Raw genomic sequence first — 57,084 nt, forward strand, 5'->3', positions numbered from 1 at the left:
GCGACGGCCTGTTCCTCGAGCGCCGCCGCGTCGACGCACGCAACAGCGCCAACTGGGACGCCGGCCACCGCCTGCTCGTGAACCGCGCCGTCGAGGCCGTGGTGATCGAGAACGGCGCCGAAACCATCCTGCGCGACGGCCTGGCCTACGACCGCTGCGAAGTCGGCATCGTGACCGACCTCGAAGGCTCCGAAGCGCTGGCCGACTACGACATCACCGAAAGCGACCAGATGGTCAAGGTGCTGCGCACGCAGGTCGACGTGGTGCTGGCCGAAGGCACGGCCGTGCTGAACGCCGACGAGCCGCGCATCGCCGCGCTGGCGCCGCTGTGCGACGGCGCCGTCATCCTCTACGGCACCGACCCGCAGGCCGCCGCGCTCACCGCGCACCAGGCCGCCGGCGGCAAGGCCGTGCTGGTGCGCCAGGACCGCGTGGTGCTGGCCAACGGCACGAGCGAATCGTTTTTGCCCGGCCTGGGCCGCCTGACCATCTGGCGCGCGACCCACGTCGGCGTGAGCCTCGAAAGCCTGCTGGCCGCCGTGGCCGCCGCGTGGGCGCTGGGCATTCCGCTCAACCTGATCGGCGCCGGCGTCGAGGCCTTCGAAGCCGACCTGCAGGCGGCGCTGGCCTCGCTGCAGCTGTCGCAGACCTCGCCGCTTTCTCCCCAACAACAACTGGCATGACCCGATGCGCCGCCCCGCCACCCGCGGGGCCGGCGCCCACCAGGTCACTCCGCAAGATCACTGCAACCGCGCGCCCCGTGCCGTAGCCCCATGAAAGTCACCCGCATCCGCGCACTGCGCGGCCCCAATCTCTGGAGCCGCCACACCACCATCGAGGCCGTCGTGGCTTGCGAAGGCGACGAGAACGCCGTCGGCAAGCTCGACGGGTTCGAAGCCCGCCTGCGCGCCCGCTTCCCGACCATCGGCGAGCTGCACCCCATGGTGCTCGGCCAGCCGTTGGCGCTGGCCCACGTGCTCGAGAACGCCGCCGTGGCGCTGCAGGCCCAGGCCGGCTGCGCCGTCAACTTCGGCAACACCGCACCGACGACCGAAGAAGGCGTGTACCAGGTCACCGTGCAGTACTCCGAGGAAGACGTCGGCCGCCGCGCGCTGGCCCTGGCCGAAGAACTGATTCAGGCCGCGCTGGCCGACACCCCCTTCGACGCCGACGCCGCCATCACCGAGCTGCGTGACCTCGACGAGTCGGAGCGCCTGGGCCCGAGCACCGGCTCCATCGTCGACGCCGCCGTGGCACGCGGCATTCCGTACCGCCGCCTCACCAGCGGCAGCCTGGTGCAGTTCGGCTGGGGCTCCAAGCAGCGCCGCATCCAGGCCGCTGAAATCGACAGCACCAGCGGTGTGGCCGAAGCCATCGCGCAGGACAAGGAACTCACCAAGCAACTGCTCAACGCCGCCGGCGTGCCGGTGCCGCTGGGCCGCCCCGTGGTCAGCGCCGACGACGGCTGGGTTGCCGCTGAAGAAATCGGCCTGCCGGTCGTGGTGAAGCCGCAGGACGGCAACCAGGGCAAGGGCGTCACGGTGAACATCACCACGCGCGAACAACTCACTTCGGCCTACGACTCGGCCGCCGTGTACGGCGAGGTGATGGTCGAGAAATTCCTGCCCGGCTTCGACTTCCGCCTGCTCGTGGTGGGCGACCGCCTCGTGGCCGCCGCGCGCCGCGACCCGCCGCAGGTCATCGGCGACGGCAGCTCGACCGTGCGCCAGCTGGTCGACACCGTGAACCTCGACCCGCGCCGCGGCGAAGGCCACGCCACCTCGCTCACCAAGATCCGCCTGGACGACATCGCCATCGGCCGGCTCGAGTCGCAGGGCCTCACGCCCGAGAGCGTGCCCGGGCTGGGCCAGCGCGTCGTGCTGCGCAACAACGCCAACCTCTCGACCGGCGGCACCGCCACCGACGTGACCGACACCGTGCACCCCGAAGTGGCCGCGCGCGCGGTCGATGCGGCGCAGATGGTCGGCCTGCACATCTGCGGCGTCGACATGGTCTGCGAGAACGTGCTGCGCCCGCTCGAAGAACAGCACGGCGGCGTGGTCGAAGTGAATGCCGCGCCCGGCCTGCGCATGCACATCTCGCCCTCGTTCGGCCGCGGCCGCGCGGTCGGCGAAGCGGTGATGGACACGCTGTTCGCGCCCGGCGACGACGGCCGCATTCCCGTGGTGGCCGTCACCGGCACCAACGGCAAGACCACCACCGCGCGCCTCATCAACCACATCATTGCCTCCAGCGGCCTGCGCACCGGCATGACGAACACCGACGGCGTGTACGTCAACGGCCGCCAGACCGACAGCGGCGACTGCAGCGGCCCCAAGAGCGCGCGCAACGTGCTGATGCACCCCGATGTCGATGCGGCCGTGTTCGAAGTGGCCCGCGGCGGCGTGCTGCGCGAGGGCCTGGGCTTCGACCGCTGCGAAGTGGCCGTGGTCACCAACATCGGCAGCGGCGACCACCTGGGCCTGAACTACATCACCACGGTGGAAGACCTGGCGGTGCTCAAGCGCGTGATCGTGCGCAACGTGGCCGCCGACGGCTACGCGGTGCTCAACGCGGCCGACGTGAACGTCGCCGCCATGGCGGCCACCTGCCCCGGCCACGTCATCTTCTTCGCTGCCGACCGCATGCACCCCGTGATGGCCACGCACCGCGCACAGGGCAAGCGCACCGTGTATGTCGACCAGGACACGCTGGTGGCCGCCGAAGGCTCGTGGCGCGAACGCATCGCGCTGCGCGACGTGCCCATCACGCGCGGCGGGACCATCGGCTTCCAGGTCGACAACGTGATGGCCTCGGTGGCCGCCGCCTGGGCCGTGGGCCTGGACTGGGACACCATCCGCAGCGGCCTGTCGAGCTTCATGAACGACGCGGCCGGCGTGCCCGGGCGCTTCAATGTCATGGACTACCGCGGCGCCACCGTGATCGCCGACTACGGCCACAACACCGACGCCATGAAGGCGCTGGTGTCGGCGGTGGACACCATGCCCGCCAACAAGCGCTCGGTGGTCATCAGCGGCGCGGGCGACCGGCGCGATTCCGACATCCGCGACCAGACCGCGATCCTCGGCCAGGCCTTCGACGACGTGATCCTGTACCAGGACGCGGCGCAGCGCGGCCGTGCCGACGGCGAGGTCATGGCGCTGCTTCGCCAGGGCCTGCAGGGCGCGTCGCGCACGCGCCAGATCGACGAGATTCGCGGCGAGTTCGTCGCCATCGACACCGCGCTGGCGCGGCTGCAACCGGGCGACCTGTCGCTCATCCTCGTCGACCAGGTCGAAGAGGCGCTGGCCCACCTCGCGCAGCGCATCGCGCAGGGCTGATCCCCGCACCGCAGCGCAGGAGGCCCGCCCTCCTCGCGCTGACGGACGTGTCCCACACGCAGGGGCGCGCCCGGCCCGCCCCACGGCGTGCGGCTTGTCCCACAGCCCCGCGCCACCGGCCGGCCCACACTGGGGACCGGTCGCGCCCTGCGTGCTTTTGTCTTCCTTTTGTTCGTTCGCACGGCGCGCCCTTTCCAGGAGCCCCGATGACGACCCATTCCCTCCGTGCCACTTTTTCGGCTGCCGCGCTCGTGGCGGTCGGCGGTTTCTTCATGGCCGGCGCACCGCTGGCCTCGGCCCAGGCGCCCGGCAGCGACGCCCGGATGCAAAAGGAACGTGCCACCTGTGACGGCGTGCAACAGGACCGCGCCGCCTGCCTGCGCGAAGCCGGCGCCGCGCGCCAGGAAGCGGGCCGCCAGGGCCTGACCACGCCGAGCGAAGGACGCGAAGACGCCAACGCGCTCGCACGCTGCCGTGAACAACCCGTAGCCGACCGTCCGGACTGCGAAGCCCGCATCCGCGGTGGCGCGCGCACCTCGACCGAAGGCAGCGTGATGGGCGGCGGCGTGATCCGCGAAACCGTCACCCCGCTGCCGCCGCAACCCGTGCAGCCGTCGCGTTGATCGAAACGGGCCGGTCTTTCATTCCCGATACGCCAAGGAGCACACCATGCCAAACAACGCGCGTTCGATGATCTTTGCCCTGCTCGCACTCAGCGGGCTGGCCACCACCACCATCGCCACGGCCGCCCGCGGCGACGGCGGCAGCACCTACCAGCAGGAGGTTTCGGTCTGCGGCCACAACCAGCAGGACCGCGCCGCCTGCATCCGCGAAGCCGGCGCCGCACGCCAGGCCGCGGCACGCGGCGGCCTCACCTCTGCGCCCGACTACCGCGCCAACGCCGTGGCCCGCTGCGGCCTGCAGCCACCGGCCGAACGCGCCGACTGCGAAGCGCGCGTGCTGGGCAGCATGGGCAACATCCGCAGCAATGTCGATGGCAGCGTGATGGGCGGCGGCGTGATCCGCGAGTCGGTCTCGACCCGCGTGGTGAACATACCGGCCACCTCACTGCCGCCGCCGATGGTCGCGCCGATGCCGGCCCCCATGCCTGCGGAACCGATGCCGATGCCCATGCCAAGGCCCATGCCGCGACCGGCACCGATGCCGCTGCAGTGACGCGATGCGCATCCCCCGGGAGCGCCTCGGTGATAACACCGACGGGCGCTCCCGTCGCGATGCCCTCGCCTGTCATGAAACCGTCACAAAAAAAAGGCAGGTGCTAGCTATAGTTCCCGGTCCCTGCCAACCGAGGAACACTTTCCCATGAATGCCATCAAGGTCGCTCGCCGATTCATCGAAACGGACCCGGCCAACGAATCGGCCAAGATCCTTGCCCAGCTGGTGCTGGCGCTCGAATCCGAACGCAGCTTCGAGCTGATCACGCTCTACAGCCTCGACTACAAGAGCTTCGAACTCGCGATGGACATCCTCAAGGAGTGGCGCCTGGACCGCTACTACGCCAGCAAGTCCAAGCTGTTCGATCTGTCGCTGCAAGTCACCGAACTCGAAGCGGGCAACGCCGCTTCCTGAGCCCTTCGCAGGGCGGCCCGGTCCCCGGGCCCGCCCTTTGCCTTTTCACTTTCCCCAGCGCAGCACCAGCGGATCGAGCCGCTTCGCCGTCTCGATCAGCCCGGCGCGCGTCGCGGGGTGCATCGCCGGCAGCGGATGCCGCGGCGCCTCGCAAGCGATCACGCCGCCCTCCTTCATGAGCGACTTGCAGGCCAGCAGGCCCGCCTGGCGGTTCTCATAGTTGATGAGCGGCAACCACTGCTGGTACAGCGCGAAGGCCTTGTCGCGATCGCCTGAACGGTGCGCTTCGATGATCGGGCGAATGCCGTCGGGGTAGCCGCCGCCGGTCATCGAACCCGTCGCGCCGGCATCGAGGTCGGACATCAGCGTGATGGCTTCTTCGCCGTCCCAGGGGCCTTCGATGGCATCACCACCCAGGCGGATCAGCTCGCGCAGCTTCGACGCCGCACCGGCCGTCTCGATCTTGAAGTACGCGACTTGCTCGATCTCTTGCGCCATGCGCGCAAGGAACGGCGCCGACAGCACCGTGCCGCTCGCGGGTGCGTCCTGGACCATGATCGGAATCGTCACCGCATCCGACAGCCGCGCATAGAACTCATGGATCTGAGGCTCGGGCACGCGGAAGGTGGCACCGTGGTACGGCGGCATCACCATCAGCATCGCCGCGCCCATGTCCTGCGCGCGGCGGCTGCGCTCGGCGCAGACCTGGGTGCTGTAGTGCGTGGTGGTCACGATCACCGGCACGCGGCCCTTCACGTGTTCGAGGATGGTGCGCGTGAGCACCTCGCGCTCCTCGTCGGACAGCACGAACTGCTCAGAGAAATTCGCCAGGATGCACAGGCCGTCGGAGCCCGCGTCGATCATGAAATCGACGCAGCGCTTCTGGCTCTCGAGGTCGAGCGCGCCCTGTTCGGTGAAGGTGGTGGGCACCACCGGGAAGATGCCGCGGTATCGGGGGGTCATGGTGAGATCAATGGGAGTGGCGGGGAACGGCCGAGCCTCTGCAGCCGACCAGGAAATCGAAGTCGCAGCCTTCATCGGCCTGCAGCACATGGTTCACGTAGAGCTTCTGGTAGCCACCGCCGCGCGTGCTCATCGGCTGTGCATCGGAGGCGGACAGCGACGCGAGCCGCGATGCCAGCTCTTCATCGCTGATGTCGAGGTGCAGGCGGCCCGCATCGCAGTCGAGCTCGATCCAATCGCCATCGCGCACCGCTGCGAGCGGCCCGCCGTCGGCCGCTTCGGGCGCGACGTGCAGCACCACCGTGCCATAGGCCGTGCCGCTCATGCGTGCGTCCGAGATGCGCACCATGTCCTTCACACCCTGGCGCAGCAGCTTCGGCGGCAGGCCCATGTTGCCGACCTCGGCCATGCCGGGGTAGCCCTTGGGGCCGCAGTTCTTCAGCACCATCACGCAGTTCGCGTCGATGTCGAGCGACTCGTCGACGATGCGTTCCTTGTAGTGCTCCAGGTTCTCGAACACCACGGCGCGGCCGCGGTGCTTCAGCAGCTCGGGCGTGGCCGCCGAGGGCTTGAGCACCGCGCCGCGCGGCGACAGGTTGCCGCGCAGGATGCGGATGCCGCCATCGGCGATCAGCGGGTTGTCGAGCGGGCGAATGACCTCGTCGTTCAGGCTCGGCGCCTCGCGCACGTTGTCCCAGATCGACTGGCCGTTGACGGTGAGCGCGCCCGGGTGCGGCAGCAGGCCGTTCTCGCCGAGGCGGCGCAGCACGGCGGGCAGACCGCCCGCGTAATAGAACTCTTCCATGAGGAAGCGGCCTGAAGGCATCAGATCGACGATCGTTGGCGTGTTGCTGCCGATGCGCGTCCAGTCTTCCAGCTCCAGCTCGACGCCGATGCGGCCCGCGATCGCCTTCAGGTGAATCACCGCGTTGGTCGATCCGCCGATGGCCGCGTTCACGCGAATCGCGTTCTCGAACGCTTCGCGCGTGAGGATCTTCGAGAGCGTGAGCCCTTCTTTCGCCATCTGCACCGCGCGCATGCCCGACATCTGCGCGAGCACGTAGCGCCGCGCATCGACCGCCGGAATCGCCGCGTTGTGCGGCAGCGAAGTGCCCAGCGCCTCGGCCATGCAGGCCATGGTGGAGGCCGTGCCCATCGTGTTGCAGGTGCCTGCCGAGCGCGACATGCCGCCTTCGGCGGAGAGGAACTGGTGCAGGTTGATCTCGCCGGCCTTCAGCGATTCGTGCAGCTGCCACACGGCCGTGCCCGAGCCGATGTCCTTGCCGTCGAGCTTGCCGTTGAGCATCGGCCCGCCCGTGACCACGATGGCCGGGATGTCGCAGCTCGCCGCGCCCATCAAAAGCGCCGGCGTGGTCTTGTCGCAGCCGGTGAGCAGCACGACGGCATCGACCGGGTTGCCGCGGATCGCTTCTTCCACGTCCATGCTCGCGAGGTTGCGCGTGAGCATCGCGGTGGGGCGCAGGTTCGATTCGCCGTTCGAGAACACCGGGAACTCGACGGGAAAACCGCCCGCTTCGGAAATGCCGCGCTTCACATGCTCTGCGATCTTGCGGAAGTGTGCGTTGCACGGCGTGAGTTCCGACCAGGTGTTGCAGATGCCGACGATGGGCCGGCCGTCGAACTCGTGGTCCGGGATGCCCTGGTTCTTCATCCAGCTGCGGTACATGAATCCGTTCTTGTCGGCGGAGCCGAACCATTCGGTCGAGCGCAATTTCTTTGTCATGGGGAGGGGGTCAGCGGCGCGGGGCGCGCGAGGTGAAGAAGCGTTGGAGCAGGCAGAACACGAAGAGCAGCGCGCCGACCACGATGCGCGTCCACCACGAGCTCAGCGTGCCGTCGAAGGAAATCAGCGTCTGGATGATCCCGAGCATCAGCACGCCGAAGAGCGTGCCCGCCACATAGCCCACGCCGCCGGTGAGCAGCGTGCCGCCGATCACCACCGCCGCGATGGCATCGAGCTCCAGACCGAGCGCATGCAGGCCGTAGCCCGAGAGCATGTAGAAAGTGAAGATCACGCCCGCCAGCGCCGAGCAGAAACCCGAGAGCGTGTACACGCCTACGAGCGTGCGGCGCACCGGCAGGCCCATCAGCATCGCCGAATGCTCGCTGCCGCCGATGGCGTACACCGCGCGGCCGAAGGGCGTGCAGTGCGCGATGAAAACAGCGGCCAGCAGCACCACGATGGCGATCACCGCGCTGATCGACACCGAGGCCTCGCCCCAGACCGGAATGCGGATCTGCGAGACCTCCGAATAAAACTCGTTGGTGATGCTGATCGAATCGATGCTGATGAGGTAGCACAGCCCGCGTGCGAGGAACATGCCCGCGAGCGTGACGATGAAAGGCTGCAGCCGGAAGCGCTCGATGAGCAGGCCCATGAACGCGCCGAAGGCGGTGCCCATTGCGAGCACCAGCGGAATCACGACCGCCGGACTCCAGCCGTGCTTCTCGACCAGCGAGGCCGACACCATCGTCGTGAGCGCAATCACCGAGCCCACCGACAGGTCGATGCCGCCCGAAAGAATCACGAAGGTCATGCCGACCGCGACGACGATGAGGAAGGCGTTGTCGATCAGCAGGTTGAGGAACACCTGCGCCGAGAAAAAGCCGTCGTAGAACACCGAGCCCAGCGTCGCCATCAGCACGAACAGCGAGATGGTCGCAGTCAGCGGCAGGTACTTAGGATTGAGCCCCTTCTTGCCCCCTCTCCCGCTCGCGGGAAAGGGTTGGGGTGCAGCGTTCGTCTCGATCACCGCGCTCATGCCCTGCTCCCGTCATGCACCGGCCGCTGCACCAGCGTGCGAACCTCCGCCCTGAACTCCGGCGACTGCATCAGCATCACCACGAACACCACCACCGCCTTCACCACGAGGTTGATCTCTGGCGGCACGCCCAGCGAATAGATCGCATAGGTCAGCGTCTGGATGATCAGCGCGCCGATCACGCTGCCCACGAGGCTGAAACGGCCGCCCGTGAGCGCCGTGCCGCCGAGCGTGACCGCGAGGATCGCATCGAGCTCCAGCAGTTGCCCGGCGTTGTTGCCGTCCGCGCTCTTCACGTTCGAGCTGATCAGAAGGCCCGCCACGCCCGCGCAGAGGCCGCAGAACGCATACGCGCCGACGACGAGCCGCCGCGACTGGATGCCCGCCACGCGCGCCGCGGTCGGGTTGATGCCCACCGCCTGGATGAACAGGCCGAGCGCCGTGCGCGTGATCGCCAAGTAGAGCAGCACGAACACCGCCGCCACGATGAAGAGAGAGAACGGCAGGCCGAGCAGGTAGCCGCTGCCGAGGAAGAAGAAGGGCTTGTAGTAGATCGTGATGATCTGCCCGTCCGCGACGAGCTGCGCGATGCCGCGCCCCGCCACCATGAGGATCAGCGTCGCGATGATCGGCTGCATGCCGACCTTGGCGACCAGCACGCCGTTCCAGAGGCCGCACAGCAGCGCGACGGCAAGCGCCGCAAGGATCGCGAGCGGCATCGGGAAGCGGCTCACGTCGCTGGACACCGAGCCGCCGATCATCCAGGCCGCGACCGCCGCTGCGATGGCCACCACTGCGCCCACCGAGATGTCGATGCCGCGCGTGGCGATCACGAGCGTCATGCCGAGCGAGACCAGCACCAGCGGCGCTGCGCGGTTCACGATGTCGATGAGGCTGCCGTAGAGATGGCCGTCGCGCCATTCGAGGTGCAGGAAGCTCGCGTTGAACGCGGTGTTGATGGCGAGCAGGAGCAGCAGCGTGATGAGCGGCCAGGCGAGGCGGTGGCTCATGAGGGAGGAGAGGCGATTCATGTCTTCTGCCTTGCTCCTTCCCCTTCCGGGGGAAGGCTGGGATGGGGGCACGCGGCCTCGAACGCTGCGCGGCGGTGAAGGCCGCTTGCCCCCACCCCTGCCCTCCCCAGAGGGGAGGGAGAAAGACAACACATCGCGGCGGTTCATGGCTTCTGCCTTGCTCCTTCTTCCGGGGAAGGCTGGGATGGGGCACGCGGCCTTGAACACTGCGCGGCGGTGAAGGCCGCTTGCCCTCACCCTGCCCTCCCCAGAGGGGAGGGAGAAAGACAACACATCGCGGCGGTTCATGGCTTCTGCCTTGCTTCTTCCCCTTCCGGGGGAAGGCTGGGATGGGGGCACGCGACCTTGAACACCGAGCAGCAACGCATCGGTCTTGCTCCCTCTCCCGCGTGCGGGAGAGGGTTGGGGTGAGGGTGCGGCCTGCGCAAAGGCCGGCTGCTTATCGAAGGCCCCTACCCTCACCCTAGCCCTCTCCCGCAAGCGGGAGAGGGGACAACGCGGAGACAGCGTGTGCGTCATGCGGCGGCAATCATTTCGTACACCTCATCCTCGGTCGAACCACCCGGCAGCTCGCCCACCTTCTGCCGATCCCGCAGCACCACGATGCGATGCGCCACGCGCACCACCTCGCTCATCTCCGACGAGATGAAGACCACCGCCATGCCCGCGCGCGCGAGCCGCAGGATCTCTTCCATGATCTCCTGCTTGGCCGCGACGTCGATGCCGCGCGTGGGCTCGTCCAGGATCAACAGGCGCGGCTCGGTCGCGAGCCAGCGCGCGATCATGGCTTTCTGCTGGTTGCCGCCCGAGAGCAGGCCAATGGGCGTTTCGACGCTCGCCGTCTTGATGCCCAGCGAAGCGACGAAGCGCTCGGCCATCGCGGTCTGCTCGACGTGCGAAAGAAATTTCCGCGTGCCCAACCGGGCCTGCAATGCGAGTGCGATGTTCTCGCGCACCGACAACTCGGCCACGATGCCATCCGTCTTGCGTTCTTCAGGGCACAGCGCGAGCCCTTCGCGGATCGCATCGGCCGGATTCGAGAAACTGACCGAACGCCCGTCGATCTTCAACACACCACGGTCCGGCGATTCGAGCCCGAACAGCAGCCGCGCAAGTTCAGTGCGCCCCGCGCCCAGCAGCCCCGCGATGCCGACGACTTCGCCCGCACGCACGCGCAGATCGGTCGCCTGCAACTGCCCGGCCTGCCCCAACCCTTCGGACTGCAGCAGCGCGGGCGCCGCTTCGTCGAACGCCGGCAATGCCGCGGGCCGCGCCGATTGCGCCGCCAGCTCGCGCCCGAGCATCGCCGCGATCAGCGCCTGCGGGCCGAGGTCCGCAGCCTTCCATTCGCCGACCCAGTGGCCGTTGCGCAGCACGGTGATGCGGTCCGACACCGCGTACATCTGGTTGAGAAAGTGCGTCACGAAGACGATCGCAAGCCCTTCGCTGCGCAAACGCCGCAGCACCTCGAACAGCTTCTCGACCTCGTCGTCGTCCAGGCTCGATGTCGGCTCGTCGAGGATCAGCACCTTCGACGACACGCCGAGCGCGCGCGCGATCGCCACCATCTGCTGCACCGCAACCGAGTAGCTCGACAGCAGGCGCGTCACGTCGATATCGAGCCCGATGCGCGCCAGCAGTTCGGCCGCGCGACGGTTCACCGCCGCCCAGTCGATGCGAAAGCCCTGCAGCGCGCCGCAGCGCGGATAGCGCCCCGCGAACACGTTCTCCGCCACCGAGAGGTTCGGGCACAGGTTCACCTCCTGGTAGACCGTGCTGATGCCCAGCTTCTGCGCCTCCAGCGGCGAGCCGGGCCGGATGGCTTGGCCGTCGAAGAACATCTCGCCGCCGCTCGATGGCAGCACGCCCGTGAGCACCTTGATCAGCGTCGACTTGCCTGCGCCGTTCTGTCCCATCAGCGCATGCACCTCGCCCGGGTACAGCCGCAGCTGGACATCGTTCAGCACCGGGATGCCGCCGAACTGTTTGCGGATGCCCCGCAGCTCGAGCACGGGGGCTGCTGTGGTCGTGTGCTCGGTCATGCGGCTACTTGTTCTTGTTGTAGACGTCGATGAACACCGCCGCCAGCAGCACCAGCCCCTTGATGACCTGCTGGTAGTCGATGCCGATCCCCAGGATCGACATGCCGTTGTTCATCACGCCCATGATGAAGGCGCCGATCACCGCGCCCATCACGCGGCCCACGCCGCCCGAAGCAGATGCGCCGCCGATGAAGCAGGCGGCAATCACATCGAGTTCGAAGCCCAGGCCCGCCTTGGGCGTGGCCGTGTTCAGGCGCGCCGCGAACACGAGTCCCGCCAACGCAGCCAGCGCGCCCATGTTCACGAAGGTGAGGAAGGCTAGGCGCTGCGTCTTCACGCCCGACAGCCGCGCGGCCTTTTCGTTGCCGCCCAGCGCATAGATGCGCCGGCCGATGGTCGTGCGGTTGGTGACGAAGTCGTACACCACGATCAGCACCGCCATCACCACCAGCACGTTGGGCAGGCCCTTGTAAGTCGAGAGCAGGTAACTGAAGAAAAGAATGATCGCCGCGAAGAACAGGTTCTTCACGAGGAAGAAGGCGTAGGGCTCCTGCTCCATGCCATGCGCTTTGAGCTTGGCGCGCCCGCGCAGCTTGAAGAACACCAGCGCCGCCGCGGCCAGCGCGCCCACGACCAGCGAGGTGGTGCGCACCGTGTCGCCGCCGAGCGGATCGGGAATGAAGCCCGAGCTCAGGCGTTGGAACTCCACCGGGAACGGCCCCACCGACTGCCCCGCGAGCAGCGCCAGCGTGAGCCCCTTGAACACCAGCATGCCCGCCAGCGTGACGATGAACGACGGGATCTTGCGGAACGCGACGAACCAGCCCTGCGCCGCACCGATGACGGCGCCGGCCGCGATGCTGATGAGCGCCGTCGGCACGAAGTGCCATTCGTACTCGACCATCAACACCGCTGCGAGCGCGCCGATGAAGCCGCACACCGAGCCCACCGACAGGTCGATGTGACCCGCCACGATCACCAGCAGCATGCCCAGCGCCATGATGACGACGTAGCTGTTCTGCAGCAGCAGGTTGGTGAGGTTCAGCGGTCGCAAGAGCGTGCCGTCGGTCAGCACCTGGAACAGCACCATGATCGCGACCAGCGAGATCAGCATGCCGTACTCGCGCAGGTTGTTCTTCAGGAAGCCCACGTGCAGCTTCGGGGTGGCAGCGGGTGCGGCGCCTTGCACCGCGTTGGCTTCAGGCTGCGACATGGACACTGCTCCCCGCGCTCACGATCGCATGCATGATGCGCTCCTGCGACGCCTCGGCCGCCGTGAACTCGGCCACGAAGCGACCCTCGTTCATCACGTAGATGCGGTCGCACATGCCGAGCAACTCCGGCAGTTCGGAAGAGATCATGAGAATGCCTTTGCCCTCGCTCGCAAGCTGGTCGATGATGGTGTAGATCTCGTACTTGGCGCCCACGTCGATGCCGCGCGTGGGTTCGTCCAATATCAGCAGTTCGGGTTTCGTGAAGAGCCACTTGCTCAGCACCACCTTCTGCTGGTTGCCGCCCGACAGGTTGACCACCAGCTGCTCGACGCCCGAGCAGCGGATGTTCAGCGCCTTCTTGTAGTCGTTGGCCACCTTGAACTCGCGGCCGTCGTCGATCACCGAGCGCTCGGAAATCGCATCGAGGTTCGCGAGGCTGATGTTCTTGCGGATGCCTTCTTCCAGCACCAGCCCGAGGCCCTTGCGGTCTTCGGTGACGTAGGCGATGCCGTGGTCGATGGCCTTGCGCACGGTGCTCACGTCCACCGCCTTGCCATGCATGCGCACCGAACCGCTGATGCGCTGTCCGTACGACTTGCCGAACACGCTCATCGCGAGTTCGGTGCGGCCCGCGCCCATGAGGCCCGCGATGCCGACGATCTCGCCCTGGCGCACGTGCAGGTTCACGCCCTTGATCTGCTCGCGGTCGGCATGCAGCGCGTGGTGCACGCGCCAGTCGCGCACTTCGAGCACCGTCTCGCCGATCTTGGGCGAGCGCTGCGGGTAGCGGTGTTCCATGTCGCGGCCCACCATGCCGCGGATGATGCGGTCTTCGCTGATCGCCTGCTTTGCGCAGTCCATCGTCTCCACCGTGGCACCGTCGCGCAGCACGGTGATCGCGTCGGCCACCTTGGCGATCTCGTTGAGCTTGTGCGAGATGAGGATCGAGGCGATGCCCTGGCGCTTGAGTTCGAGCAGCAGCGTCAGCAGCGCGTCGCTGTCGTTCTCGTTGAGGCTGGCGGTGGGCTCGTCGAGGATCAGGAGCTTCACCTCCTTGGCCAGCGCTTTCGCAATTTCCACCAGCTGCTGCTTGCCCACGCCCAGGTCGGTCACGAGCGTGGTGGGCAGCTCTTTCAGTCCCACCTTCGCCAGCAGCTCGCGCGTCTTCGCATAGGCAGCGAACCAGTCGATCACGCCGCCGGTCGCGATCTCGTTGCCCAGAAACAGGTTCTCGGCAATCGAGAGCAGCGGCACCAGCGCGAGCTCCTGGTGAATGATGATGATGCCGAGCTTCTCGCTGTCGGCGATCGTCTTGAAGCGGCGCAGCTCGCCCTCGAAATGGATCTCGCCGGTGTACGAGTCGCACGGGTAGACGCCGCTCAAGACCTTCATGAGCGTCGACTTGCCCGCGCCGTTCTCGCCGACCACCGCGTGGATCTCCCCCGCGCGCACGGCGAGGTTGACGTTGCTCAGGGCCTTCACCCCGGGAAACGTCTTGGTGATCCCGCGCATCTCGAGGATCGTGCGTTCGCCGTCCTTCACTTGACCTGGCTTTCCTTGTAGTAGCCGCTGTCGACCAGCACCTGCTTCCAGTTGGAGCCGTCCACGCTCACCGGCTTGAGCAGGTACGAGGGCACGACCTTGATGCCGTTGTTGTAGGTCTTGGTGTCGTTCACCTCGGGCGTCTTGCCCGAGAGCATGGCGTCGGCCATGGCCACCGTCACCTTGGCCAGCTCGCGCGTGTCCTTGAACACGGTGGAGCTCTGCTCCTTGCGCAGGATCGACTTGACCGAAGGAATCTCCGCGTCCTGCCCCGACACCACCGGCATCGGCTGCGAGCCCGAGCCGTAGCCCACGCCCTTGAGCGACGAGAGAATGCCGATCGACAGGCCGTCGTACGGCGACAGCACCGCATCGACGCGGTTCTTCGTGTAGTAGGCCGACAGCAGGTTGTCCATGCGCGCCTGCGCCACCGCGCCGTCCCAGCGCAGCGTGCCGACCTTGTCCATGCCCATCTGCTTGCTGCGCACCACCAGCTTGCCGCTGTCGATGTAGAGCTTGAGCACCGACATCGCGCCGTTGTAGAAGAAGAAGGCGTTGTTGTCGTCGGGCGAGCCGCCGAACAGCTCGATGTTGAACGGGCCCTTGCCGCTCTTCAGGCCCAGCGCCGCTTCGATCGATTGGGCCTGCAGCACGCCGACCTGGAAGTTGTCGAAGGTGGCGTAGTAGTCGACGTTCTTCGAGCCCTTGATGAGCCGGTCGTACGCGATGACCTTCACGCCCTTGTCAGCGGCCTTCTGCAGCACGTCGGACAGCGTGGTGCCGTCGATGGCCGCGATGACCAGCACCTTCGAGCCCTTGGTCACCATGTTCTCGATCTGCGCGAGCTGGTTCGGAATGTCGTCGTCGGCGTACTGCAGGTCGGTCTTGTAGCCCTTGTCCTTGAAGTACTTGACCATGTTCGCGCCGTCGGCGATCCAGCGCGCCGACGACTTGGTGGGCATCGAGATGGCGATGAGGCCCTTGTCCTGCGCATGGGCCAGCGGCGTGAAGCCGACGACGGCGAAAGCGAGGCCTGCGAGCGAGGCTTTGAGGAAGTTGCGTTTCATGTCGGTCGGCTCTCAGTACTTGCGGTTCGGGAATTCTTTGGCGGCCACTTCCATCGGGAAGATGCCCTCTTCGGTCACGATGCGCTTGGGCAGCGGCTTGCCGGCCTTGATGTCCTTCACCGCCTGCATGAGCTGCGGGCCGAGCAGCGGGCTGCATTCGACCGACACGTTGAGCTTGCCGGCGATCATGGCTTCGAAGGCGCCCTTCACCCCGTCGATCGAGATGATGGTGATGTCCTTCGCGGGCTTCATGCCGGCTTCCTCGATCGCCTGGATCGCTCCGATCGCCATGTCGTCGTTGTGCGCATAGAGCACGTTGATCTTCTTGCCCTCGGCCTTCAAGAAGGCTTCCATCACCTCCTTGCCCTTGGCACGCGTGAAGTCGCCGGTCTGGGAGCGGATGATCTTGAACTTCGGATCGGCCTTGATGATTTCCTCGAAGCCCTTCTTGCGGTCGATGGCCGGGGCCGAGCCCACGGTGCCCTGCAGCTCGACGATGTTCACGTCACCCTTCTGGCCCTTCATCTTCTCGAGCAGCCAGCGGCCGGCCTTGCGGCCTTCTTCGGTGAAGTCGGAGCCCATGAAGGTCACGTAGAGCGAGTCGTCCTTGGTGCTCACGGAACGGTCGGTCAGCACCACCGGAATCTTCGCGGCCTTGGCTTCGCGCAGCACGGTTTCCCAGCCCGACTCGACCACGGGCGAGAACGCAATCACGTCGACCTTCTGCGCGATGTACGAGCGGATCGCCTTGATCTGGTTTTCCTGCTTCTGCTGCGCGTCGGAGAACTTCAGCTCGATGCCCGCCTCCTTGGCCGACGACTTGATCGACTCGGTGTTGGCCGTGCGCCATTCGCTCTCGGCGCCCACCTGCGCGAAACCGAGCACGAGTTTTTTCTGCGCAAAGGCGGACACGGGCAGCAGGCTGCCCAGGGCTGCGGCGGCGAGCGCGGTGTGGAGGGTGCGGCGATTCATGGTCATGGTTGTCTCCTTCTTGATGAGTCTGTGGTGCGTCTGTGATGAGTTCGGTCAGGCCAGCATGTAGCCGGTCTTGACCGTCGTGTAGAACTCCGCGGCGTGGCGCCCTTGTTCGCGCGGCCCGTAGCCCGACCCTTTGCGGCCGCCGAAGGGCGCATGAAAGTCCACCCCCGCGGTCGGCAGATTGACCATCGTCATGCCGACCACGGCATGGCGTCTGAAATGCATCGCGTGCTTCAGCGAGTTGGTGCAGATGCCCGCGCACAGGCCGAAGGGCGTGTCGTTGCACAGCGCGAGCGCTTCGTCGTAATCGCCGGCGCGCAACACGCAGGCCAGCGGCCCGAAGATCTCTTCGCGCGCGATGCGGTGTTCGGGCCGGGCCAGGAAGAGCGCGGGGCTCATGTAGTGGCCGGCGGTAGCGCGCTGCAGCGCCTCGCCGCCCCACACGTGCTCGGCCCCCTCTTCGCGCGCGACGTCGATCCACGCGAGGTTCTGCGCCAGCCGCTCTGCATCGGCCACAGGGCCGATGTCGATGTCGCGCTCCAGCGCGTGGCCGATCTTCAATGTCTTCAGGCGCTGGCGCAGCTTCGCCACGAAGGCGTCGTGTACGGCGGCTTCGACGATGAGGCGGCTCGATGCCGTGCAGCGCTGGCCGTTGGAAAAGTAGGCGCCCTGCACCGCGCAGTCGACGGCGCGGTCGAGGTCGGCGTCGGCCAGCACCACGAGCGCGTTCTTGCCGCCCATCTCCAGCTGCACCTTGGCGCGCCGTGCGGCCGCGGCCTGCAGCACGCGTTCGCCATTGACGGCCGAGCCGGTGAAGCTCAGCGCATCGACCAGCGCGCTGTCGACCAGCGCCTGCCCGGCCTCGCGGCCGCTGCCCATCACGAGATTGAACACACCGGCCGGCAAGGTGGCGCGGCTGATGATGTCGGTCAGTGCCCAGCCGCAGGCCGGCACCAGCTCGGCCGGCTTGAAGACCACGCTGTTGCCATGCGCCAGCGCCGCGGCAATCTTGGAGGCCGGCACGGCGAAGGGCGTGTTCCACGGCGTGATGAGGCCCACCACGCCGACCGGTTCGCGCGTCACGTCGACCTGCACGCCGGCGCGCACCGACGCCACGTTTTCGCCACCGCCGCCGCGCAGGGCTTCACCCGCGAAGAACTTGAAGATCTGGCCCGCGCGCGCCACCTCGGCCACGGCCTCGGGCAGCGTCTTGCCGACCTCGCGCGCCAGCAGCAGGCCCAGCTCGTCCTTGCGTGCGAGCAGCTCGGCGCCGATGCGGTCGAGCACGTCGGCGCGCCGCTGCGGCGTGCTGTGGCTCCAGTGCACGAAGGCCTCGTTGGCCGCGCGGATCGCCAGCTCGACCTGGCGCCGGTCGGCACGGGCGTACTCGGCCACCACCTCGCTGGTGTCGGATGGATTGACGCTGACACCGGTGGTCGCGCTGGTTTCCCAGCGGCCGTTGATGTACTGGCGCACGCTCTGCCGAAGCTCGCCGTGGATCACCGTGGCGTTGCCTTGTCTCTGTTGTTATGGGACTGGGGCGGAAGTCTAGAAACGATTTCGATATCGATCCAATCGTTTTTTAGACAAAATGCATATCAATCGGTGGATTCTGGAAAACCCCGTCAGACCTTCGTTCGCACCTTCTTCATGAACACCTACAACCACTGGTTCATCCGCGCCCGCCTCAAGACCCGCCAGCTGCTGTTGCTCGTGGCGCTGGCCGAGGAAGGCAACATCCACCGCGCGGCGCAGGTGCTCAACATGACGCAGCCCGCCGCGTCGAAGTTGCTGAAGGACCTGGAAGACGTGCTCGAGGTGCCGCTGTTCGACCGCCTGCCGCGCGGCATGCGCCCGACCTGGTACGGCGAAACCATGATCCGCCACGCCCGCGTGGCGCTGGCCAGCCTGAACCAGGCGCACGACGAGCTCACCGCGCTGAAGGCCGGGCGCTTCGGCCAGGTGAACGTGGGCGCCATCACCGCGCCGGGCCTCACGCTGATGCCGCCGGCCGTGGCGATGGTCAAGCGCGAGCAGCCCGACCTGCGCGTGTCGCTCGAGATCGAGACCAGCGCGGTGCTGATGGAGCGGCTCGCGCAGGGCAAGCTCGACATCCTGGTGGCGCGGCTGTTCGCCGAGCACGACAAATCACAGCTGCGCTACGAGGCCTTGGCCGAAGAACCGGTGTGCGCGCTGGTGCGCCCCGGCCATCCGCTGCTGGGCGTGAGCGGGCTCACGCTGCGCGACGTGGTGGGCGCCGGCTGGATCGTGCCGCCCGCGGGCAGCGTGCTGCGCCACCGCTTCGAGCTGATGTTCCAGGAAGAAGGCCTCGCGCCGCCGGCCAACATCATCGAAAGCCCGGCGCTGCTGTTCATCACGCGCATGCTGCAGCAGAGCGATATGGTCGCGGTGCTGGCGAGCGACGTGGCGCGCTACTACGCGGCGCACGGCATCGTGTCGCTGCTGCCGCTGGACATGCCCTGCCACATGGACGCCTTCGGCATCATCACGCGCACCGACCGGCTGCTGTCGCCGGCCGCGAAGGTGATGATGAAGGCGCTGAAGACGGCGAGCATGAGCGTCTACGGACGCAAACTCGAGATGGACTGATCAGGTCCAGCCGGCGTCCACCGTGAACTCCTGCGCGGTGCACATCTTCGCGTCGTCCGACGCGAGAAACAGCACCATGCGCGCGATGTCTTCGGGCATCAGCTTGTCGGGCAGGCACTGGTTGCGATGCAGCGCCTTCTCGCCCTCGTCGTCGAGCCACAGCTTCACCTGCCGCTCGGTCATCACCCAGCCGGGCGACACGGTGTTGATGCGGATGCGATCCTTGCCCAGCTCCACCGCGAGCCCGCGCGTGAGGCCGTTCACCGACGACTTGGCGATCGCGTAGCAGGGGTAGCCCGAGCCCTTGGTCTGCCAGCCCGTGGAGCCGAGGTTGACCACCGAACCGAAGCCCAGGCGCTTCATGCCCGGCACCACCGACTGGATCGCGAACAGCGCGGGCCGCTCGTTGATGGCCATGCGGTTGTCGTAGTAGTCGGGCGTGACCGATTCGAGCGTGTGGCGATCGTCGCTCGCCACGTTGTTGACCAGCACCGCAAAGTCGCCGAGCTCGGTGGCAGCGTCGGCCATGGCCCGCTGCAGCGCGTCGATGTCGCGCACGTCGCAGGCGCGCCACCACGGCGCGGCGTGGCCGGCCTCGGTGATCTGCGCGGCGAGCGCGGCGCTCGCACCTTCGGCGATGTCGATGAAGGCCACGCGCGCGCCCTGCGCCGCAAAAGCAGCGACGATGGCCGCGCCGATGCCGCTGCCGCCGCCGGTGACGAAGACGGTGCGGTTCTTCAGGCTGGGATGGATGGAAAGCTGGGGGGAATTCAAGAAAAGGTCTCCAGGGTGCATCTCATGACATTGCAAAATCAATATCAATCGATGCCGATATTTTCAGTTTCAGTTATCAATATGCCTTGATACGATCCGCCGCGTCAAGGCGACATGACATTCAGAAAGAACAAATGACCATGCAAGAGACAAGCGCCCCTTCTTCTTCGCCGCTCGCGGCCCCTCGCGTGCTCGGCACGCCCGAATGCCTCTGGCCCGCCGCCGCCGAACTCGGCGAAGGCACGCTGTGGTCGGTGCGCGAACAGGCGCTGTACTGGATCGACATCCTGCAGCCGCGCCTCTTCCGCTACGACCCGGCCACCGGCGCGCAGCGCACCTGGCACTTCGACGAAGAGATCACCGCCATCGCCGAGCGCGCATCGGCGCCGGGCCTGTTCCTCACGCTGCGCCGCGGCTTCGCGCTGTTCGACACCACCGTGCCCGGCGACACCGCGAAGCCGCGCTACCTGCACCAGCCCGAACCCGAGCGCACCAACAACCGCTTCAACGACGGCAAGTGCGACAGCCGCGGCCGCTTCTGGGCCGGCAGCATGGACTTCGACTGCAAGGCGCCCACCGGCGCGCTCTACCGCTTCGACGCCGACGGCCAATGCACCCGGCACGACGACGGCTTCGAGGTGACCAACGGGCCGACATGGTCGGGCGACGGCCGCACCCTGTACTTCAACAACACGGCGATCAACCTGCTGTACGCCTACGACTTCGACATGGACGCCGGCAGCGTGTCGAACAAGCGCGTGTGGCACCGCTTCCCGAAGGGCGACGGCCTGCCCGATGGCATGACCACCGACGCGGCCGGCCGGTTGTGGATCGCGCATTGGGACGGGTCGTGCATCACCTGCCACGACCCGGTGAGCGCGGCCGAGCTGTGCCGCATTGCGCTGCCGGCAAGCAACGTGACCGACTGCGCCTTCGGCGGTGCAGATATGCAGACGCTCTACATCTCGACAGCGCGCAACAGCCGCACCGAAGAACAACTGAAGAGCGAGCCGCTGGCCGGTGGGCTCTTCTCGGTGCGCATCGACAGCCCGGGCGTGCCGGCTGCGTTGTTCGCAGGCTGAGCCGGCGCGCGCTTCAGCAAACGCTGAAGCGATGCTCGGTCGTGCTGGCGAACACCTCGCCGGGGCGCAGCACGGTCGACGGAAACTCCGGCCGATTCGGCGCATCGGGAAAGTGCTGCGTCTCCAGGCACAGGCCGTCGCCCTGTCGCAGGCTCGCGCCCGCGCTGCCGAGCAGGCTGCCGTCGAGGAAGTTGCCCGAATAGAACTGCACGCCGGGCTCGGTGGTGTGCACGTCCATCACGCGGCCGGAGGCTTCGTGGGCGAGGCGGGCGGCCAGTGCAAGGCCCATGCCGCTGCGATCGCCGTCGAGAACCCAGTTGTGGTCGTAGCCGTGCGCGCGCAGCAGCTGCTCGTGGCCTTCGCGGATGCGCTCGCCGATGCGCGTCGGCGTGCGGAAATCGAAGGGCGTGCCGGCCACCTCGCCGAGCCCGAGCGGAATGAGCGTGGCATCCACCGGGCAGTAGCGGCTCGCGGGCAGCGTCAGCACGTGGTCCATCACCGAGCCCGATCCCGCGAGGTTGAAATAGTCGTGGTGGCTCAGGTTGAGCACCGTGGGGCGGTCGGTGGTGGCGCGGTAGTCGATGCGCCAGGTATTGGCCGTGGCGCCCAGCGTGTAGCGCACCGTCAGCTGCACCTCGCCGGGGTAGCCCTCTTCGCCGTCGGCGCTGGTGTAGCGCAGTTCGAGGGCGAGTTCATGAGGCACCGGCACGATCTCCCAGTAGCGCTTGCCGAACCCCGTGGCCCCGCCGTGCAGCGTGTTCGGGCCGTCGTTCAGGCCCAGCTGATGAGCGCTGCCATCGAGCGTGAAGCGGCCCGCCGCGATGCGGTTGGCATAGCGGCCGACGATGGTGCCAAAGTGCGGATGCGGCTTCAGATAGTCATCGAGCGACGGCAAACCCAGCACGACGTTCGCGCTGCGCCCCTGCCGGTCGGGCACATGCAGCGCGGTGACGATGCCGCCGAGATTGATGGCACTCAGGCGCAGGCCGTGGCCGTTGTCGAGCGTGTATTCGGTGACGGGGCGGCCGTCGGGCATGAAGCCGAAGGGGCGCGAAGTGAGTGGCTGGGTCATCGGGCTTGAGATTGCAACGCCTCGCGCGCGCACTGCGATGCGGTGCGCAGGCCGATGCGGTCTTTCAGGTCATGGAAGGTCGGTGGCTCGGCCGCATGCGTCATCACTTCGACGCGGTGGCCCGCCTTGCCCACGGCATCGGCAAAGCGCTGCTGCAGCGCGAACGGGGTGTTGCGGTCGTCGGGGTTGCCGATGAGCACGATGCGCCGCTGCGGGTCGCGCGCAATGCCGGCCACATGGTCCAGCGGGTCGTAGACCTGCGTGCTGCCCGTGGTGTCGGTGCGGCCGTCCTTCGAGCGGCCGAGCCGCCGCGCGCGCTCCAGCAGGTCGAACGCGCCCGAGGTGAGCACCGCGCAGGCCACGCGCGTGCGCCCGAGCGTGAGCAGCGCGGCGCCGGCCGTGGCGCCGCCGCTGTGGCCGACGATCACCACGCGCTGCAGGCGGTGGCGCTGCATCAGCGCCTCCAGCGCCGCATCGAGGGCGTGGAACTCCACTGCCTGACGCCGCTTGCGGTGGTCGCCCGACGAGCCGTAGGTGCCGGGCCGCGCCATGAAGATCCACGGCACGCCGGCACGGTCGCTCGCGGCCTGCGCATCGAGCGTGCGCAGCGGTTCGGTGTTGCCCGGAATGCGCGCGGGCGACTGGTTCATCACGCTGTCGCGGTCGCCCGAAAACTGCACGATGGCGATGCGCGCGTCGTCGATGTCGCGGCTTGCGAAGTAGCGGATGCACGACGGCCCCTCGACCGCCTGCACCCAGAGGAAGCCGGGACGGTCGGGGCAGTGGGCGCGCACGGCGGGCTGGTTCCAGTGCAGCAGCGCGCCTTCGGGCGAGGCGGACGCCGCCGGCTCGCGCGGCGTCGAGGCCCTCGGCGCGTCCACGCGTTGCGCGCAGGCCGTCTGCACGAGCACCAGCAGCAGGCAGGCCAGGCGCGCGCAAGGCTTCATAGCTTTTGCAGCAGTTCGGGAATGAGGCCGAAGTCGGACGCCAGGCGGTCGCCCTTCACCAGCACCAGGTCGCCGTCGCGCAGGAAGTCGCCGAGGTAGCCGGTGAGCTGCGCGGCGTCTTCGAAGTGCGGGCCGAGCAGCTCGGCCGGCACCTCCTCGCGCAGCCAGCGCATCTCGGCGCCGTGCGTCACGAGGTGCGCGATGCCCGAGGCGAGCAGCGGCGCGGCCAGGCTGCGGTGCATGGCCTCAGCGTCCTTGTCGAGGTTGACGATGCGCCCGAGCACGCCGATCTTGCGCGTCACCGGCCCGTGCACGGCGCGCTCGCAGGTGCGCACGAAGTCCATCGCGTTGCGCATCGACATGACCTCGGCGCTCCAGCTGTCGTCGATGAGCGTGGCCTGCACGCCGCCCTGCGTGCGCAGCGGGCGCAGCTGCATCACCGAGGCCGGCAGCCGCACGAAAGGCATGCGCGCGCAGGCTGCGTCGGCGTCGAAGCCCAACGCCAGCAGCGCCGCAAAGGCCAGCGCCGAATTGCGCACGAGCCCCGCGCTCGCGATCGGGAACAGGTACTCGACCGTGCGCCCCGGCAGTGCGATGCGCACGCGGCAGCCGCCGTCGGGCTCGGGCCGGGTGTCGACGATGCGGATGTTGGCGTCGGGCCCGCTGCCCACGACCCAGATGGCGCCCGCCGTGCGCGCCGCCGCCTGCACCACCTGCAGCAGGCAGGGAATGTGGTCGGGCACGATGGCCACGCCGCCGGGCTCCAGCCCGAGGAAGAGGCGCGACTTGTAGTCGGCCGTCTGTTCCACCGTGGTCGCGCGGTAGGTCTGCGACAGGCCGAGTTCGGTGAGGATGGCCACGTGCGGCCGTGCCACCAGCGAGATTGGCCCGCGGTCCATCCACAGCCCGCTCTGCGCCATCTCGAGCACGCACACGTCGGCATCGGCCGGCAGGCTGGCCAGCGTGGCCGGCACGCCGACGCGCGAGTTGTGGTTGTCGACGGTGGTGTGCACGCGCGCCGCCTCGGGCAGCAGGTCGCGCAGCATGGCGATGGTCGACGACTTGCCGACCGTGCCGGTCACGCCCACCACGCGCCCCTTGAAGCGCGCACGCGCGGCCGCGCCCAGGTCGATCATGGCGCGGATCGGGTCGTCCACCTGCAGCAGCGGAAAGGCCGGATCGAGCCCGTCCACCGCGTGCGCGACCACGGCGCCCGCGAGCGCGCGCTGTAGCACGGGCAGGTCGTCGTGGCGGTCGGGGTTGTCGGCGCGCGGCTTGCTGTAGTTCTCGTGCCGGGCGAGCGTGCGGTAGTCCGACGCGATGAACAGCGCGGGCTTCGGCAGCAGTGCCATGTGCGTCGGCCCGCGCACCACGGCGTTCGCGACCCAACCCGGCGGCGGCGGCACGAGCCACTGCCCGCCGGTGACGCGCTGCAGCTCGTCGGCGGTCCACACGGGCGAGGCCTGCGGCGCGGCACCCGGGCGCAGCGCCGCGAGCACGGGCGCGCGGCGCTCAGGCAGCGGCGTCGGTGCCTTCAGGCGCAGGCCGCACCACACGGGCAAGCGGCGCGCGGACGGCAGGTCGGACAGCGCGCCGCGCACGCGCACTTCGATCTGCAGCACGTCGTCCTCGAGCAGGCCCAGGCGCGGCGCGCGCAGGCCGTAGCGGTCGCGGTAGATGCGCCCCGGCGTCCAGCGGCTGGTGGGCCACATCCAGTCGCAGGGGTCGTGGTCCATGGCCTCGCCCCAGGCCGGCATGGTGGTGCTGCGCATCGCCAGCGCGCGGAACTGCACGCGCAGGTCGGCGCTCACGGGCGCATCGGCGGTCCAGTACGACTCGACCCACAGCAGGCGTCGCCCGACGATCTGCGTCGGTGCGCAGCGGATGCCCACGAGGCGCAGCGGGCCGATCTGGATCGGGCGCATCTGCGCGTCGGCCGGCACCGCATCGACCGACCACTCGGGCCGGGGCGCGAGCACGGGGCCGACCAGCGCGGGCGGGCGCGAAGCCGACAGCGGCGCCAGCGGCGGGCGCCCGGCCGGCGCGGTGCGTTCGGGCGGCGACAGCTGCAATGCGCAGCGCCCGTCGGGCCGCGGCGTCATCTCGGTGCCGAGCGCGCGACAGAGTTCAGCGAAGCGCGCGCTCGCGGCCTGCGCCGCCTCGCCCTCGCGCTGCTGCGAGAAACCGAAGCCCACACCGACGGGCGTGAACACCACCTCTTCGACGCCATGCGGCCCGAGGCGCAGCGAGAACACGCCGGAGTCCCCGAGGTCACGGCGGATCGCGTCGAACAGCAGGTCGCCTGCGTCGTGCAGGATCGGCCGGCCCTGGTAGACCTCGATGCCTTGCAGCAGATGAGCCGAGGTGCCAAGCACCGCGTCGGCGCCGGCCTCGACGATGGCATGGCCGACGGCGATCTCCGCGCGCGAAGGCGCGGTCTCCTGGTTATTGCCCCAGTGCACGGCCACCAGCACCACGTCGGCCTCACGGCGCGCGGCGGCGATGCGCGGCGCGAGCGTGGCGCGCCAGGCGGCCGGGTCGCTGAGCGGCAGCCAAGCCGCGCCGGGAAGCTTCGCGGTCGCGGCAAAGCTCGGCTGCGTGGCGTCGAGCGAGAACAGCGCCACACGCAACCCACCGGCCTGGCGGAAGGCGGGGCTCAACGCCGAATCGAGGTCGGGCCCGGTGCCGGCGAAGGCGATGGCGGCGGCGTTGAGCAGCCCGTGCTGCTCCAGCAGCGCCTCGGGGCCGTAGTCGCCGCTGTGGTTGTTGGCCGTGGCGACCATGTCGATGCCGGCCTCGGTCAGCACCGACAGCATCTCGGGCCGTGCGCGGTAGTAGTACGGGCAGCCCTCGTTCTTCTCGACGCCCTGCGCGCCCGTGGTGGCGACCACGCATTCGAGATTCACGATGCGCAGGTCGGCCTCGCGCAGCGCGGGGATGTCGCCGAGCATGCGGGCCGGGCCGCCCAGCTCGTGCATGCGGTAGTGCAGGCGGCGGCCCAGGTTGACGTCGCCGCCCCACAGCACCACGCCCTCGAGGCCGCGCGGTGCGGCCGGCTCGGCCGCGGCTTGCGAGAGCTGCGCGCTCTGCTGCTGCGCCTCGCGCGCTTCGAGCAGCCGGTGGTAGGCCACGTAGCCCGACAGGTAGTGCTCCACGTCGTCGATGCGCACGCGGAAGCTGTGGTGCTTGATGAAGAACGAGCCCGCGATGCGGTCGGGGTTGCGGAAGAACATCGCCAGCTCGGGCCAGAAGTGGCCGTTGGCGAGGTAGCGCGCGCGGTGCTCCAGCGCACGGTCGAACTTGTGGCGGTCGAGCCCCGCAAGCAGCGGGCGCAGCGCCGGGTCGGCTTCGAGCCGCAGCACCATCTCGCGCGCGGCCATCATGAGTTCGAGCAGCGTGGGGAAGGTGGTGATGCGCTCCAGCACGAAGTCGAGGTGGCCCGCCATGTTCTGCAGGCCGAACTGGTAGTAGCGCGTCTCGGGCTTGAAGCGCGTGAGCTCGTTGACGCAGTAGCTCAGCCAGTGGTCGTGCGCGCGCCAGTGGCCCGCGGCAATGAAATGCTCGAAGGCCTTTTCAACCACCGCGAGCCAGCGCGCATCGCGCGTGAGGCCGTACAGCCGCATGAGCCCGAAGGCCGCCTCGCCGTCGTAATAAATGATGCGAAAGGGCTCCTTCACGTCGAGCCCCGGGTGGTTGAGCACGTGCACGAAGCGGCCGGTCTGCGCGTCCTGCATCGAGCGGATGCCCAGCGCGAGCTGCTCCAGCAGCGGCTGGTACTGCGTGTCGCCCGTGAGCTCGGTGTACTTCACGAAGGCCAGCAGGCACACGGCATTGCCGCCGAGCTTGATCTCGTTGCCGACGTCGACCAGGAACGCGGCCTGCGTGCCGTCGGGCAGCGCGGCGCGGCGGATCAGCCGCTGGCTCAGAAAGGCCAGCGCGCGGTCGATGGCGGCTTTCTGCGTGTCGTTGCGCGTGAGCTCCCAGCCTTCGAGCATCGCGTAGGTCGAGCTGGCGTGGCGCAGCGTGTTGTAGGTGGGAATCGCGCGGTCGAAGCACGGGAACCAGCCGTAGTGGAACTCGCCCGTGGGCTTGACCTGCTCGGCCAGGTAGTCGCTCGCCGAATCGACCAGCGCGCGCACCTGCGCCGCGTTCCAGTCGGTGAGCGTGCGAAAGCCTGCGGCCTGCCCTTCGGCCGTCAGCGGCCAAGCGCCGTCGGCATCGACGTACACGGCGCGCGTGGTGAAGCACCACACGGGCGCGGCGTCGTCGGTGGGAAAGTCGCGCTCCTCGCCGAAGCGCCGCTGGGTGTGCGTGCGCAGGTTGCCGTTGTTGGGCTCCGCGTGGTCGACCGTGCCGTTGTAGAGCACGGCGCTGCCGTGCATCTCCTGTGCGAGCAGCGCGGTGTCGAAATGCGCGTCGAGCGCGATGCCTTCGTTGAAGTAGTTGCGCTTGGTCTGCGCCAGCCGCGCCTTCAGTTCGCCCCAGGTCATCGGCGTGGTGCGATCGACGATCTCCGCGCGCAGCCGCTGCGCGGGCCGCTCGGCGCGCTTGGCCTTCACGGCCAGCGCCTCGGCGGCGGCCTGCCACGCGGCCTCGGTGTCGGGGCCGCGGCCCATGACGACGCGGGCGCGGCTCTCGCCCTCGCCGATGGCGAGGAACACCACGCAACCGGCTTCGTCGGTGGCGGGCGCGACCGGGGGCAGCGCCCCGTCCGGGGTGGCCAGGGCTTGCCTGGCGCGGTTCAACAGATCGGCGAGGGGGACGGGAGCTTCTTGGTGAGTCATGCGCCGCGAATGATGACAGGCCGCGGCGCGGCCTGCCACTGCGGAAATCCGGGGCGCGTCAGGTCCGGGTCGGGCGCGGGTCAGGCCCAGGCGTCGAACACCGCGCCGCGCACCGCATCGACCGCCGCCGAACGCTCGCCGCCGGCCGGCGCGAGCCAGCACAGCCACGTGTGTGAGCGCCAACCGTTCCAGACCGCGAGCTCGCCCTGGCGCTCACCCTGCTCGGCCTGGTCGAGCCGCATCAGGCCCGCGCCCATGCCGCTGGCGACCATGCTGCGGATGGCGCTCTCGCCGTCGGCGGTGACGCCCTGGCGGTAGTCGCGCCCGGCCGAGGCGAACAGCTTTTCGAGGTGCGCGCGCAGGATGCACGAGGGCGGCGTGCCGACCCAAGTCAGGTCGGTGAGCTGGTCGAGCGTGAGCTCGGGATGCGCCTGCGCCACCGACAGCGGCAGGCCCACGGCCAGGTCGACCACGCCCAGGCGCCGCAGCTCGAAGCCTTCGAGCCGCTCGGCGTCGCTGAGCACATAGGCGCAGTCGAGTTCGCCGCGCTGCACGGCCGCCAGGGTTTCGTACGACAGCCCCTGCTTGAGCTGCAGCGTGACCTGCGGATGCTGCTGCGCCAGCGTGACCAGCACGCTGCCCAGCCGCAGCGCCACCGGATCGACCACCGTGCCGAAGCGCACCACGCCCTGCGCCGCGCCGCGCAGCTGGTCGGCGGCCGACTGCATGCGCATCGCCGAGGCCAGCGTGCGCTCGGCCTCTTCGAGCAGGCGCTGGCCGGCCGCGGTGGGCGACATGCCGCGCGGCGTGCGCTCGAACAGGCGCACGCCGAGCTCGTCTTCGAGCGCCTTGAGTTGCGCGCTGGCGGCCGGCGCGCTGGTGAACACGCGCTCGGCGGCGCGGGTGAGGTTGCCCTCCTTCGCGATGGCAACGAAGGTCTTCAGTTGGTACAGCTCCATGACCGCGGATTGTGAGCGCGTGCGGTGCGGCGGTCCGTTCGCTTTTTCGGAAGCCCCTGTCCAAAGAAACGAATGGCCTTCGCGGGGCGGCGTCCCCATCCTTCAGGCCACGCACTCCGTGTTTTTCTGAAAGGTCTTCCCGTGTCCTCCCCTTCCTCACGCCTGCCGGGCTTTGCCGCCCTGCTCTTCGCCACCGCCAGCTGGGGCAGCCTGTTCCTCGTCGGCAAGGGCGTGCTGCACCACGTGGCGCCCGTGTGGCTCACGCTCATCCGCTACACCCTGTCGGCGCTGGTGTTCGCCGCGCTGCTGGGCCTGCGCGGCACCGGCGGCTGGCACAAGCTGCGGCGTCATGCGGTGCCGCTGGCGCTGCACGGCTTTGCGGGCTTCGGCGTGTTCAGCATCCTGCTGTTCATCGGACTCTCGCACTCGGAGCCTTCGCACGGCGCGGTGCTGATCGCGACCACGCCGATCACCACGCAGCTGCTGCGCTGGTGGCTCGACGGCGTGCGCCCGACGCGCACCACCTTGCTGACCGCTGCGCTGGCGCTGGCCGGCGTGGCAACGGTGGCCGGGCTGCTGTCGCCCGGCGGCGCGGCGCTGTCGCACGACACGTTGTACGGCGACGCCATCGCCTTCGTCGGCACGCTGGGCTGGGTGGTCTACACGCGCGGCGCGGCGCGCTTTCCCACGCTCGACACGGTGGAATACACCGCGCTCACGGTGCTGGCCTCGTGGCCGCTGCTGCTGGCCGTGGCGGTGGGCATGGCCGCGCTGGGCGCATCGCCCGCGCCCGACGCGCAAGGGCTGCGCCTGTCGTGGCAGGTGCTGCTGTACGCGGGGCTGGTGCCGTCGGCGGTCGCGGTGCTGGCCTTCAACCACGGCGTGCGCGCACTCGGCCCTGTCACGGGCACGGCCTTCCTGAACTTCGTGCCGGTGTCGACACTGTTGATGGGCGTGGCGCTGGGCAAGCCGCCCGCCACGCACGAGATCGTCGGCGTGGCGATGGTGGTGGCGGCGCTGCTGCTGCATGTGATGGCGACGAAGCGCGCGGCGACGCCGGTGGCTGCGGTTCACGGCCCGGTGCCCAGTCAGCGCACCTGCGGCGTCACGCCCTGAGTGACCACAGGCCACACGGCCGTCAGTCGCCGAGCGCGCGATAGAAGTAGGTGGTGCCGCACGGCGTGCCGTCGGGCAGCAGCGCGTAGCCGGGGATGGTGCCCACGCGCTGCCAACCGCAGCGGGTGTACAGCCGCTCGGCCTCGGGGCTGGAGGTGTCGAGCACGAGCAGGGTCTTGCCGTGGTCGCGCGCGCGTTGTTCGGCGCTTTGCATCAGCAGGGCGCCGAGGCCGAGCCGGCGTGCGCGGCGGTGCACCAGCATCTTCGCGACCTCGCCGCGGTGCGGCTGGTTCTCGGGCTGGGCCAGCACCAGCTGCACGGTGCCGACGATGCCTTCGTCGTCCTCGGCCACGAGCAGCTCGCGTTCTCCGCGCGCCACGCCGTCGGCCACGTGGCGCCAGAAGGCCCGCGCGCGCTCGGGCGTGAGCGGCTGCATGAAGCTCACGGAGGCACCGCCTTCGACGCAGTCGATGAGCACGTCAGCCAGCGCATTCAGCTCGGTCTCGCTGACGGTAGACAGGGCGCGCAGGCGCGGGGTGGTGGTGGCAGCAGTCATGGTCATTTCCTGTTCGATGCGTGAGAGGGTGCGCTGGTGATGACGACCGCGTAACGGGCCGTCTTGCGGGTGGGGTTGTGATAACTCGTCGGCTGGTCGAGCACGAGCGCAACGCAGTCGCCGGTTTCGAGCCGGTACTGCTGATCGCCCACCGCGAGTTCGATGCAGCCTTCGAGCACCCACACCTGCTGGTGGATGCGCGGCTCGCGCGCGCCGGTTTCGTAGGCCACGCGCGCGCCGGGCGGAAACAGCACCTCGACGATCTGGATCGGCGAAGCGTCGCCGCCGGCCGAGACGTTGCGGCGCAGGTAGCCCGAATGCGGATCGCGCCACTCGAGCTGGTCGGCGCGGCGCGACACCGGGCTGGCCGTGGGCGCGTCGGGCTCGAACAGCGAGGCCAGCGGCACGCCCAGGCCGGTCGCGAGTTTTTCGAGCAGCACCGCGGTCGGACTGCTCTCGCCGCGCTCGATCAGAGAGATCATCGAGCGGCTGACGCCGCAGTGCGTGGCCAAGGCGTCGAGCGAGAGATCGCGTGCGGCGCGCAGCGCACGCACGCGCTGGGCGATGCGGTCGTTGAGGCTGGGGGTCGAAGCTGATTCTTCTTTCATATTGGATGAAATATCCAATGAAATAGAAATTCAGTCAACCCTGGATGAAAGCGTGCCGTCGCGACCTTCGGAGACTTGTTCGTCGAAGTGAATGTTCTTTGGAGAAATATTCATGCCCATCGCTGAAATCATCCAACACATCACCACCACCGACGCACCATGAGCGCCAACGATCCCGCCCCCCTGCCCTCGCGTTTCGCCACCTTCGCCGATGGCCCCGCCGCGCCGTCCGCGCTGCGCACCCGCATCACCGCCGCCTGCCGGCCGCCCGAAGCAGAGGCGCTCCAGCCGCTGCTCGACCAGGCCCGGCTGCCCGCCGGCCCCGCCGACGAAGCCCACGCCCTCGCCCACCGTATTGCTCACCAGCTGCGCCAGCGCAAGAACGGCGGCGGTCGCTCCGGCCTCGTGCAGGGCCTGCTGCAGGAGTACGCGTTGTCGTCGCAGGAAGGCGTGGCGCTGATGTGCCTGGCCGAGGCGCTGCTGCGCATTCCCGATGCCGACACGCGCGACGCGCTCATCCGCGACAAGATCGCGCAGGGCCAGTGGCAGGCGCACGCGGGGCGCAGCCCGTCGGTGTTCGTCAACGCCGCCACGTGGGGCCTGCTGCTCACGGGCAAGCTGGTGGCCACGCACAGCGAGACGGGCCTGTCGGCCACGCTCACGCGGCTGATCGGCAAGGGCGGCGAGCCGCTGATCCGCAAGGGCGTCGACATGGCGATGCGCATGATGGGCGAGCAGTTCGTCACCGGCGAAACCATCGGCCAGGCGCTGGCGCATGCGCGCACGCTCGAGGCGCAGGGCTTTCGCTATTCGTACGACATGCTCGGCGAGGCCGCACTCACGGCCGACGATGCGCGCCGCTACCGCGCCGCCTACGAAGACGCGATCCACGCCATCGGCCGTGCGTCGAACGGGCGCGGCGTGTACGGCGGGCCGGGCATCTCGATCAAGCTGTCGGCGCTGCACCCGCGCTACAGCCGCGCGCAGTACACGCGCGTGATGGCCGAGCTGTACCCGGTGCTGCGCGACCTGGCGCTGCTGGCGCTGCACTACGACATCGGCCTGAACATCGATGCCGAAGAGGCCGACCGGCTTGAACTCTCGCTCGACCTGCTGGAGCGCCTGTGCTTCGAGCCCGCGCTGGCGGGCTGGCAGGGCATCGGCTTCGTGGTGCAGGGCTACCAGAAGCGCTGCCCCTTCGTGATCGACTGGGTGATCGACCTCGCGCGCCGCAGCGGCCACCGGCTCATGGTGCGGCTCGTGAAGGGCGCCTACTGGGACAGCGAGATCAAGCGCGCGCAGCTCGACGGACTCGCGGGCTACCCGGTCTACACGCGCAAGGCCTACACCGACGTGTCGTACCTGGCCTGCGCGCGCCGCCTGCTCGACGCGCCCGACGCCGTGTACCCGCAGTTCGCCACGCACAACGCCCACACGCTGGCCGCGATCTACACGATGGCCGACCCGTCGCGCTACACGCCGGACCAGTACGAATTTCAATGCCTGCACGGCATGGGCGAGCCGCTGTACGAGCAGGTGGTGGGCCCGCTCGGCCGGCCCTGCCGCATCTACGCGCCGGTGGGCACGCACGAGACGCTGCTGGCCTACCTGGTGCGGCGGCTGCTGGAGAACGGCGCGAACACCTCGTTCGTGAACCGCATCGCCGATGCATCGATTCCGCTCGACACGCTGGTGGAAGACCCGGTCGCGACCGTCGAGCGCATGGCTGCAGAGGAAGGCGCGATGGGCCTGCCGCACGCGGCGATTCCGCTGCCGGTTGCGCTCTACGGTGACCAGCGCGCGAACTCGCAAGGCCTCGACCTCGCGAGCGAAGACACGCTGCATGCGCTGGCCGCCACGCTGCAGGCCAGCGCGACCGAACCCTGGCGCGCCACGCCGATGCTTGCTGCGCCGCGTGCCGAAGACGAAGCCGCCCGCACGTGGGCCGACGTGCGCAACCCCGCCGACCGCCGCGACCTCGTCGGGCAGGTGCAGGACGCGGTGCCGGGCGACGTGGCCTCGGCCATTGCACAGGCCGAAGGCATCGCCACCGCATGGGCCGCCACGTCGCCGGCCGAGCGCGCCGCCGCCCTCGACCGCGCCGCCGCATCGCTCGAAGCGCAGCAGCCGCGCCTGCTCGGCCTGTTGATGCGCGAGGCCGGCAAGAGCAGCGCCAACGCCATCGCCGAAGTGCGCGAAGCGGTCGACTTCCTGCGCTACTACGCGGCGCAGGCGCGCACCGATTTCGCCAACGCCACGCACCGCCCGCTCGGACCGGTGGTGTGCATCAGCCCGTGGAACTTTCCGCTCGCGATCTTCACCGGCCAGGTGGCCGCCGCGCTCGCGGCCGGCAACCCGGTGCTGGCCAAGCCGGCCGAGCAGACGCCGCTGGTCGCCGCCGAAGCGGTGCGCGTGCTGTGGGAGGCCGGCGTGCCGCGCGCGGCGGTGCAGCTGCTGCCGGGCCGCGGCGAGACCGTCGGTGCCGCGCTGGTCGGCGACGCGCGCGTGCAGGGCGTGATGTTCACGGGCTCGACCGAGGTCGCGCGCCTGCTGCAGAAGACGCTGTCGACGCGCCTCGGTGCGCACGGCGCGCCGGTGCCGCTGATCGCCGAGACCGGCGGGCAGAACGCGATGATCGTCGACTCGTCCGCGCTCGTGGAGCAGGTGGTGGCCGACGTGATGGCCTCGGCCTTCGACAGCGCGGGCCAGCGCTGCTCGGCGCTGCGCGTGCTGTGCGTGCAGGAAGAAGCGGCCGACCGCCTCGTCGCGATGCTGCAGGGCGCGATGGCCGAGAACTGCATCGGCAATCCCGCGCGGCTCGCGGTGGACGTGGGCCCCGTCATCGACGACGAGGCGCGCGACGGCATCGAGCGCCACATCGCCGGCATGCGCGGGCGCGGCCGGCGTGTGTTCCGCCAGGGCCGCGAGTTCGGCCACGACATGCGCCACGGCACCTTCGTGCTGCCCACGCTGATCGAGCTCGACCACCTGGGCGAGCTGGAGCGCGAAGTGTTCGGCCCCGTGCTGCACCTGTTGCGCTACCGCCGCCGCGACCTCGGCGCGCTCATCGGCCAGATCAACGGCAGCGGCTACGGCCTCACGCTGGGCGTGCACACGCGCATCGACGAGACCATCGCGCAGGTGGTGACGCAGGCGCAGGCCGGCAATGTCTACGTGAACCGCAACATGGTCGGCGCGGTGGTGGGCGTGCAGCCTTTCGGCGGCGAAGGGTTGTCGGGCACCGGGCCGAAGGCCGGCGGGCCGCTGTACATGGCGCGCCTGCTGTCGGCGCGGCCCGACGACGTGCTCGCGCGCGCCGTGGCCGAAGACGAGCCCGCTGCACCGTCCAGCGGCCTCGCGGCACTCGAAGGCTGGGCGCGCGACACGGGCCGCGACGCACTCGCCGCGCAGTGCCGCCGCTTCGCCAGCCTTGCGCCCGTGGGCCGCGCGCGCACGCTGGCCGGCCCGACCGGCGAGCGCAACGTCTACACGCTGCAGCCGCGCGAGGCCGTGCTGTGCCTCGCCGATGCAGAGGCCGACCGGCTCGCGCAACTGGCGGCCGTGCTGTCGGTCGGCAGCACCGCCATCTGGCCGGCCGATGCGCCCGGCGCACATGCACTGCTGGCCGCGCTGCCCGACGAGGCGCGCCACGCGGTCGTGCTCGCCAACGACTGGCGCGCGCCCACCGTGGTGTTCGATGCCGTGCTGCACCACGGCGACGCCGACCACCTCGCAGTCGTGCTGCAGCAGGTGGCGGCGCGGCCGGGCCCCATCGTCGGCGTGCGCAGCTTCGCGCCCGGCGACGCCGGCATCCCGCTCGAAAGCCTGGTGCTGGAGCGCGCGCTGAGCGTCAACACCGCCGCGGCCGGCGGCAATGCGAGCCTGATGACGATCGGGTGAAGGGGCTTATTTGTCGAAGGCTGGGTCGATGGGGACCCGGTAGCCATTGACCAGCCGGTTGGTCTCGTTCGCCATGCCGACCACGGCCATCAGCTCGGCGAACATGGCCGGCGTCATGCCGGCCTTTTCCGCACCCGCGTGGTGGCTCGCGATGCAGTAGCCGCAGTTGTTGGTGACGCTCACCGCGAGGTAGATCATTTCCTTCATCACCGGGTCGAGCGCGCCCGGCGCCATCACCTCCTTGAGGCTGGCCCAGGTGCGCCTCAGCGTGACCGGATCGTTGGCCAGGTACTTCCAGAAGTTGTTGACGTCGGGCACGTGGCGCGACGCCTTGATGTCGTCGAACACCGCGCGGACCTCGTCGGAAGCGGCGGCGTGTTCGATGGGCTGGGGTTTCATGCGATCTCCTAAGGAAAGTGTGAATGCGGGTTGGAAAGCAACATTTGCTTTCGGCACCTTCACATTTATTGTGAATTAGGTCCTAGGTTCTCGCGGCCTTCGATTCATACAGTCGAAGCGTCACACATCCAGCGCGCCATCAGGCGCCATCTCAGGGAGCAGAGAGAACCATGGAACACGTCATCCAGCGCGTGGGGACCGGTGCGCGCGTCGCATGCGTCCACAAGAAGAAAACCCAAGGCATCGCGGGCGCCGTGCTCGCACTGGCCGCCAGCTTCGCGGGACCATCGGCCTGGGCCGACGTGAGCCTGGGCGGCACCAGCTACACGACCGGCTCGGGCGCGGTGTGCAGCTCCGGCAGCGCCGGCCCGACATGGGCCTGCCAGGTGCCCAACGGCAGCGGCGGCTTCGCGCTCATCACCGGCGTGCCGACCGATCCCGTGAACGGCGGCCCCGATGCCGCGGCCTTGCAGGGGATGGTGAACGGCAACCTCGGCGGCGACGCGCTGCTGCTCGGCGGCACTGCTGCCAAGGCCACCGGCTACGGCAGCGTGGCGGCGGGCTCCGACGCGCGCGCCACCGAAACCTACGCCACCGCCATCGGCTCCACCACCGTGGCCGCGGGCGTCAGCAGCACGGCCGTGGGCAACGTGGCCCAGGCCTTCGGCACCAACGCCACCGCCATCGGCGCCAACACCACCGCCGTGGCCACCAGCAGCCTCGCAGCAGGCGACCGCGCCACCGCGAGCGACATCAATTCGACCGCACTCGGCGCCAACACGCAGGCGCGCAAGAAGAGCAGCCTCGCGGCCGGCGATAAGGCGATTGCCGATGGCATCAACGCCGCCGCGCTCGGCGCGAACACGCAGGCACTGGCCGACAGCGCCGTCGCCGTGGGCGACCGCGCCACCGCGAACGCCGAATCGGCCGTGGCCGTGGGCCGGCAGAGCACGGCATCGGCCGCGTCCGCTGTGGCGATCGGCACCGGCGCGACGGCGAGCGCCGTCAACGGCGTGGCGCTGGGCGCCGGCGCCGTTGCCGACCGCGCGGGCATGAACGGCCAGAAGGAACGCTTCTCGAACATCGCCGTGGGCTCGACGCAGGGCGCGGTCTCGGTCGGCAGCGCGGGCGGCGAACGGCAGATCACCAACGTGGCGGGCGGCACGCAGGCGACCGACGCAGTCAACGTGCGCCAGCTGCAGGCGGTGCAGGCCGGCGCGGTCAACTACGTCACCAATGTCGACGGCAGCGTGAACCACAACCAGATCGTGCTGGGCAACGGCCAGGCGCCGAACGGCACCACCGTGTCGAACGTGGCGCCCGGCGTGGCCGGCACCGACGCGGTCAACGTCAACCAATTGAACGCGCAGGGTGCGCAATGGCGCGACGCCATCCGCCTGAACCAGCGCGACGCCAACGCCGGCACCGCCGGTGCGATGGCCATGGCGGGCATGCCGCAGGCCTACATGCCGGGCAAGAACATGCTCGCGGCGGGCGTGGCCGGCTACGAGGGCCAGAGCGCCGTCGCGCTGGGCTTCTCGAGCATCTCGGACAACGGCAAGTGGGTGATGAAGTTCACCGGCTCGGCCAACTCGCGCGGCAACGTCGGCGTGTCGGCCGGTGCGGGCTTCCAGTGGTGAGGCGCATGAATTTCCGCCCCATCGCCACGCTGTTGACCGTGCTGTCGCTCACCGGCTGCACCTCGTACGTGAGCCGCGGCATCGACAGCGACGGCAAGGCCACCGAACTCGTCTGGCCCGGCAGCGAGCAACAACAGACCTGGCAGACCGAAGGCAGCTTTCCGAACCGCGAGAACCTGCGCGCCATCGGCCCCGGCGCCACCAAGGACCAGCTCTACGCCCTCATCGGCCGCCCGCACTTCGACGAAGGCATGGCGGCCGTGCGCGAGTGGGACTACGTCTTTCACTTCCGCTCGGGCGGCGGCATGACCAGCTGCCGGTACAAGGTGATCTTCGACACGGCCTACAAGGCGCGCAGCTTCCACTGGAACCCTGCGATCTGCGCGGAACTGGCGAAGGGCTGACCGGTTGCTGGTCAGCAGCCCTGCGGCGGCGGCTCCGGCCGCCGCCACAGCCACGCCAGCACGACCGCCATCGACCCGATGCCCACGCCCGCGAGCCACGGCTTGTGCGCGGTGAACGCGATGACGACCGCGCAGAACGCCATCGCCGCGGTGGCGCTCCACTTGGCGCGGCGGCTCACCGTGCGGCCGTTTTCCCAGTTGCGCAGCAGCGGGCCGAAGAGCCGGTGATTCAGCAGCCAGCGATGCAGCCGCGGCGAGCTGCGCGCGGCGGCCCATGCCGCCATCAGCACGAAGACCGTGGTCGGCATGCCCGGCGCCACCACGCCGATGGCGGCCAGCACCAGGCACAGCGCGGCAAAGACCAGCAGCAGCCACCGCACGACGAGCGGCAACGGCCGGGGCTCCACGACAGCGGGCGGGTTCTGGGGGTCTTCGTCGGGCGTCACCGGACGATTGTCTTTCTTTCTCCTGCGCCGCTCGGACGCGCTTGATTCAGATCAACCGCGTGCCGCTTTCGGCTGCCGATACTGGACCTTTACACCCACCTGCAAAGTTCCGAAGACCATGGCCCACCTTGTATGGAAGACCGAACTCGATACGGGCATCCATGAGATCGACACGCAGCACCGGCGCATCGTGCAGTACATCAATGCGCTGGACGACGCCCGGCGCACCAACGACCGCAAGGTCGTGGGCCGGATCATCGAAGAGACCATCGACTACACCGCCTCGCACTTCGCGTTCGAGGAAGCCATGATCGAGGACGCGGGCTACCCCTTCTCGGGCCCGCACCGAAAGGTGCACGAGATCTTCGTGCGCCGCGTCACCGAATTCCGCGCACGCTTCGAATGCGGCGAGGAGGTGCTGGCCGAGCTGCACGACATGCTCTCGCGCTGGCTGTTCAATCACATCCGGCATGAGGACGGTGCGTATGTGGCGACCGTGAAAGCGCATCTGCGGACGACGGATTCATCGGCCGAAGTCCTCGTGCATGCGCAGGTCCGCCAGGCGGTGCAGCAAGGCGGCGCCGCGGGGCAGGTCAAGCTGGGGTGGATGCGGCGGTTGTTCGGGGGGTGAGTACGCCGCCAGGGCTGCGCGCAGCGCATCGAGACTCGCACTCCGGCAGCTTTGAAGAGCCGCCGCGCTACTCGTTCGACAAGACCAGGAGCGCGACTGCTTGCGCGCGTCCGACTCGCCGCAGCCGATGCGCAAGATAGCCCGGAAACTGAACGCAATCGCCTTTTTGCAGCTGGAAAGACTGCGTCCGAAAAATGAGCTCGACCGAACCTGAGACGATGAAAAGCATCTCCTGTCCCGCATGTCGTCCTTCGACTTCGTTCGCATCTTTTCCCGGATAGAACAGGAACGCCTCGAAGGACCCGACGGAGCCGCCGTGCAGAAGCGGAAGAAACCGGTGCGCGTCGTTCTTGTCGTCGGCGGCCTCCAGGTCCGCGGCTCGCGTGATCCGGATCTCCGATTCGTCCAGCGTCTCGCCAAGCAGGTGTCCCATCGTCGTGCCCAGCTCCTGAGCGAGCTGCGCCAACATGGCGATGGAAGGTGTCTTGACGTTGTTCTCGATGCGCGAAAGGTGCGCCTTGTCTACCCCGGTGGCCCGCGCGAGGCTGTCCACAGTCAAACCCTTGACCCGTCGCAGCTGGCGAACTCTGGCGCCTAGTTGGAGGCTACCGGTCGAGGAAGTCGATTCGTTCTGGTTCTTGGTCATCAATAAGTAGCCGGCGTACAACCCCAGCCGTTTCGTGTCAGTCCGCGATCTTAGGGTAAGTCCACATGTTGACCTTTTATGGCATCGATGCATACTACAGGTCAACAAGTTGACCAATTGAACACGGACTGCCCGAGGACCACATGGAAGAGAAAACCCTGACGCGTGCGCGCGTCGACATGGAAATTGCCAAGAAGCTCGTGCCTGTCAGACGCAGTGCCAGAGAGCGTCTGGTGTTGACCTGCCGGATGCTTGGTTCGCACGGCCACTGGTATGGAGGCCTGGCCGGGCAGCTCACGACGAAAGGGGAACGCGAGGGCACCTTCTGGACGCTGCGATTCGGCGTGGGAGCCGACGAGGCGACGCTGTCCGATCTCATCCTGGTGGACGAGCACCTGAACGTGCTGGAAGGCGACAGCCTCGCCAACCCGGCCGTTCGCTTTCACCTGTGGGTGTATCGCGCGCGACCGGATGTTCAAAGCATCGTGCACACCCATCCGCCGGCAGTGTCCGCGCTGTCGATGACCGGGCAAGCACTGAAGGTGGCGCAGATGGACGCCACGCCGTTCCATGAGAACTGCAGCTACCTGGCCGAGTGGCCGGGGTTGCCGATCGGCGATGACGAAGGCCACGCCATTGCGGGCGCCCTGGGTCCGAAGAACAAGGCGCTTCTGCTGGCGCATCACGGGCTTCTGACCGCGGGTGTCAGTCTTGAGGAGGCTGCTGTTCTGGCGATCTGGTTGGAACAGGCGGCGCAGGCCCAACTGCGCGCCGCTGCGGTTGGGCAGATCCGCGAGATCCGCCCCGAACTGGCGGCCGAGTCCCGCGACTTTCTGCTGAAGCCCGAAATCGTTGATCTCACGTTCCAGTACTTTGCCCGGCAAGTGCTGAGAGCGGATCCGACCTGCCTGTCCGCAACGCCCGCGGGTTGAGTCGGCGTTGTGCGTCGTCGCGACAGAGAACTGCTTCACACCGCATCGAGCTGGCGACGCCTCACGCAGCTTCGTGGTGACCTGAGCCGACCGCCGGCCACCGGTGGCGGCTGGGCCACGCTCGTTTCAAGCCACTGGCTCGGCCACCGCGCCAGGCTTCAGAGTTTTTTTGAAAGGGTATGTCATGGATTTTCAAGTTGTCATCTCGGGGGGCGGCCCCGCCGGCATGTGGCTGGCGTGCGAACTCAGACTCGCCAACGTTTCCACATTGATCATCGATCAGACCGCAGAGATCGATCCCAACTCCAGGGCGCTCACGATTCACCCGCGAACGATCGAGATCCTAGCTTCGCGCGGCGCACATGAACAACTGCTTGCCGAGGGCGCGCGCATTCCGACGGGCCATTTCGCGCTTCTGAACAGCAGGCTGAACTTCTCGGGACTGGATACGCCCTATCCCTTCACGCTGGCCATCTTCCAGGCACGCACGACGGCGCTGTTGCAGCAACGCGCGATCGAACTGGGCGCCGTCGTGCGGCGCGGCCATCGTTTCGTGGGACTCGAAGAACGTGCGTCCTCGGTCATCTCCACCATCGAAGGACCCGAGGGTTCGTACACGGTCGAATCGGACTACCTCGTGGGTTGCGATGGCACCCGCAGCACCGTTCGCGGCGCGGCCGGCATCGACTTCACTGGCACACAGGCCACCGTACTGGGATGGCTCGGAGACGTCGAGCTTCGCGATCCACCGCCCGAGCCCGTCCTCTACAAGTGGAGCCTGAACGGAATGGGGATGGTCGTCAGGCTGGCGGATGGTCGCTACCGCATCGTCGGGATCAATCCTCACGACATCCGCACGGACTGGCCGGGCGACTTCACCATTGAAGAGCTGAAGACGAATTCGATCGCCATCTTCGGAACGGATTTCGGTCTGCATTCGCCCTGCTGGTTGTCGCGTTACGGCAATACCAGCCGCCAGGCGACAACCTATCGAAAGGGCCGCGTCATCCTGGCTGGCGATGCGGCGCACCAGCACTTTCCTGCAGGAGGCGTCGGTCTGAACGTCGGCGTCCAGGACGCCATGAACCTGGGCTGGAAGCTTGCTGCGACTGTTCATGGCTGGGCACCGGGAGGGCTGCTCGACAGCTACCACGATGAACGCCACCCGGTCGGTCAGGACCTGCTCGAGCATACGCAGGCCCAGACCGCGCTCATGAGCGCGTTCACGGTCGAAGGCCAGGAACTGCGGTCCTTTCTCACCAAGCTGATGAAAGAGCGCCCCGAGATCGAGGTCTCACTGACCGAGCGGTTGACGGGACTTCATGTGGCGTATCCCTCGCCGCAGGGTCATCCGCTGGCAGGCACGCGTGCACCGGATCTGACATTCGTCGGAAGCGATGAGCACCTGTTTTCCATGATGCGCGAAGGCAAGTACATCCTGCTGGATCTTTCCCACGCCGACGATGCATCGCCCGTCCAGAACGCCCACGTCCGGAACGCCCATCCAAACAGGCATTGCCACCGCGGCGCGCTGTCGGGTGAACAGCGCAGCGCATGGTCGGCCGTCACCGCAGCGCTGATTCGACCGGACGGGTATGTGGCGTGGGCCTGCGAACAGACGGACCCTGCGAAGCTCGCTGGCGAACTCGATCGGGCGCTCAGCGCCACGCATCGCCTCACCGCGGCTCAGGCGCAAGGTGCCGCCAGGACCGAACCCGCGCAGCAAGTCTGACCAGGAGACGGCAATGTCTGCTCAGGCCACAGCCCAACCGCGCCCAGCCTCGCAAGGGCACATTCGAATCAGCAACCTCTCGAAGTCATTCGGCTCGACCAGCAGCGAGAGCGTGCTCGCCCTCGATTCGGTCGACTGCACGATCGAGAAGGGAAGCTTCGTGTCGATCGTCGGTCCCAGCGGGTGCGGCAAGACGACATTGCTGCGGATGGTGGCCGGCCTGATGCAGGCGACGCACGGCACCGTGTCGATCGATGGCCAGGTCGTCACTGGAACCCGGCGCGATGTCGGTGTCGTTTTCCAGAGCTCCATCCTCTTGCCTTGGAGGACAGTGATCGAGAACGTCCTCCTTCCGGCGGAGATTCTTCGCCTCGACATGCGAGCCTCCCGTCAACGGGCGATGGACTTGCTGCGGCTGGTCAAGTTGGAGGGGTTCGAGAACAAGCTGCCACGTCAACTGAGCGGCGGCATGCAGCAACGAGCGTCGATCGCCCGCGCCCTCCTTCATGACCCGAAGGTACTGCTCATGGACGAGCCGTTCGGAGCGCTGGACGCGCTGACCAGGGAAAAGATGAATCTTGAGCTGCAGCGCATCTGGATGGAGAGCGGCAAGACAGTCATCCTGATCACCCACTCCATACCGGAAGCCATCTTTCTGGGTGACAGCGTCTTCGTGATGACGCCGCGACCCGGTGCACTGAAGCGTGTCATCAAGGTCGATCTGCCCCGGCCGCGTGGCATGAGCGCGATGGGCGCGTCGGAATTCGTCCGTGTCTCTGACGAAATTCGCGAGATCTTTTCCCACAGCGGCAACTTCGATTGAACGACATGAACGCAACCACCACACCTTCAGGACGGGCCGTGCAACCGCACGCGAAACATCGAAGCCGAGTTCCATCGACTCGCCTTGCTTCGGTGGCCCTGTTTCTTGCGTTGGTCTTCACCTGGGAGTTCGGCGTCCGCTTCTTCGAGGTTCCGAAGTTCCTGTTGCCTCCATTGAGCGACGTTCTCTCCGCGATGTACAACGGGTTCGCCAAGTCACCCATGGCCAAGGATGGCTTCTGGTATCACACCTTCGTGACGTCGTGGGAAATCCTGATCGGCTTCTCGCTCGGAAGCCTGATTGGCCTGGCCCTGGCCATGGCCATCGCCGAGGTGGACTATCTGGAGCGGATGCTGCAGCCCTATATCGCTGCACTCCAGAGCCTTCCAAAGGTCGCAGTGGCTCCGATCATCGTCACCTGGATGGGTTTCGGCATGAGTTCGAAAGTCGCCATCGTTTGCCTGATCACGTTCTTTCCGGTGTTTGTCACCAGTCTGGCGGGGTTCAAGGCCATCGATGCAGATCGTGTCGATCTTCTGAGGTCACTTTCCGCCACGCGCTGGCAGATCTTCGTCAAGTGCAAGTTTCCAAGCGCACTCCCCTACATCTTCGCCGGCCTGGACATGGCCGCAGCCTTCTCCGTCGTTGGCGCCGTCGTGGGCGAATTCGTCGGCGCACAGGCAGGCCTGGGAGTGCTGATCCTTCAACTCGAAGGGCAGCTTGATACGGGGGGAAGTTTCGCCGTCTTCATTCTCCTGTCGGTCATCGGAATTGCCCTCACGGGAGCGATTCGGGCTGTTCGCAAAAGGGTCCTCGGCTGGATGCCGGCCGACGAATCTCGCAACGCGGTCAGCGCGTAACGCGCACGGTCATTTTTTCGACACGACTTTTCAACACGAGGATCAACACATGATTGACAGGCGCTTCTTCAACCTTGCGCTGGGTGGCCTTCTTTCAGTACCTTTCGCTCACGCCCAGAGCCGCCGCATCGTCAAGGTGGCGAACCCAAACTCGACGGTCGACGTCTCGCAGGCATTCGTCACCTGCGGTCGGGATCCTCGGCTCAAGTTCTACGAGTCCGAAGGGTTGGACATCGAGTACGTGAACATGAGCAGTCAGACGCAGGCAATGCTGTCCATCGCGACCGGCCAAGCCGATACCGGGGCCCTGGTTCCAGCGTTGTTCCTTCCCGCGATTGCGAAGGAGCCGGGACTTGGCCTGCTTGCCATCTACAACTGGCTCCCGCGCAACGCGAACGTCGTTGTGGTCGACCCCGACAGCCCCGTGCGCGCCATCAGCGACCTCGCCGGCAAAAGAATCGGCATCCGCAACCAAGGAGACGGCGGCATTGCTCAACTGCAACTGATGTTGACGGAGCTTGGCGTGTCCACGCAGAACATCGACTTCATTGCCGTGGGTGACGGCGGGCTGGCCGGATCAGCGCTCAAGCAGAAAAAGGTCGATGCCCTGGTGACCTACGACACTGCCGCCGGTCGGATCGAGGCCGTCGGATTTCCACTGCGTTACTTACCGCTGCCGCCGCAGTATGAGAAGTTGCCAGCAGGCTGGTTCGGATTCCGCAAGAAGGACCTGAAGGACGACCGAAAGACCGTGGTGGGCTTTTGCCGCGGGATGGCCAAGTCGTCTCTGTTCGCCACCACCAACCTGGCAGCCGCACTCGATCTCCATTGGTCGCTTTACCCTGAGTCCAAGCCGAAGTCGACGTCCCCGGAGGCAGTGCGCAAGGAGATGAAGACCATCCTGGCCCAACGGCGCATCAACTGGGTTCGCAGGCCTGACGACCCGGACCCGCGGATGGGTGCCTCCAGCGCCGGCCAATGGAGGGGAACGATCGCAAGCGTCGCCAAGAGCAGTGGCAATCCGCTGCTGCCGCAGCAGATCGGCGATCCCGCAAACATCTTCACCAACGAGTTGATCGACGAAATCAACGACTTCGACAAGGCGGCGGTCGTGCGCCAGGCCAAGTCGTTCAAGGCATGACTTCGCCCGCTCTTCGCGCGAGGTCCGTTCGCATTCTTCATTCTTGCAATCAACAGTCTCCAGGAGAAATCATGACGACTTCTACACTCAGCGCACCCGACCGCTCAGAGCCGTCGGCGGTGGATCGCGGCCTCGGCCTGCTCATCGGCGGGGAGCTTTCCCCAGGCGATCGCCGCATGGATGTGGTGAATCCGGCAACCGGCAAGGTGGGTGCGACGTGTCCGCGCGCATCTGCTGCGCAGTTCGAAGCGGCCATCGCTGCTGCGAAGGCGGCGTTTCCCGCATGGAGCGCGTCACCCATCGGCCAACGTCGGGCCCTGCTTCACGAGATTGCCGATGTCATTGAAGCCAACAGCACCGAGCTGGCCAACTTGCTGATGCTCGAGCAAGGCAAGCCCCTGGCAGATGCGCTCTTTGAAATCGGCGGGACGGCGGCGTTCTTCCGGCACACCGCAGACGCGACGTTCGAGCCTCGCACGCTGGAAGACAGTGAGCGACGTCGCGCGCAGCTGCATCGCAGGCCACTGGGCGTTGTTGCAGTCATTGTTCCCTGGAACTTTCCCATGCTGATCATGGCCTTCAAGGTTCCGCCCGCCCTCCTGACGGGCAATACGGTCGTCATCAAGCCCGCTGCGACGACGCCGTTGACCACGCTGCGCTTTGCGAACCTGGTCGCCGATGTCGTACCGGCAGGTGTGATCAATGTCGTCACCGACGCGAATGATCTCGGCGACATCCTTGCATCGCATCCTGATGTCGCGAAGGTTTCATTCACGGGCTCGACCGCCACGGGCCTCAAGGTGATGGCCAATGCCGCGAGGTCTCTGAAGCGCGTCACGTTGGAATTGGGCGGAAACGACCCGGGTATCGTTCTTGACGATGCAGATCCAGAAGCGATCGCGCAAGCCATCTATCGCGGCGCATTCTTCAACAGCGGTCAAGCCTGCATCGCGCTCAAGAGGCTGTACGTTCCCGATGCCATGTACGACCGCATGTGCCAGGCGCTCGTGAAAATTGCTGCAAGCACGGTAATAGGAAGCGGTGTCGAAGCAAGCACCGTCAGCCCGCTGCAGAACAGGACACAGTACGAGCGCGTGAAAGATCTCCTGGCTGAGGCGCGGGCCCAGGGCCGAATCATCGGGGGTGGCGACGTACCTGAAGGCGGGGGCTTTTTCATTCAGCCGACGATTGTTGATGCCAACCGTGACGACAGCCTTCGCGTGGTCAGCGAAGAGCAATTTGGCCCCATTCTTCCTGTGCTTCGCTACACAGACATCGAAGATGCCATCGAACGGGCGAATTCTGGAAGCTATGGTCTGGGCGCTTCGGTGTGGTCTCCCGACATCGCGCGGGCAGAGAAGGTGGCCATGCAGCTCGACGCGGGGACGGTCTGGATCAATCAGCACATCGATCTTGCGCCCCATATTCCACAGGCCGGGGCAAAGAAGTCCGGGTTTGGCGTGGAGCTTGGCGAGGAAGGTCTGCTTGAGTTCACGCAGCTCCAGGTCATCAACATCAACAAGCAGTGACGGTGCGTCCTGCTTTGTCAAACCATCGCAATCTGATCAGAAAGACAGAGGAATACACATGAGCAATGGAATTCGAGCCGTCAACCCCTCCAAGCTGCCGAAGCTTTCCACAGTGATGTCACATGCTGTCGTCGTCGAGCGTGCCGGACTTGTCTATACCTCCGGGCAACTGGCTTGGGATGAGAACGGCGACCTGGTGGAAGGAAACCTTAGCGAGCAGTTCAGGCGCGCGTACGAGAACATCGACATCGTTCTCGAAGAAGCGGGAACCTCCCGCGCCAATGTGATCAACGAGACCATCTACCTGGCCGGCTATTCTCCTGAGAATGTTGGCGAACTGATCGGTGCGATCACGGCGGCACGGCTGCCTGGCGCAACGCCACCCGCGAGCGTCGCCGTCGGTGTTCAGACGTTGTTTGCACCCGGTTTCCTGGTCGAAATTCAGGTGGTAGCGACCGTTTAACCTCTGGAGGCCATTTCACGGAAGCTGTGATTCCCTTCTGGTGTATCACTGCAATCGTGAAGTGCACCCGGCTCACCGGCGCGATGCGTCCCTTGCTGCGGCGGGGATGGACATCGACTTGGTCACTCACGCGCACCGCGAGGGCCATCTCGCCTGACTGATCTTCTATTTTTCGGTGAGAAATTCGAGCAAGGCGCGTAGCGCGGCGCTTTTGTGGTTGCGGTGTGGATAGGTCGCGTACAACCATATCGACTTCGGCATCGCGTCTTTCAGTACTGGCACCAGTGCGCCGGAACCAAGATGTGCTCGCGCGAGAACCTCCGGCACGCAAGTGACGCCCAGTCCCTTGACTGCGAGAGCGATCAGAGGCGCGGCATCGTCCGCTTCGATGCGACTGCGCACATCAACGTACTTCGTCTCTCCGTCCACGACAAACGAGAGTCGGGATGCGCAGTCCCAGAGGGAATGTGTCAGCACGTCATGCGCCGCAAGATCCTCTGGCCGAGAAGGAATTCCACGGCGTGCCCAGTACTTTGGTGAGGCGCACAGAACCATGGGAACGGGCTGGAGTTTTCGCACAATGAGCTCACGCTGCTCGATGGGGCCTATTCGCAAGGCGACGTCGATCCCTCCGACGATGAGGTCTTCCTCGCGATTGCTCAGATGCAGGCTCACATGAACATCGGGATACTGGGCAACAAAGTCGTCGATGTTCTTGCCGAGAACGCCCAACGAGAGCCCATGCGGTGCAGCAAGCCGAAGCCTGCCTTTGGGGTGTGTTGCGAACCCTGCGAGTTCGTCCCGCAACTCGGAGATCAGCTTGAATATCGGGTCGAGGCGCTCATAGAGCGTCGCCCCCGCATCCGTGACCGTCACGGATCGCGTCGAACGGTTGAGCAAGCGAACGCCGACATCCTCCTCGAGGTGAGCGATGCTCTTCGTCACGTTGGCCTTCGACACTCGCAGCGCGAAAGCTGCGCGGGTGAAGCTCTTGCGAGCAGCTACTTCCTTGAATACGCGCAGTTGATGAAGGTCACTCATTGACTGTGCCGAGAGGATCGATGAGATGGAGCGCTGGCATCTTGGATCGCCAGACTCCCTAACGATCAAGCAGCTTCTTGGCCTCGGTCGGAAATGACGCTTCTACGCAGATGCTGACCGGAAAGCCAAACGCTTTGCTCAGCCCTCGCACCACGGGTCCAAGCGCGAAGACCAACGACGGGGCTTCCACGATCAGGATGCTTCCCGCACAACGCCCCTTGAGCTCGCTGCGGTTCTGCTTCAGCCACAGCGCCAGCCTTCGTCGGTCCTCATGGTTGCCATTGGGCCCTGAGATCGGGAGGTCTCGCGTCAAGAACACGAACCTCTCGCCGCGAGCGATGAGTGCGTTGAGGTCAACTTCCCAGTCGCTGGCTGAAATATCCGAGGACATCCAGACCAAGGGGAACTGAGTGCTATCGATACGCATGAGGATCCATCCAACTAACGGCGATAGACTATTTTATCTAACGACGTTAGATTGATCAATCGTATCGCTGATGGCCTGGACGGTTTCTGCGTAAAGAGGCGGGCGTGCCCCATGGCCTGCGTGCGGGGCATAGATAACGTCGGAGCGGGTGGCACGCGTCCGACAAGCTAGAGCGTGGACTTGAACCCTGCGATGAAAAGGTCGATGCCGTCACTGAATCGGCTATCGAAGTCCTCGCTGAAAAATGTGTGGCGTGCTTCCCAGCAATGCGGATACTTGCTCTGCGCCAACTGAAAGAAGGCATCTTTTCGGACGGCCACATCCATGGTGCTGTCGATCCCCAGTGCTTGCTCTTCCATGACGAAACCAAGGATGAAATACAGCAAGCTCAGACTTGCATTGGCTGCACGATGCGCGCTCGCACCGGATCGAACAAAAGCGCCGATCAAGGCATCGCTGGTGCGCAAGACGTTGTCTGTCACCACGTAGGTCCCTGCGAACACGCGAGCCCCGTCTCTGTGAGCCAGCAAAGCCTGACGGAGCTCGCGCGCTATCAAGCGGGCTTGATCGTCCCACGGCTGCGTCGGAGAAATGTCGCGCGCAACCGTCTCGACCAGAGCGTCTGCCATCCCGTCGATCAGCGCCTGCTTGTTGGGGAAATGCCAATAGAGCGAGGGCGCTTGGATCTGCAACGCCAGCGCCAACTTTCGCAGAGTCAAGCCCTCTATTCCGTCTTCCGCAAGGAGGGCCAACGCTGAACTGATTACCTGATCTCGTTGAATTCGCATGGTGCTTGAATCGCTTGGCTAAAACTAACAAAGTTAGTTTTAGCATTCGAAAACTTGGATAGGTGCGAACAGTTGCGCGCCCCCGCGCGCCCTCACTCCACCGTCACGCTTTTAGCGAGATTCCGCGGCTTGTCCACGTCCGTCCCACGCGCACACGCCGTGTGATACGCCAGCAGCTGCAACGGCACCACGTGCAGCAGCGGCGACAGCGCGCCGTAGTGCTCGGGCATGCGGATCACATGCAGGCCTTCGCCGCTGGCGATCTGCGTGTCGCCGTCGGCCAGCACGTAGAGCACGCCGCCGCGGGCGCGCACTTCCTGCAGGTTGCTCTTGAGCTTTTCGAGCAGCGCGTCGTTCGGTGCCACGGCGACCACGGGCATCTCGCTCGTGACGAGTGCGAGCGGGCCGTGCTTGAGTTCGCCGGCGGCATACGCCTCGGCGTGGATGTAGGTCACTTCCTTGAGCTTGAGCGCGCCTTCGAGCGCGATCGGGTAGTGCAGGCCACGGCCGAGGAACAGCGCGTTGTCCTTGCGCGCAAAGTCTTCGGCCCAGCCGATGAGCTGCGGCTCGAGCGCGAGCACCGACTGCAGCGCGACGGGCAGGTGGCGCATTTCCTTCAGGTAGCGCGCTTCGTCGACGGCGCTCAGGCGGTCCTTGGCCTGTGCGATGGCGAGCGTCAGCAGGAACAGGCCCGCGAGCTGCGTGGTGAAGGCCTTGGTCGAGGCCACGCCGATTTCGACGCCGGCGCGCGTGATGTAGGCCAGCTTGCACTCGCGCACCATGGCGCTGGTGGCGACGTTGCAGATGGTCAGCGTCTGTTCCATGCCCAGCGAGCGCGCGTGCTTGAGCGCGGCCAGCGTGTCGGCGGTTTCGCCCGACTGGCTGATGGTGACGACCAGCGTCTTGGGGTCGGGCACGGAGTCGCGGTAGCGGTACTCGCTGGCGATCTCGACCTGCGTGGAAATCTTCGCGATGCTCTCGAGCCAGTACTTGGCGGTGCAGCCGCTGTAGTAGCTGGTACCGCAGGCCAGGATGAGGATCTTGTCGATGTCCTGGAACACGCGGTGCGCGCTGGCGCCGGTGGCGCCGTCCTGGCCGATGCCGTCGAACAGCTCGGGCACGATGCCTTCGACGCCTTCGAGCGTGTCGCCGATGGCGCGCGGCTGCTCGAAGATTTCCTTCTGCATGTAGTGGCGGTACGGGCCCAGCTCGGCCGCGCCGCTGTGGGCGTGCACGGTGCGCACGGTGCGCGTGACGGGCTTGTGGTTCTTGTCGACGATCCAGTACTTGCCCGGCTGCAGATCGACCACGTCGCCTTCTTCGAGGTACACGATCTGGTCGGTCACGCCGGCCAGCGCCATCGCGTCGCTGGCCAGGAAGTTCTCGGTGCCGTCCTTGCCCGCGCCGAGGATCAGCGGCGAGCCGGCGCGCGCGCCGATGACGCGCTGCGGTTCGTCGCGGCAGATGACGGCGATGGCGTAGGCGCCGTGCAGCTGCAGCACGGCGGCCTTGACGGCTTCGAACAGGTCGCCGTTGTAGAGGCTGTCGACGAGGTGGGCGATGACCTCGGTGTCGGTCTGGCTCTCGAACACGTAGCCCTTGGCTTCGAGCGCGGCGCGCAGCGGCTCGTGGTTCTCGATGATGCCGTTGTGCACGAGCGCGATGCGGCCCGGGCGCGCGGCGGGCGCATCGGCGCCGGGGCCGTGGCTGAAGTGGGGATGCGCGTTGTGCACGGCCGGTGCGCCGTGGGTGGCCCAGCGCGTGTGGGCGATGCCGGTGAGGCCTTCGATCTTGTCGTCGCGCACCTGAGTCAGCAGCTCGGCCACGCGCGAGGTGGTGCGCGCACGGCTCAGGCCGCCGGCATGCACCGCGACGCCGCAGGAGTCATAGCCGCGGTATTCGAGCCGCTGAAGGCCCTGGACCAGGACCGGAACGATGTCGCGATGGGAGGCTGCGCCGACGATGCCGCACATAGGGAGTACCTTGTCTTGAAGAACAGAAGGGCTCGATGGTAGGGAGCCATCGGGGAAATAAGGCGTCTAAATTCCCACAGTTTTGGAGTTTTATTTCATTCAAACCTATAGATGGAGTTTTATTCCATAATTCCAACCGATATGGAATCAATCTCCCTCGACGCGATCGACCTCAAGCTGCTCGACGCGCTCCAGCAGGACGCCTCGCAGACCAACCAGCGCCTGGCGGCCGAGGTGGGCATTTCGCCGCCGACCTGCCTGCGCCGCGTGCAGCGCCTGCGGCAGGAGGGACTCATCGAGCGCCAGGTCGCCCTGCTCTCGCCCGACCGCCTCGCCGCGGTGCTGGGCCACGGCCTGCAGGCGGTGGTGGAGATTTCGCTCGACCGGCAGGACGCCGCCGCGCTCGACGCCTTCGAGGCCCGCGTGATCGCGGACGATGCGGTGCAGCAGTGCTGGCGCGTGTCGCCGGGGCCCGATTTCGTGCTGGTGGTGGTGGCGCGCGACATGCCCGGCTACGGCGCGCTGACGCAGCGGCTGTTCACGGCCGACGCCAACGTGCGCAATGTGAAGGCGTTCTTCAGCCTGAAGCGCGCGAAGTTCGGGGCCCGCGTGCCGCTGGGCTGACGCGGGCTCCAGGCGCGATCAGCGCTCGCTCGCCGCAGCGCGCAGCGCTTCGAGAAATTCGCGCCGCCACCAGTGGATGTCCTGCGCCCGGATGCGCGACAGCAGCTTCTGGTGCCGTTCGCGCCGCTCTTCCAGCGGCATCTGCAGCGCCTGCTGCACCGTCTCGGCGGTGCCGTGCGTGTCGTACGGATTCACGAGCAACGCTTCCTTCAGCTGCTCGGCCGCACCGGCAAAACGCGACAGCACCAGCACGCCGGGGTCGGCCGGGTCTTGCGCCGCGATGTATTCCTTGGCGACGAGGTTCATGCCGTCGCGCAGCGGCGTGACCAGCCCCACGGCCGCCGCGCGGCACAGCCCCGGCACCCGCTTGCGCGCCACCATGCGGTGGATGTAGCGCACCGGCATCCAGTCGAGCTCGCCGTAGTCGCCGTTGATGGCGCCGCACAGCGATTCGAGTTCGCGGCGGATGTCGCCGTACGCATCGACCGTCTCGCGCGTGGGCGAGGCGATCTGGATCAGCGTGGCGCTGCGCCGGTTCTCGGGGTAGTGGGCCAGCAGCTCGCGGAAGGCGCGCACGCGCTGCGGGATGCCTTTCGAGTAATCGAGCCGGTCGATGCCCAGCAGGAGCCGGCGGCTGGAGTACTCGCGCTTCATGGTCTCGTACATGTCGCGCGATTCCTTGGCGTGCGTGAGCGCCGCGAACTCGTCCACGTCGATGCCGATCGGAAAGGCCGCTGCGCGCACGGTGTTGCCGTAGGCGCGGAACAGGTCGCCGCCCAGCGCTTCGCCGTGCGCCTCGTTGTGCACGTAGTGCGCGAAGTGCTGCACGTCCTGCTCGGCCTGGAAGCCGATCAGGTCGTACGAGAACAGCGAGCGCATCAGCCACTCGTGCTGCGGAATGGCCGCCATGATGATCTGCGGCGGCAGCGGGATGTGCAGGAAGAAACCGATGCGCTGCTTGCAGCCCATGGCGCGCAGCTCGGCCGCGAGCGGGATCAGGTGGTAGTCGTGCACCCAGAGGATGTCGTCCTCGCGCAGCAGCGGCAGCAGCTTGCGCGCAAAGAGCTGGTTCACGCGCCGGTAGCCGCCGATGAAGCCGGCCTCGAAGTGCGCCAGGTCGAGCCGGTCGTGGAACACCGGCCACAGCACGTCGTTGCTGTAGCCCAGGTAGTAGCTGTCGTGGTCGTCGCGGCTCAGGTCGATGGTGGCAAGCGTGACCTTGCCGGCCTGCTGCGTGTGCAGTTCGCCTTCGCCCGTGGGGCCGCCTTCGACGATCTGCCCGCTCCAGCCGAACCACAGGCCGCCGCTCTGTTGCAGGCTTTCGCCCAGCGCCACGGCCAGGCCACCGGCAGCGGGCTTGCGTGGGTCGGCCACGCGGTTCGAGATGACGACGAGGCGGCTCATATGCACGAATCCCAGGGAGCGGATAAACGCACGGCCGCATTGATGATGCCGACCATCGAATAGGTCTGCGGAAAGTTGCCCCACATCTCGCCCGTGACCGGGTGCGTGTCTTCCGACAGCAGGCCCAGCGGATTGCGCGCGGCGAGCATGGTTTCGAAGATCTGCCGCGCCTCGGCCTTGCGGCCGATCTTGGCCAGCGCGTCGATGCGCCAGAAGGTGCAGATGTTGAAGGCGGTCTCGGGCTTGCCGAAGTCGTCGGCGGCTTCGTAGCGGCGCATGTAGGGGCCGTCGCAGAGCGACTTTTCCATCGCGTCGACGGTCGAGATGAAGCGCGGATCGCGCGCATCGATCAGGCCCACCTCGACCATCAGCAGGATGCTGGCGTCGAGCTCGTTGCCGCCGAAGCTCTCGGCAAAGGCCTGGCGCTCCTCGCTCCACGACTTGGCCAGAATTTCTTCCTTCATGCGCGCCGCATGGCCGTGCCAGTAGGCGGCACGTTCGGGCAGCTCCAGCGTGCGCGCGATCTTGGCGAGCCGGTCGCAGGCGGCCCAGCTCATGAGCGCCGAGCTGGTGTGCACGCGGGCGCGCGTGCGCAGCTCCCACATGCCGGCGTCGGGCGTGCCGTACACGCGCACCGCCTTTTCGCCGACCGCCTCGAGGTGCGGAAACTCCGCCACGCCCGCGCGGCTCAAAAGCCGATGGTCATGAAAAGCCTGCGCCGCGCCGAGCACGATGTTGCCGTACACGTCGTGCTGGAAGTGCTCCTGCGCCTGGTTGCCCACGCGCACCGGGCCCATGCCGCGGTAGCCGGGCAGGCCGTCGACAAAAGACTCGGGCAGCTCGCGCTCCAGCCCGATGCCGTACAGCGGCTGGATGTGCTCGCCGTGCGAGCCGATCACCACGTTGCCGAGCCAGCGCAGGTAGTCTTCCATCGTGCCCACCTCGCTCAGCGAGTTGAGCGCACGCACCACGAAGAAGGCGTCGCGCAGCCAGCAGTAGCGGTAGTCCCAGTTGCGCTGGCTGCCCGGCGCCTCGGGGATGCTGGTGGTCATGGCGGCGACGATGGCGCCGGTGTCCTCGTACAGCGAGAGCTTGAGCGTGATGGCCGCGCGGATCACCGCGTCCTGGTACTCGAAAGGAATGGCCAGGCGCTTGCTCCAGGTGCGCCAGTAGGCGATGGTTTCCTGCTCGAACTTGCGCGCGGTGTCGGCGATGCCTTCGAGCAGCGTCTCGTCCACGCCGAACATGAAGTTGTACTCGCGCGAGATCACGAAAGGCTGGCGCGACAGGATGTGCGAAATCGACGCGTCGGTGTTGAGCCGCAAGGTCACGTCGGGCCCGACGTAGCGGATGTGGTTGCTGCCGCGCGTGACCTCGGTGGGCTCCGAGGCGCCCCACTGGAAGCGCGGGTCGAGCGCCACACGGATGCGCGGCGCGCCGGCAATGGGGCGCACGCGGCGCACCATCATGAGCGGGCGGAAGTAGCGCGAGCGGCTGTAGAAGCGCGGCGCGAAGTCGGTGATCTCGATGCCCTGCCCCGCGCTGTCGAACAGCTGCGTGCGCAGCACGGCGGTATTGGGTTCGTACCACTGCTTGCTGGAAGCGAAGTCCTCGATCTCGATGGCCCAGGCGCCGGCTTCCTCGCCGGGGTGCAGCAGCGCGTTGAAGACCGGGTCGCCGTCGAAGCGCGGCAGGCAGCACCACACGGCGCGGGCGCGCGCATCGATGAGCGCGCTGTAGGCGCAGTTGCCGATCACGCCGACATTGAGCGAGGGCTCGGCCGGCGGCGCGAAGCCGCGCGGCGGGGTGGCGGCCACCTGCGCCGCAACTTTCGCGACGTCCGCGGGCGCCGTGTCGTCGGGGCCCGCCGCGCCGGCCAGTGCGTCGCCCGCGCGGTCCTCCGGGGCCTCCGGCAGTTGGTGTTCGCTCATGCAGGCTTCCTCGGTGATGCTTCTGGGGTGTTGTCAGGTGCGGCCAGCAGGTCGCGTGCCTGCACCAGCCACTCGTAGACCGCGCGCGGCGATTCGAGCCGGTGCAGCGCCAGGCTGGGCCCGGCGCCGACCTTGATCGCGACACCGCCGCGCGGCTGCACGACGGCGAAGCCGCTCTCGTCGGTGGTGTCGTCGCCCGCGAAGACCGGCGTGCGGCCCACGAAGGGCGCTTCGTTCATGAAGGCTTCGATGGCGATGCCCTTGTTGACGCCCGAAGGCTTCACCTCGAACACGAACTTGCCGTGCAGCAGTTCGAGCTGCGGATGGCCTTCGATGGCGCGCGTCATCGCGTCGCGGCACACGGCCTCGAGCTGCGGCGCGAGCCGGTAGTGCAGCGCGATGGCGGCGTGCTTGCGCTCCACCAGCAGGCCTTCGTGGATGCGCGCGAGTTCGTTGGCGATGTCCAGGATGGGCACGAGGTCGGGCGGGCGTTGCTCCTGCATGCCGCCCTTCGCGTCGCGGCGCTGCACGCCGTGCTCGCCCGCGGCGGGCAGCCGCAGCGGCGCCAGAAAGCGGTCGATGGCGTCGATCTGGCGACCCGACACCACGGCGAGCGCGCCACCGAGCAGGTCGCGCAGGTCGCTCAACAGGGGCACGAGGGCGGGCGGCACCTCGATGGCTTCAGGCGTGGCGGCAAGGCCGACCAGCGTGCCGTCGAAGTCGAGAAAAAGGGCGGCGTCCCGGCCCGGCGGAGGAGGCAACTGTGCGTTGCTGCTGGAGGACTTTGGCATTGGGAAAAACCATAGCACGGCTCGCACGCGGCGCGTGTCGGCCAAAGTCCCGGCGTGTGCCGATGGTGCTGTTCAGTCGGCGGTCGCCGGCAGCGACGCCGCCACCGCCGCGATGCGCGCCCGGTGGATCGCCTCGCCGATGCGCGGCCCGGTGGCGCCGGCCTGCTGCGCCTCGCGCGCCACCGCATCGGTGGCCACCGCCTGGGCCGCCGCGAGCACGGCGAGCAGGCGGGGCCGCTGCGGGTAGGCCCGGTCCTCGAAGCCGAGCCGGCCGCGCGCGTCGCATTCGCAGGCCAGCAGCGCCTCGGCAAAGCGCGCCGGCTTGCGGAAGGCGTCGCAGCGCTCGAGCAGCCGCACCAGCGGCGTGGCACCGAGCGTGGCGCTGCGGTGGATGTTGCCGTGCTCGCGCGCCACCACCTCGGCCAGTTCGCGCAGCTCCACAGGCACGCGCCAGCGTTCGCACACGGCCTGCAGCAGGTCGACGCTGCGCAGCTCGTGGTTGATGTGGCGCGGCAGCATGTCGGCCGGCGTGGTGCCTTTGCCGAGGTCGTGCATGAGGCAGGCGAAGCGCACGGGCAGCGTGGCGCCCAGGCGCGCGCTGGTGTCGAGCACCATCATCAGGTGCACGCCGGTGTCGATCTCGGGGTGGTGCAGCGCCGGTTGCGGCACGCCCCAGAGCCGGTCGACCTCGGGCAGCAGCACGGCGAGCGCGCCGCAGTCGCGCAGCACGTCGAACATGCGCGAGGGCCGCGTTTCCATGAGGCCGCGCGCGAGCTCCTGCCACACGCGCTCGGGCACCAGCGCATCGACCTCGCCGGCCGCGACCATCTCGCGCATGAGCGCCATGGTTTCGGGCGCGACGGTGAAATCGTCGAAGCGCGCGGCAAAGCGTGCCACGCGCAGGATGCGCACCGGGTCTTCGCGGAAGGCGTCGGTCACGTGGCGCAGCACCTTGTCGCGCAGGTCGCGCTGGCCGTGGAAGGGGTCGGCCAGCGTCTCGGGGCGCGGATCGAAACTGCCGTCGTCGCCCACGTGCTCGGCGGGCAGCGCGATGGCGTTGACGGTGAGGTCGCGCCGCGCGAGGTCTTGCTCCAGCGTGACGTCGGGCGCCGCATGCACGACGAAGCCGCGGTAGCCCGGCGCGCTCTTGCGTTCGGTGCGGGCCAGCGCGTACTCCTCGCGCGTGCGCGGATGCAGAAACACGGGGAAATCGCGCCCCACGGGCAGGTAGCCGCGCGCCACCATGGCCTCGGGCGTGGCGCCCACCACGAGCCAGTCATGGTCGGAAACCGGGCGGCCCAGCAGCCGGTCGCGCAGTGCACCGCCGACGAGAAAAATGTTCATGAGTGCAGTGTAGGGATACTCGCCCTGCACAAAAAGAACGGTCGTTCGATAATCTTCGAGCGATGCGAACGACCGTTCGTAAATTCGCATCGCGCGAAGCACCGGTCGCTGGCCGGCGCCCCCGTGCGCGGGGCTGTTTTCAACACCCAAGGAGCA

General features: G+C 67.5%; 48 protein-coding genes (1 of these 48 running past the window's edge). 20 read left to right on the plus strand and 28 right to left on the minus strand.

All coding sequences use genetic code 11. The annotated features are described in order from the left end of the window. The 5 genes from cphA (GFK26_RS01510) to GFK26_RS01530 all read left to right on the plus strand — a co-directional run. Positions 1-683, plus strand: partial view of a cyanophycin synthetase gene (cphA, locus tag GFK26_RS01510; RefSeq protein ID WP_228121866.1) — the 3' portion only. Its footprint begins 1,561 nt before the window's first position; the window shows 683 of its 2,244 coding nt (coding positions 1,562-2,244); the start codon falls outside the window, past its left edge; its stop codon occupies positions 681-683. Positions 684-773: 90 nt separating this feature from the next. After that, a complete protein-coding gene (gene cphA, locus GFK26_RS01515) occupies positions 774-3,341 on the plus strand; it encodes a cyanophycin synthetase (RefSeq protein ID WP_153280544.1) in 2,568 nt (855 codons plus the stop codon). Between the two features lie 206 nt (positions 3,342-3,547). Next, the gene (locus GFK26_RS01520) at positions 3,548-3,964 is read left to right on the plus strand and encodes a hypothetical protein (protein ID WP_153280545.1); all 417 of its coding nucleotides are present in this window, start codon (positions 3,548-3,550) and stop codon (positions 3,962-3,964) included. Positions 3,965-4,010: 46 nt separating this feature from the next. After that, on the plus strand, positions 4,011-4,517 hold the full coding sequence (locus GFK26_RS01525) for a hypothetical protein (protein WP_153280546.1): 507 nt from the start codon (positions 4,011-4,013) through the stop codon (positions 4,515-4,517). Positions 4,518-4,664: 147 nt separating this feature from the next. Then, positions 4,665-4,931, plus strand: coding sequence for a hypothetical protein (locus GFK26_RS01530; protein ID WP_153280547.1), 267 nt, complete (start codon positions 4,665-4,667; stop codon positions 4,929-4,931). Positions 4,932-4,976: 45 nt separating this feature from the next. Here GFK26_RS01530 and GFK26_RS01535 read toward each other — a convergent pair whose 3' ends face one another. From GFK26_RS01535 to GFK26_RS01580, 10 genes are all read right to left on the minus strand, one after another. After that, positions 4,977-5,894: a dihydrodipicolinate synthase family protein gene (locus GFK26_RS01535; protein WP_153280548.1), complete on the minus strand. Its 918-nt coding sequence runs from the start codon at positions 5,892-5,894 to the stop codon at positions 4,977-4,979. Positions 5,895-5,901: 7 nt separating this feature from the next. Then, on the minus strand, positions 5,902-7,638 hold the full coding sequence (locus GFK26_RS01540) for an IlvD/Edd family dehydratase (protein ID WP_153280549.1): 1,737 nt from the start codon (positions 7,636-7,638) through the stop codon (positions 5,902-5,904). 10 nt (positions 7,639-7,648) lie between these two features. After that, positions 7,649-8,677 carry a galactofuranose ABC transporter, permease protein YjfF gene (yjfF, locus tag GFK26_RS01545; protein ID WP_153280550.1) on the minus strand — a complete coding sequence of 343 codons (1,029 nt, stop codon included), beginning with the start codon at positions 8,675-8,677 and terminating at the stop codon, positions 7,649-7,651. Beyond that, the gene (locus tag GFK26_RS01550) at positions 8,674-9,708 is read right to left on the minus strand and encodes an ABC transporter permease (RefSeq protein WP_153280551.1); all 1,035 of its coding nucleotides are present in this window, start codon (positions 9,706-9,708) and stop codon (positions 8,674-8,676) included. Before GFK26_RS01550 ends, yjfF begins: the two co-directional genes overlap by 4 nt. A 515-nt stretch (positions 9,709-10,223) precedes the next feature. After that, entirely contained in the window at positions 10,224-11,750 is a 1,527-nt protein-coding gene (locus GFK26_RS01555) for a sugar ABC transporter ATP-binding protein (RefSeq protein WP_153280552.1), read from the minus strand. Positions 11,751-11,754: 4 nt separating this feature from the next. Continuing rightward, entirely contained in the window at positions 11,755-12,963 is a 1,209-nt protein-coding gene (mmsB, locus tag GFK26_RS01560; protein ID WP_153280553.1) for a multiple monosaccharide ABC transporter permease, read from the minus strand. After that, entirely contained in the window at positions 12,950-14,476 is a 1,527-nt protein-coding gene (mmsA, locus tag GFK26_RS01565; RefSeq protein WP_153285819.1) for a multiple monosaccharide ABC transporter ATP-binding protein, read from the minus strand. The genes mmsB and mmsA overlap by 14 nt, the downstream gene beginning before the upstream one ends. 26 nt (positions 14,477-14,502) lie before the next feature. Beyond that, positions 14,503-15,573, minus strand: coding sequence for a multiple monosaccharide ABC transporter substrate-binding protein (chvE, locus tag GFK26_RS01570; RefSeq protein WP_153280554.1), 1,071 nt, complete (start codon positions 15,571-15,573; stop codon positions 14,503-14,505). A 12-nt stretch (positions 15,574-15,585) separates the two neighbouring features. Next, positions 15,586-16,551 (minus strand): ABC transporter substrate-binding protein, encoded by a 966-nt coding sequence (locus tag GFK26_RS01575; protein WP_153280555.1) that lies wholly within the window; start codon positions 16,549-16,551, stop codon positions 15,586-15,588. A gap of 48 nt (positions 16,552-16,599) precedes the next feature. Next, complete coding sequence (locus GFK26_RS01580; RefSeq protein WP_153280556.1) at positions 16,600-18,054, minus strand: aldehyde dehydrogenase family protein; 1,455 nt, start codon at positions 18,052-18,054, stop codon at positions 16,600-16,602. Positions 18,055-18,201: 147 nt separating this feature from the next. Between GFK26_RS01580 and GFK26_RS01585 the strand changes: the two genes are divergently transcribed. Next, entirely contained in the window at positions 18,202-19,161 is a 960-nt protein-coding gene (locus GFK26_RS01585; RefSeq protein ID WP_153280557.1) for a LysR family transcriptional regulator, read from the plus strand. Here the strand turns inward: GFK26_RS01585 and GFK26_RS01590 are convergent, their stop codons facing one another. Beyond that, positions 19,162-19,956: an SDR family NAD(P)-dependent oxidoreductase gene (locus tag GFK26_RS01590; protein WP_153280558.1), complete on the minus strand. Its 795-nt coding sequence runs from the start codon at positions 19,954-19,956 to the stop codon at positions 19,162-19,164. A gap of 113 nt (positions 19,957-20,069) precedes the next feature. Here GFK26_RS01590 and GFK26_RS01595 point away from each other — a divergent pair, with 113 nt between their 5' ends. Next, positions 20,070-21,017 carry an SMP-30/gluconolactonase/LRE family protein gene (locus GFK26_RS01595; protein WP_153280559.1) on the plus strand — a complete coding sequence of 316 codons (948 nt, stop codon included), beginning with the start codon at positions 20,070-20,072 and terminating at the stop codon, positions 21,015-21,017. Between the two features lie 13 nt (positions 21,018-21,030). Here the strand turns inward: GFK26_RS01595 and GFK26_RS01600 are convergent, their stop codons facing one another. From GFK26_RS01600 to GFK26_RS01615, 4 genes are all read right to left on the minus strand, one after another. Further along, positions 21,031-22,089 (minus strand): aldose epimerase family protein, encoded by a 1,059-nt coding sequence (locus GFK26_RS01600; RefSeq protein ID WP_153280560.1) that lies wholly within the window; start codon positions 22,087-22,089, stop codon positions 21,031-21,033. After that, positions 22,086-23,036 carry an alpha/beta hydrolase family protein gene (locus GFK26_RS01605; RefSeq protein WP_153280561.1) on the minus strand — a complete coding sequence of 317 codons (951 nt, stop codon included), beginning with the start codon at positions 23,034-23,036 and terminating at the stop codon, positions 22,086-22,088. The genes GFK26_RS01600 and GFK26_RS01605 overlap by 4 nt, the downstream gene beginning before the upstream one ends. Further along, positions 23,033-27,820, minus strand: a complete 4,788-nt coding sequence (locus GFK26_RS01610; RefSeq protein ID WP_153280562.1) for a CapA family protein — start codon at positions 27,818-27,820, stop codon at positions 23,033-23,035. Before GFK26_RS01610 ends, GFK26_RS01605 begins: the two co-directional genes overlap by 4 nt. An 80-nt stretch (positions 27,821-27,900) precedes the next feature. Further along, a complete protein-coding gene (locus GFK26_RS01615) occupies positions 27,901-28,779 on the minus strand; it encodes a LysR family transcriptional regulator (protein WP_153280563.1) in 879 nt (292 codons plus the stop codon). A 141-nt stretch (positions 28,780-28,920) separates the two neighbouring features. On the opposite strand from GFK26_RS01615, the gene GFK26_RS01620 reads away from it, so the two are divergent. After that, positions 28,921-29,895, plus strand: a complete 975-nt coding sequence (locus GFK26_RS01620; protein ID WP_153280564.1) for a DMT family transporter — start codon at positions 28,921-28,923, stop codon at positions 29,893-29,895. A 22-nt stretch (positions 29,896-29,917) separates the two neighbouring features. Here GFK26_RS01620 and GFK26_RS01625 read toward each other — a convergent pair whose 3' ends face one another. Continuing rightward, positions 29,918-30,451, minus strand: coding sequence for a GNAT family N-acetyltransferase (locus tag GFK26_RS01625; RefSeq protein WP_228121868.1), 534 nt, complete (start codon positions 30,449-30,451; stop codon positions 29,918-29,920). A gap of 2 nt (positions 30,452-30,453) precedes the next feature. Next, on the minus strand, positions 30,454-31,059 hold the full coding sequence (locus GFK26_RS01630; RefSeq protein WP_153280566.1) for a helix-turn-helix domain-containing protein: 606 nt from the start codon (positions 31,057-31,059) through the stop codon (positions 30,454-30,456). 159 nt (positions 31,060-31,218) lie between these two features. Here GFK26_RS01630 and putA point away from each other — a divergent pair, with 159 nt between their 5' ends. Further along, complete coding sequence (gene putA / locus GFK26_RS01635; RefSeq protein WP_153280567.1) at positions 31,219-34,959, plus strand: trifunctional transcriptional regulator/proline dehydrogenase/L-glutamate gamma-semialdehyde dehydrogenase; 3,741 nt, start codon at positions 31,219-31,221, stop codon at positions 34,957-34,959. A gap of 6 nt (positions 34,960-34,965) precedes the next feature. Here the strand turns inward: putA and GFK26_RS01640 are convergent, their stop codons facing one another. Further along, on the minus strand, positions 34,966-35,358 hold the full coding sequence (locus tag GFK26_RS01640; RefSeq protein WP_153280568.1) for a carboxymuconolactone decarboxylase family protein: 393 nt from the start codon (positions 35,356-35,358) through the stop codon (positions 34,966-34,968). A gap of 170 nt (positions 35,359-35,528) precedes the next feature. Here GFK26_RS01640 and GFK26_RS01645 point away from each other — a divergent pair, with 170 nt between their 5' ends. Then, entirely contained in the window at positions 35,529-36,998 is a 1,470-nt protein-coding gene (locus GFK26_RS01645) for a YadA family autotransporter adhesin (RefSeq protein WP_153280569.1), read from the plus strand. Between the two features lie 5 nt (positions 36,999-37,003). Continuing rightward, on the plus strand, positions 37,004-37,402 hold the full coding sequence (locus GFK26_RS01650; RefSeq protein WP_228121869.1) for an outer membrane protein assembly factor BamE: 399 nt from the start codon (positions 37,004-37,006) through the stop codon (positions 37,400-37,402). A gap of 11 nt (positions 37,403-37,413) precedes the next feature. On the opposite strand, the gene GFK26_RS01655 is transcribed toward GFK26_RS01650, so the two are convergent. After that, complete coding sequence (locus GFK26_RS01655) at positions 37,414-37,848, minus strand: YbaN family protein (protein WP_153280570.1); 435 nt, start codon at positions 37,846-37,848, stop codon at positions 37,414-37,416. 118 nt (positions 37,849-37,966) lie between these two features. Here GFK26_RS01655 and GFK26_RS01660 point away from each other — a divergent pair, with 118 nt between their 5' ends. Then, a complete protein-coding gene (locus GFK26_RS01660) occupies positions 37,967-38,479 on the plus strand; it encodes a bacteriohemerythrin (RefSeq protein ID WP_153280571.1) in 513 nt (170 codons plus the stop codon). A 67-nt stretch (positions 38,480-38,546) separates the two neighbouring features. Here the strand turns inward: GFK26_RS01660 and GFK26_RS01665 are convergent, their stop codons facing one another. Continuing rightward, complete coding sequence (locus GFK26_RS01665) at positions 38,547-39,125, minus strand: helix-turn-helix domain-containing protein (protein WP_194274004.1); 579 nt, start codon at positions 39,123-39,125, stop codon at positions 38,547-38,549. Between the two features lie 143 nt (positions 39,126-39,268). Between GFK26_RS01665 and GFK26_RS01670 the strand changes: the two genes are divergently transcribed. The 7 genes from GFK26_RS01670 (at position 39,269) to GFK26_RS01700 (ending at position 46,605) form a co-directional block, all read left to right on the plus strand. Next, entirely contained in the window at positions 39,269-40,057 is a 789-nt protein-coding gene (locus GFK26_RS01670; RefSeq protein WP_153280573.1) for an aldolase, read from the plus strand. 184 nt (positions 40,058-40,241) lie between these two features. Beyond that, positions 40,242-41,789, plus strand: a complete 1,548-nt coding sequence (locus GFK26_RS01675; protein ID WP_153280574.1) for an FAD-dependent monooxygenase — start codon at positions 40,242-40,244, stop codon at positions 41,787-41,789. Between the two features lie 13 nt (positions 41,790-41,802). Continuing rightward, the gene (locus GFK26_RS01680; RefSeq protein ID WP_153280575.1) at positions 41,803-42,612 is read left to right on the plus strand and encodes an ABC transporter ATP-binding protein; all 810 of its coding nucleotides are present in this window, start codon (positions 41,803-41,805) and stop codon (positions 42,610-42,612) included. Positions 42,613-42,617: 5 nt separating this feature from the next. Further along, a complete protein-coding gene (locus GFK26_RS01685) occupies positions 42,618-43,472 on the plus strand; it encodes an ABC transporter permease (RefSeq protein ID WP_153280576.1) in 855 nt (284 codons plus the stop codon). 49 nt (positions 43,473-43,521) lie between these two features. Continuing rightward, positions 43,522-44,613, plus strand: coding sequence for an ABC transporter substrate-binding protein (locus tag GFK26_RS01690; protein ID WP_153280577.1), 1,092 nt, complete (start codon positions 43,522-43,524; stop codon positions 44,611-44,613). A gap of 71 nt (positions 44,614-44,684) precedes the next feature. Beyond that, positions 44,685-46,142, plus strand: coding sequence for an aldehyde dehydrogenase family protein (locus GFK26_RS01695; protein ID WP_153280578.1), 1,458 nt, complete (start codon positions 44,685-44,687; stop codon positions 46,140-46,142). Between the two features lie 58 nt (positions 46,143-46,200). Further along, positions 46,201-46,605 carry a RidA family protein gene (locus GFK26_RS01700; protein WP_153280579.1) on the plus strand — a complete coding sequence of 135 codons (405 nt, stop codon included), beginning with the start codon at positions 46,201-46,203 and terminating at the stop codon, positions 46,603-46,605. Between the two features lie 165 nt (positions 46,606-46,770). On the opposite strand, the gene GFK26_RS01705 is transcribed toward GFK26_RS01700, so the two are convergent. The 4 genes from GFK26_RS01705 to glmS all read right to left on the minus strand — a co-directional run bounded on the left by GFK26_RS01705 (position 46,771) and on the right by glmS (position 50,834). Continuing rightward, a complete protein-coding gene (locus tag GFK26_RS01705) occupies positions 46,771-47,646 on the minus strand; it encodes a LysR family transcriptional regulator (RefSeq protein ID WP_153280580.1) in 876 nt (291 codons plus the stop codon). 58 nt (positions 47,647-47,704) lie between these two features. Continuing rightward, complete coding sequence (locus tag GFK26_RS01710; RefSeq protein WP_153280581.1) at positions 47,705-48,073, minus strand: hypothetical protein; 369 nt, start codon at positions 48,071-48,073, stop codon at positions 47,705-47,707. 167 nt (positions 48,074-48,240) lie between these two features. After that, positions 48,241-48,861, minus strand: a complete 621-nt coding sequence (locus tag GFK26_RS01715; RefSeq protein ID WP_153280582.1) for a TetR/AcrR family transcriptional regulator C-terminal domain-containing protein — start codon at positions 48,859-48,861, stop codon at positions 48,241-48,243. A 92-nt stretch (positions 48,862-48,953) separates the two neighbouring features. Next, positions 48,954-50,834, minus strand: coding sequence for a glutamine--fructose-6-phosphate transaminase (isomerizing) (gene glmS / locus GFK26_RS01720; protein ID WP_099795146.1), 1,881 nt, complete (start codon positions 50,832-50,834; stop codon positions 48,954-48,956). A 141-nt stretch (positions 50,835-50,975) separates the two neighbouring features. Here glmS and GFK26_RS01725 point away from each other — a divergent pair, with 141 nt between their 5' ends. Continuing rightward, a complete protein-coding gene (locus tag GFK26_RS01725) occupies positions 50,976-51,458 on the plus strand; it encodes an Lrp/AsnC family transcriptional regulator (RefSeq protein ID WP_153280583.1) in 483 nt (160 codons plus the stop codon). A gap of 18 nt (positions 51,459-51,476) precedes the next feature. On the opposite strand, the gene otsA is transcribed toward GFK26_RS01725, so the two are convergent. From otsA to GFK26_RS01745, 4 genes are all read right to left on the minus strand, one after another. Next, a complete protein-coding gene (gene otsA / locus GFK26_RS01730) occupies positions 51,477-52,862 on the minus strand; it encodes an alpha,alpha-trehalose-phosphate synthase (UDP-forming) (protein ID WP_153280584.1) in 1,386 nt (461 codons plus the stop codon). After that, entirely contained in the window at positions 52,859-54,793 is a 1,935-nt protein-coding gene (locus GFK26_RS01735; RefSeq protein WP_153280585.1) for a glycoside hydrolase family 15 protein, read from the minus strand. The genes otsA and GFK26_RS01735 overlap by 4 nt, the downstream gene beginning before the upstream one ends. After that, the gene (gene otsB / locus GFK26_RS01740) at positions 54,790-55,584 is read right to left on the minus strand and encodes a trehalose-phosphatase (RefSeq protein WP_153280586.1); all 795 of its coding nucleotides are present in this window, start codon (positions 55,582-55,584) and stop codon (positions 54,790-54,792) included. The genes GFK26_RS01735 and otsB overlap by 4 nt, the downstream gene beginning before the upstream one ends. Positions 55,585-55,656: 72 nt before the next feature. Beyond that, positions 55,657-56,928, minus strand: coding sequence for a multifunctional CCA addition/repair protein (locus GFK26_RS01745; protein WP_153280587.1), 1,272 nt, complete (start codon positions 56,926-56,928; stop codon positions 55,657-55,659). Positions 56,929-57,084: the final 156 nt, after the last annotated feature.

The organism is Variovorax paradoxus, assembly GCF_009498455.1.
Lineage (GTDB): Bacteria > Pseudomonadota > Gammaproteobacteria > Burkholderiales > Burkholderiaceae_C > Variovorax > Variovorax paradoxus_H.

What these genes read in the sequence shown, in the direction of transcription:
- GFK26_RS01615 (WP_153280563.1), bottom strand. Translation starts at nt 28,779, where the DNA reads ATGGAGCTGTACCAACTGAAGACCTTCGTTGCCATCGCGAAGGAGGGC.
- otsA (WP_153280584.1), bottom strand. Translation starts at nt 52,862, where the DNA reads ATGAGCCGCCTCGTCGTCATCTCGAACCGCGTGGCCGACCCACGCAAG.
- GFK26_RS01710 (WP_153280581.1), bottom strand. Translation starts at nt 48,073, where the DNA reads ATGCGTATCGATAGCACTCAGTTCCCCTTGGTCTGGATGTCCTCGGAT.
- GFK26_RS01535 (WP_153280548.1), bottom strand. Translation starts at nt 5,894, where the DNA reads ATGACCCCCCGATACCGCGGCATCTTCCCGGTGGTGCCCACCACCTTC.
- GFK26_RS01585 (WP_153280557.1), top strand. Translation starts at nt 18,202, where the DNA reads ATGAACACCTACAACCACTGGTTCATCCGCGCCCGCCTCAAGACCCGC.
- GFK26_RS01660 (WP_153280571.1), top strand. Translation starts at nt 37,967, where the DNA reads ATGGCCCACCTTGTATGGAAGACCGAACTCGATACGGGCATCCATGAG.
- GFK26_RS01530 (WP_153280547.1), top strand. Translation starts at nt 4,665, where the DNA reads ATGAATGCCATCAAGGTCGCTCGCCGATTCATCGAAACGGACCCGGCC.
- chvE (WP_153280554.1), bottom strand. Translation starts at nt 15,573, where the DNA reads ATGAAACGCAACTTCCTCAAAGCCTCGCTCGCAGGCCTCGCTTTCGCC.
- GFK26_RS01550 (WP_153280551.1), bottom strand. Translation starts at nt 9,708, where the DNA reads ATGAATCGCCTCTCCTCCCTCATGAGCCACCGCCTCGCCTGGCCGCTC.
- GFK26_RS01670 (WP_153280573.1), top strand. Translation starts at nt 39,269, where the DNA reads ATGGAAGAGAAAACCCTGACGCGTGCGCGCGTCGACATGGAAATTGCC.
- otsB (WP_153280586.1), bottom strand. Translation starts at nt 55,584, where the DNA reads ATGCCAAAGTCCTCCAGCAGCAACGCACAGTTGCCTCCTCCGCCGGGC.
- GFK26_RS01605 (WP_153280561.1), bottom strand. Translation starts at nt 23,036, where the DNA reads ATGAAGCCTTGCGCGCGCCTGGCCTGCCTGCTGCTGGTGCTCGTGCAG.
- GFK26_RS01735 (WP_153280585.1), bottom strand. Translation starts at nt 54,793, where the DNA reads ATGAGCGAACACCAACTGCCGGAGGCCCCGGAGGACCGCGCGGGCGAC.
- GFK26_RS01610 (WP_153280562.1), bottom strand. Translation starts at nt 27,820, where the DNA reads ATGACTCACCAAGAAGCTCCCGTCCCCCTCGCCGATCTGTTGAACCGC.
- yjfF (WP_153280550.1), bottom strand. Translation starts at nt 8,677, where the DNA reads ATGAGCGCGGTGATCGAGACGAACGCTGCACCCCAACCCTTTCCCGCG.
- GFK26_RS01665 (WP_194274004.1), bottom strand. Translation starts at nt 39,125, where the DNA reads ATGACCAAGAACCAGAACGAATCGACTTCCTCGACCGGTAGCCTCCAA.
- GFK26_RS01675 (WP_153280574.1), top strand. Translation starts at nt 40,242, where the DNA reads ATGGATTTTCAAGTTGTCATCTCGGGGGGCGGCCCCGCCGGCATGTGG.
- putA (WP_153280567.1), top strand. Translation starts at nt 31,219, where the DNA reads ATGAGCGCCAACGATCCCGCCCCCCTGCCCTCGCGTTTCGCCACCTTC.
- GFK26_RS01680 (WP_153280575.1), top strand. Translation starts at nt 41,803, where the DNA reads ATGTCTGCTCAGGCCACAGCCCAACCGCGCCCAGCCTCGCAAGGGCAC.
- GFK26_RS01540 (WP_153280549.1), bottom strand. Translation starts at nt 7,638, where the DNA reads ATGACAAAGAAATTGCGCTCGACCGAATGGTTCGGCTCCGCCGACAAG.
- cphA (WP_153280544.1), top strand. Translation starts at nt 774, where the DNA reads ATGAAAGTCACCCGCATCCGCGCACTGCGCGGCCCCAATCTCTGGAGC.
- GFK26_RS01520 (WP_153280545.1), top strand. Translation starts at nt 3,548, where the DNA reads ATGACGACCCATTCCCTCCGTGCCACTTTTTCGGCTGCCGCGCTCGTG.
- glmS (WP_099795146.1), bottom strand. Translation starts at nt 50,834, where the DNA reads ATGTGCGGCATCGTCGGCGCAGCCTCCCATCGCGACATCGTTCCGGTC.
- GFK26_RS01590 (WP_153280558.1), bottom strand. Translation starts at nt 19,956, where the DNA reads ATGCACCCTGGAGACCTTTTCTTGAATTCCCCCCAGCTTTCCATCCAT.
- GFK26_RS01715 (WP_153280582.1), bottom strand. Translation starts at nt 48,861, where the DNA reads ATGCGAATTCAACGAGATCAGGTAATCAGTTCAGCGTTGGCCCTCCTT.
- GFK26_RS01555 (WP_153280552.1), bottom strand. Translation starts at nt 11,750, where the DNA reads ATGACCGAGCACACGACCACAGCAGCCCCCGTGCTCGAGCTGCGGGGC.
- GFK26_RS01525 (WP_153280546.1), top strand. Translation starts at nt 4,011, where the DNA reads ATGCCAAACAACGCGCGTTCGATGATCTTTGCCCTGCTCGCACTCAGC.
- GFK26_RS01645 (WP_153280569.1), top strand. Translation starts at nt 35,529, where the DNA reads ATGGAACACGTCATCCAGCGCGTGGGGACCGGTGCGCGCGTCGCATGC.
- GFK26_RS01725 (WP_153280583.1), top strand. Translation starts at nt 50,976, where the DNA reads ATGGAATCAATCTCCCTCGACGCGATCGACCTCAAGCTGCTCGACGCG.
- GFK26_RS01745 (WP_153280587.1), bottom strand. Translation starts at nt 56,928, where the DNA reads ATGAACATTTTTCTCGTCGGCGGTGCACTGCGCGACCGGCTGCTGGGC.
- GFK26_RS01630 (WP_153280566.1), bottom strand. Translation starts at nt 31,059, where the DNA reads ATGAAAGAAGAATCAGCTTCGACCCCCAGCCTCAACGACCGCATCGCC.
- GFK26_RS01700 (WP_153280579.1), top strand. Translation starts at nt 46,201, where the DNA reads ATGAGCAATGGAATTCGAGCCGTCAACCCCTCCAAGCTGCCGAAGCTT.
- GFK26_RS01650 (WP_228121869.1), top strand. Translation starts at nt 37,004, where the DNA reads ATGAATTTCCGCCCCATCGCCACGCTGTTGACCGTGCTGTCGCTCACC.
- GFK26_RS01690 (WP_153280577.1), top strand. Translation starts at nt 43,522, where the DNA reads ATGATTGACAGGCGCTTCTTCAACCTTGCGCTGGGTGGCCTTCTTTCA.
- GFK26_RS01705 (WP_153280580.1), bottom strand. Translation starts at nt 47,646, where the DNA reads ATGAGTGACCTTCATCAACTGCGCGTATTCAAGGAAGTAGCTGCTCGC.
- GFK26_RS01685 (WP_153280576.1), top strand. Translation starts at nt 42,618, where the DNA reads ATGAACGCAACCACCACACCTTCAGGACGGGCCGTGCAACCGCACGCG.
- mmsB (WP_153280553.1), bottom strand. Translation starts at nt 12,963, where the DNA reads ATGTCGCAGCCTGAAGCCAACGCGGTGCAAGGCGCCGCACCCGCTGCC.
- mmsA (WP_153285819.1), bottom strand. Translation starts at nt 14,476, where the DNA reads ATGCGCGGGATCACCAAGACGTTTCCCGGGGTGAAGGCCCTGAGCAAC.
- GFK26_RS01575 (WP_153280555.1), bottom strand. Translation starts at nt 16,551, where the DNA reads ATGACCATGAATCGCCGCACCCTCCACACCGCGCTCGCCGCCGCAGCC.
- GFK26_RS01640 (WP_153280568.1), bottom strand. Translation starts at nt 35,358, where the DNA reads ATGAAACCCCAGCCCATCGAACACGCCGCCGCTTCCGACGAGGTCCGC.
- GFK26_RS01695 (WP_153280578.1), top strand. Translation starts at nt 44,685, where the DNA reads ATGACGACTTCTACACTCAGCGCACCCGACCGCTCAGAGCCGTCGGCG.
- GFK26_RS01625 (WP_228121868.1), bottom strand. Translation starts at nt 30,451, where the DNA reads ATGACTGCTGCCACCACCACCCCGCGCCTGCGCGCCCTGTCTACCGTC.
- GFK26_RS01600 (WP_153280560.1), bottom strand. Translation starts at nt 22,089, where the DNA reads ATGACCCAGCCACTCACTTCGCGCCCCTTCGGCTTCATGCCCGACGGC.
- GFK26_RS01595 (WP_153280559.1), top strand. Translation starts at nt 20,070, where the DNA reads ATGACCATGCAAGAGACAAGCGCCCCTTCTTCTTCGCCGCTCGCGGCC.